Origin of the sequence: Kitasatospora sp. NPDC048545 (genome assembly GCF_040651155.1) — a bacterium.
In the GTDB taxonomy this organism is placed as follows: Bacteria; Actinomycetota; Actinomycetes; order Streptomycetales; family Streptomycetaceae; genus Kitasatospora.
This window is the reverse complement of the sequence record NZ_JBEZIQ010000028.1, coordinates 1-57671: the sequence shown is the minus strand read 5'-3', so window position 1 is coordinate 57671 and position 57671 is coordinate 1. Positions and strand designations below refer to the sequence as shown.

Here is a 57671-nt window from a genome sequence, read left to right as displayed (position 1 = left end):
TGCTGGGCACACCACCAATACCCTGCGGGCCCGGTGACGTAGCAGCAGTTCCTGCACGACCAGACCGGCCTCGATCGTCTTACCCAGGCCCACATCGTCGGCGATTAGCAGATTCACGCGCGGCATGGCCAGGGCCCTAGCGACGGGCTCGAGCTGGTAGTCCTCGATGGCGATACCGGCGCGGAACGGAGACTGAAGTGTGCGGGTATCTGCGCTCGCGACCGTGCCCCAGCGAACGGCGTCCAAGAAGGCGCCGAGCCGCTGCGGGTCGTCCCAGCCCTTCTGGGTCACAGCCGGCAGCTGGGTGGCCGGAAGAACCTCGCGGCCGGGCTCGACCTCCCATACCAGCGTGAGTTCCTCGCCTAGGTCGTCGTCGCTGACGCTGTTCAGCGTCACCAGCGTGCGCCCAGGCGGCGTCGCAGCCGCGAGCTGGTCCTCCGGCTGACTGCTCCGGTCGAGGCGGGAGACCACCCACTGCTGCCCGCGGACGCGGACCAGTTGACCAACTTCGAGCGCGTCCGGCGCTGACATCACCACAGGCATGTCCCCTCTATGCAGAGCATGATCCTATGGGCTCTGACGGCCCCAAAGTGGCCGTTTCGTCGGCTACCGGCCGACGACTAACATAGCTCTGCGCGCCGACCGCGCGTGCTGTCTGGGGCGGGTCCGGGATGGAGAACGACCAAATACCCTCGGAGTTCGAAGGTCTAAGGACGGGCATGGACGAGGGTGCTGGTCGCGATCGTGTCGCTCGGGCTGCGGTGACCATGGGCTTATCGCTGGATTCACAGCGTGAAGACGACCTGCCTGCACTTGATGAGCTGAATCCCCTGCACGATGCTCCCGCGCACGCCGCGTCGGTGGCCGAGGCGCTACGTGGGTTTGGTTACACCGAGAGATGGAAACCGGGTGAGGTTGCTGATCCTGGTGACCGGATCCGCAAGTCTGTGACCTGCGGCGACACTGAGGTGCTCGTCGTGCACGTTGTCGCACACGGCGAGTTGGCCGGGACCGGCGAGCGCGAGCTGCACGTGGTGGGCAGCGATGGGAAGAACTTCGACGATCCCGTTTCCGCGTGGATCAGCTTGATCGAATCACACCTTGACAAGCCGCGGCCCTTGACGCTGTTCATCCTCGACCTGTGCCACTCCGGGGCAGCCGCGACTCTGCCATGGCACCAGCAGATGTCGGTCGAGCGTCGTCGCGCATGGGTGATTGCCGCTTCTGGACGCGAGGACAAGGCGTTCGGCTTCCGGTTGAGTCGGGCCACGACCGCAGTGCTCCGCAAGTATCTGGACGGCACTCTGCGGGTGGATCCGTCCTACCGGCATATTCCACTTCCGACCATCGCGCACGAGATCAGCCGCGAGGTCGCGGAACTAAGCACGGCTGAGGGCTACTTCCAACAGATCGAGGTGAGCCGGGTACCGTTCACGGCACGCCTGGATGACCTGCCGTTCTTCCCCAACCCTCGTCATCACCACCGAGACAGCGCGCTGTCCAACGTTGACGCCGGCATTGCGTCCATGTTGGACGAGGCCTTCGATCCTTGGCACTTCATGCTGCGTGGCGCCGGCACGGAGCCCTTGGAGCGCGGGCTTGGGCCGGGGTACTTCCGTGGCCGGGAACAAGAAGTCCAAACGTTGACAACGTGGCTGAACGGCCACGGGTCCGGCTTTCGGATCGTCACAGGGAAGCCCGGAGTGGGCAAGTCGGCGCTGCTCGGCGTCCTGATCTGCGCGGCACACCCGCAACTGCGCGACTCCATGCAAAGACTCTGGTGGCCGCTAAGTGCCAAGCCGGGCCTCAACGACCGGCTCGCCGTCGTTCACGCACGTCGGCGCGACTTTGAGCAGATCACCGACTCCATCGCTCGCCAGATGGGAGCCGTTGAGTCGGACCGTCCGGAAGGCGGTTGGGATGCGCAACATTTGGTGGAGCTTGCGCAGGCCTCCTCGGGCGCTCCGTACACGGTGGTGATCGATGCCCTCGACGAGGCCGAACGGCCGGAAGACCTCACGCAGACCCTGCTGCTGCCGTTGGCCCGCGCCGCCGTTGCCGACAGCTCAGGCCTGCGGCTGTTGGTGGGCACCCGCTCAGAGGAGCGCTTCTCCGCGTTGGCGGACTTGGCCGAGGGTGCCGAGGGGCTGCTCAATCTCGACGATGCCCAGCCACACGACATCCACCACGCCTTGCGCCAGTATGTCGGCGATCTGCTTGCGGTTGACACCCCCTACGCCGCGCGGGAAGCGGCAGACGCCGCAACCGCTCTGGCGGAAGGGATCGCGGCACGCCTGACCGGCGTCGGTGACCCCACCTCGCACGAGAACGTGATGAGGCCCCTGGGATGGGGCGAGTTCCTGGTCGCTGGACTCTATCTCCGCCATGTCCTCACGCTGCCCACCCAGCACGATCCTGACCTCGCCCGCGATATCGGACTCGCCGCCCCCATGGAGCTACCCGACCTCCTGGAACTCGACCTCGCCCGCCACAACGACCAGCCGTACCTGCGCCCAGTTCTGGCGGCTCTGGCCCACGCGGAAGGCCGAGGCATGCCGGAACGAGTCCTCGCCCACGCCGCCTCGGTCTTCACAGACCCAGCGTCCAGCGATGGCCCTTTGCCGACCGACCACCTCCGAACGGCCCTGGTGCAGGTCCGGTTCTACCTGCGTCGTGACGTAGACATCGATGGCACCACGCTCTACCGGCTCTTCCACGAAGGACTTGCCGAACGCCTCCGGACTACCCCGTACGGCCGCAAGGGAGAGCCAGACACCCGATGATCACACCTGCGCCGTCGATCCTCGCGACCGCCCTCTACGAGCGGCTCCTCCAATCCATCCCGCCAGCCGACGACGGCAGGCCCGCCTGGCAGCTCGCCGACCCATACCTGCTGCGCCACGCCGCCCAGCACGCCACTAAGGCTGACCGGGCGGGGGAGCTCCTCCTGGACCCCGAGTTCCTCATCCATGCGCAGCCCGATACGGTCAGCGCCATCCTCCGCAAGGCGACCACGCAGAGCGGACTACTGAACGCCGCCGTTTACCGGCACTCCTATGACGTCCATCGCGGGCTGGACTCCCTTGAGCGCCGGCAGATCCTTGCCCTGGATGCTGTTCGATTCCATGCCATGGAGCTCGCCGCCGAACTAGCCCGCAATTGCGACTGGCAGCCCTTGTGGGCGACCGGCACCCAAGTCTCATCGGCGAACACTGCCGTCCTTAGCGGTCACACCGAAACAGTGAATGCGGTGGCGACAGCGGTGGTTGGCGGTCGGCCGGTCGCCGTCACGGCTTGTGATGATCACACGGTGCGGGTATGGGACCTTGCCACCGGTCGCGCCACCGTCGTCCTCCGTGGCCACACCGACACGGTGAACGCGGTGGCGACAGCGGTGGTGGACGGCCGGCCCGTCGCCGTCACCGGCAGCGACGATCTCACGGTTCGAGTCTGGGATCTCGCCACCGGCCAACCGATCGGCGAACCCCTCACCGGCCACACCGACTGGGTGAACGCGGTGGCGACAGCGGTGGTGGACGGCCGGCCCGTCGCCGTCACCGGCAGCGACGATCGCACGGTGCAGGTGTGGGACCTGACCACCGGTCAGGCCACCGCCGTCCTCCGTGGCCACACCGACTGGGTGCGCGCGGTGGCGACAGCGGTGGTGGACGGCCGGCCCGTCGCCGTCACCGGCAGCAACGATCACACGGTTCGAGTCTGGGATCTCGCCACCGGCCAACCGATCGGCGAATCCCTCATCGGCCACACCGGCTGGGTCAGTGCCGTGGTGACAGCGGTGGTGGACGGCCGGCCCGTTGCCGTCACCGGCAGCAACGATCGCACAGTGCAGGTGTGGGACCTCACCACCGGTCAGGCCACCGCCGTCCTCCGTGGCCACACCGACTGGGTGCGCGCGGTGGCGACAGCGGTGGTGGACGGCCGGCCCGTCGCCGTCACCGGCAGCAACGATCACACGGTTCGAGTCTGGGATCTGGCCACCGGCCAACCGATCAGCGAACCCCTCACCAACCACACGGACGCGGTGAACGCGGTGGCGACCGCCCAGGTACTCGGTCGGCCGATAGCTGTCACCTGCAGCGACGATTGCACGGTGCGGGTGTGGGACCTCGCTACCGGCGGCGTCGCATCCGTCCTCAGCGGGCACGCCGAAGCGGTGCGTACGGTGACGACCACGTTGGTGGACAACCGAATGGCAGCCATCACGGGTAGCGACGATCACACGGTTCGAGTCTGGGATCTCGCCACCGGCCAACCGATCGGCGAACCCCTCATCGGCCACACGGATGCGGTGACCGCGGTGGCGACCACGGTAGTGGATGACCAGCCAGTCGCCGTCACGGGTAGCGACGATCTCACGGTTCGAGTTTGGGATCTCGCCACCGGCCAACCGATCGCTGAGCCGGTGACCGCGGTAGAGGATGACCAGCCGATCGCCGTCACGGGCAGCGACGATCTCACGGCTCGAGTCTGGGATCTCGCCACCGGCCAACCGATCGGCGAGCCATTCGCCGGTCACACTAACACGGTGAGGGCGGTGGCGACCACGATGATGGACGGTCAGCCGGTCGCTGTCACCGCCAGCAACGACCGCACGGTCCAGGTGTGGGACCTCACCACCGGCCGCACCACCGCGGTCCTCAGCGGTCAGGTAAATGCGGTGGCGACCGCGGTAGTGGACGACCGGCCGGTCGCTGTTACCGGTAGCGACGATTGCGCGGTTCGAGTCTGGGACCTCGCTACCGTCCGACGCAGCGCATCCGTCCTCCGCGGCCATACCGAGAAGGTGAATGCGGTGGCGACCGCGGTGGTCAACGGGCGACCGGTCGCTGTCACCGGTAGCGACGATCTCACGGTTCGAGTCTGGGATCTCGCCACTGGCCAACCGATCGGTGAACCCCTCACCGGCCACACCGGTCGGGTAACTGCAGTGGCGACGGCACAGGTGGACGGCCAGCCTGTCGCCGTCACCTGCAGCCGCGATCGCACGGTGCGGGTGTGGGGCCTCGCGACAGCTTCCTGCCTGACCACTGTGTGCCTTCCCGCTAGCCCAAACTGCGCACACATTGCGCCGGACGGCACCGCCGTACTCGTCATGGGGCACGAAGTCATCGCGCTCACTCTGGCACCAATCCTCAGGAGACTTCCATGAGTACCTCTGCGTCCCAGCCCCTACGCATTGTTGGTGTCCACGGTGTGGGGAACCACGATCGCCGTTCTACCCCTGAGCAGGTACGCACGGCACAGCGCGCACACTGGACCCGATACTTGGCAGACGGGCTGGGCCTGCCCACCAGCCGCCTGGACGTCGACTTTGCCTACTACGCGCCAGCGCTCAATACAGGTCCCACTACCCAGGGAGCGGCCGACGCAGAAGAGTTGGCCGACCCGCTGGCCAGGAAATTGATGACGGCGTGGCTCGAGGAGCTTGGCGCCCCCCAGCCTGTTACCCAAGGAGCCTTGACGCTGCCGCTGCGGCACGCGTTCTCCTGGGTGGCCGAGAAGTTCAGCCTGGATGGCCGACTGACGCAATTGTTTATCCAACTGTTCTTCCGTGAAGTGGCCAGTTACCTTCGCACTGACGACGATCCGGCGCGCCTGGCGGCCCGCGAGGAGGTTGCGGCTCGGATAGCCCAACACCGTCCCCATGTGGTCATCGCGCACTCCTTGGGTACGGTCGTCACCTACGAGGCACTCCACGCGCACCCCGAACTCCACGTAGACCTCTTGCTCACCCTTGGTTCCCCGCTTGCTTTGCCCCGTGCCGTCTTCGACCGCCTCAGCCCTCGCCCGAGTGGCCCGTCAATACCGCTCGGCGCTCGTCCGGCCGGTGTTACTCGCTGGGTGAACATCGCAGACCCGGGAGATCCAGTAGCCATCCCCCCGCGTCTCGCCCGCGCCTTCAATGGCATCGCCTTGGATCTGACCGACTCCATCCACGAGACGTATGGATTCCATCACGCCAAGTACTACTTGTCTTGCGCAGCCACCGCAGCAACGCTGGGGCCCTACCTGGGCGCGTGACCTCACTGTCCTCGACCGTTTCACTGGTGTGCTCATATCGCATCGGTCGACACCGGGGAGCGGTGGAGGCGGAAGGACAGCCGCAGCAGGTAGCCGACACCATCGATGAAGTGGCTCTGGTCGATCACAGAGACGCCGGGAGGACGACTGGTGCCGGTGGTCACCGCCGTGTGGCATGGAGCGGTGTACGGCCGGACGACCAACGGCAATGTCATCCTCGACGCCCGCACCGGTGCCGACCGGGCAACCCCGAAGCTGGCTCCCTTCCTCGTCAACGCCTACGTCGGCATCGAGGACCGAGGTCACAGCATGAGCCTGATGCGCTCCACGGGGTAGCGGTACGCAGTCCCAGCAGGCCGCCGACTCCATGCAAGCGGACCGCGCCCGCCACCACACGAAAAAGCCTTCGAGTGAGCTGATCACGGCCAGCCCACTCGAAGGCTTTCGTCAGCTAAAACCGCTCCGGCGTACCGATGCCGAGGAGGTCCATGCCCTGGCGGAGGGTCTGGCCGGTGAGCTGGCACAGCAGCAGCCGGGTCTCCATGACCTCGCGGCTGGGGGCCTTGAGGACGGGGCAGTGCTCGTAGAACGTGGTGTACGCCGCCGCGAGGCTGTGCAGGTAGGCGCAGAGGCGGTGGGGTTCGAAGGTCTCGGCGACGAGCTCGATCGTGGCGCCGAACTCGTCGAGGAGGAGGCCGAGGGCGCGTTCGGCCGGCTCCAGGGCCAGGTCCTGGTGGGCGGTCGGGGTGACGCCTTCGGGGGCCTTGCGCAAGATGGACTGGATGCGGGCGTAGGCGTACTGGAGGTAGGTGCCGGTGTCGCCGTTGAGGGAGACCATGCGGTCGGCGTCGAAGATGTAGTCGCGGGTGCGGGAGGTCGACAGGTCGGCGTACTTGACCGCGCCGATGCCGACCTGCTTGGCCCGGTCTTCGAGTTCCTCGCTGGCGAGCTGGGGGCTCTTCTCGGCGACTACGGTGCGGGCCCGGTCGACGGCTTCGTCGAGGAGGTCCATGAGGCGGACGGTCTCGCCGGAGCGGGTCTTGGGCTTGCCGTCCTTGCCGAGGACGGTTCCGAAGCCGAGGTGCAGGGCGCGGACGTTGTCCGGGAGCCAGCCGGCGCGGCGGGCGGTCTCGAAGACCATCTGGAAGTGGAGGGCCTGGCGGCTGTCGACGACGTAGAGGAGCTGGTTGGCGCCGAGCATGCCGACGCGGTCGCGGATGGCGGCGAGGTCGGTGGTGGCGTAGCCGTAGCCGCCGTCGCTCTTCTGGACGATGAGCGGGGTCGGTTCGCCGTTGGGGCCCTTGATGTCCTCGAAGAAGACGCACAGGGCTCCGTCGGAGCGGACGGCGACGCCGGAGGCTTCGAGGTCGGCGCACACGTCGGCGAGCATCGGGTTGTAGTAGCTCTCGCCGACGGCGTCGGCGTCTTCGAGGAGGACGCCGAGGCGGGCGTAGACGGCTTCGAAGTAGACCTTCGACTCGTCGACCATGCCCTGCCAGGAGGCGACGGTCTCGGCGTGGCCGGCCTGCAGCTCGACGACGCGCCGGCGGGCCCGGTCGGCGAAGTCGGCGTCGCTGTCGAACTTGGCGCGCGATGCCTTGTACAGGCGGTTGAGCCGGGACATCGACGGTCCGGAGTCGTCGGGCTCGGTGCCTTCGTCGAGCTCGGTGGGGTGCTCGATGAGGTACTGGATGAGCATGCCGAACTGGGTGCCCCAGTCCCCGCGGTGGTTGCGCCGGATGACCTTCTCGCCGGTGAACTCGAGGGCGCGCACGAGCGCGTCCCCGATGATCGTGGAGCGCAGGTGGCCGACGTGCATCTCCTTGGCGATGTTCGGCTGGCTGTAGTCGATCACCGTGACGCCGGCCTCGGCGTTGCTGCCGACACCGAGCCGGGCGTCTGCAGCGCGGGCGGCCAGCCGCTCGAGGATGGCGGCGTCGGTGACGGTGACGTTGATGAAGCCGGGGCCGGAAACCTCCAGGTTCGCGATCACCCGATCAGAGCCGAGGTTCTCGAGTACGCGGGCGGCCAGCCGCGGGGGTTGGCCCGCAGCGGCTTGGCCAGGCTCATAGGATCGGTTCGGCACGGTCTGACACCGTACAGCCCTCTTCCGCGGTTCCGCGCCAGAGCCCGAGATGGCGGCACCAATAGTTCAGGTTTGCACTATATGACACATTTCGGGACGCCTCATCCCGGGGGCGAAGACGTCTGCCACGGTTGTCGGCCTTTGTGGGTCGCCAAGGGAACACCCCTGATCAGAGCCCTGGGGGCGGCCCTGGTGGTCGCGTGGTGGTCGCGGACCATCGGCATCGACCGCGCGGCGGAGACCGAAGGTGAGGAGGCTGCCGGCCTGATGGCGTCACTCCTGTTCGGTGCTCTCGCTGGCTGGCTCGCGGGCGCACGCGAAGCCGGGCTCAAGCCCGACGACGCCGTCGCAGCGATCGACTGGGTGCGTGAGTCACTTGGCGCCGGTTACCGTCGGAAGGTGATGCACGTCGCCGGCATCATCGGACACCCTGACGCGTCCGGCGACACGGTCAACGAGGCTGCCGACCAGCTCGGCGACGACTTCCTCCCCGCGTTCATCTGGCTTACGGCCGGTGTAGTCGCCACCGCCGGTCAGGGCGACGTTCACTGGCTGGACCAGTTCGACATCTCACTCGGAGGCTGACAACGCCCGAACGCCCTCTCCGGACGCGACACCTCAGCTGCCGACGCCACTCCCCAGGACGCCTCCCTAACCCGCCACTGCCTTGTCCAGGGCCGCGGCGTGGGCGTGCCAGAGGGTGGTGGTGCGGTGGGTGAATCGGGAGGCGTAGAGGGCGAGGAGGTCGGTGTCGGTGTCGGCGAAGGCGAGGTCGAGGTAGTCCCAGTCGGCCCAGGACGACCAGTGGTCGGGGCGCATGAGGCGAGGCCAGGCGGCACGGGGGGCGGGCGGGGTGAGCCAGAGGCCGTAGAAAGGTTGGTGCTCGTCGAGCATGCGGTCGGGGTTGGCGAAGGGCAGGCTGCGGAAGCCGTAGCCGATGCCGGCCAGCGGGGTCGCGGTGTGTCCGCGCCAGGTGGGGCGGGTGAGGAGGCCGACTCGCTCGGGGTAGGGATCGGTGCTCCGGCCCTGGGCGTGGTCCTCGAAGGTGGTGCGGGTGACGTCGGCGCCTAGCTGGGGGGCGAGGGCGTCGAGGGCGGCGTCTAGGCGGTCAGGCAGGTCCTCCAGGAGTTCGAAGGCGGCGCGGCGGGCGCGGGTGAAGTCCAGGCGGCCGTGGCGGATCCAGAAGCGGGCCTGGGCCTCGTCCGAGGGGGTCACGGCGTGCATCCTCTCCAGGGTGGCCAGGTAGTCGTGGGCGTGCGGGGCGGCGCCGGGGGTGGCGGCCAGGTGGGTGCGCAGGTCGTGGGCGAGGGCGCGAAGGCGCAGTGGGACGAATTCGGGGTGGGCGGCCGGCTCGCCGGTGAGGGTGAGGAAGACGAAGTGCGGGCGGTGCAGGTGGGCGAAGTGGGCGGCCAGGTCGGCGGTCTGCTCGGTGTGCTCGGAGGACTTGACCTTCAGCTCGACGACCACGGCGGTGCCGGAGGTCCACAGCACCAGGTCCGCGCGCCGGTGGGCGGCGTTCGGGGTGGCTGGCAGGTCGTGCTCGGTGTCGACCAAGGTCCGGTGCAGGCCTGGTCGGGCGGCGAGGTCGGGGCGGCCGGTGCGGCGCAGCAGGGCAGCGAGCAGGGCGGCGCCCAGGCCGTGGTCGCCGACGGGGTCCAACAGCCAGGCGAGCATGTCGCGGTGGGCGGACTCCTGCTCGGTGCGGTGCAGCAGTTCCAGCGCGGTGCGGCACGGCGGCGGGCCGGGGCGGGCAGCCGCGGCAGCGTCCAACGTCCTTTTCGCGGCGGCCCATTCGAGCGTCGTTCCGGGGGTGCTCCTGCTCATCCTGTCAGCTTCGCAGAGGCCGTCGGACGTGCCCGTGGCGGGGCTGCCCCGCTGCCGGGGACGCCCCGGCACGGCGTTCGGGGGGTTTCCCCGAGACCGTCAGGTCCGCGGCGGCGGCACGGCGCCCCCGATCTGCGGGACTCGACCGAGCGAGTAGTGATCCCCTGGGTGCCGTGAGAAAGCGCGGTGAGCCTCCATCGCACGCTTGAGGTGAGCCGCCGGGACGTGGTGTCCTTGGCCGGCGAGCGCGTCGCGGAGCTCGGCCGGAGTCTGCTGTCGGCCAGACCGGGCCAGGTGCCTGGCTGCGATCTGCTCGGCGACCGGCATCGGAGGCGGCTCGACAATGATCAAGGCGCCACGGATCCGTGCGCTCTCCTCCAGGGCGACGTTCGCATGCTCCAGCAGGGGTTGCGCGAGGTCCCAGAGGAACCCTGCTGCGTCCCGCCAGCGGCTGCCCTTCAGGTAGCCCCGTTTGTGGCAGATCCACAACGCGGCGGCGAGCGCGGCTGCCGACCACCCCGGGTTCCGAGCCACCCAGCGAGCAATCGCTTGCCCGGCTCCGACCAGGAGGCGCATCGCGAACTCGGTTTCGCGATCGGGATCCACTCGGCGGCGGCCGTGGCGAAGCCGAATCGGTAGAAGACGCTGTCCTGGCTGATGATGACGGAGGGAGCGAGGAATTCAGCGAGCGCCATGGTCGGCGCGTCGTCCGGGTCGCCCCGCAGCCTCCTGGGCAGGGCCGGGTCGACCTGCCGGATCCCGCGCGCACCGGGAGACAGCAGGTCGCGGATCTCCAGGTCCACGAGTCGCGCCGACGGCAGGATCACGTCGTCGAGCACGCGCCGCACCTGCGCCTCGGGCACCTCGTTCTCCCCGGCGAGGCGACCGACGTGACGCTCCAGCTCCTCCGGGATGTGGCCGGCGAGGTGCGGCGTACCGCGACCGGTGAGGGCCATCCCCGTGACGAGGTCTTGCTCACGGTCGCGCTTGAGCCAGTCGCACCCCATCACGAGAAGCGCGTTGGCATCGAAGATCGGCACCAGCACTGGCCTGGTCAGAACCAGGGGGCGGAGCGCGGGCACAGCGCGGCGTCTTGCCAACGGCTCAGCGGGGGATGGGACTTCCGGCAGCGATATGGGCTCAGTGTGCTCCCCACTACCGACATCGAGCGGGTCAATTTCGCCGACCTGCCGTCCCGGCGCATCACACGCCGTCGGCCACGTCGCCCGGCCCCAGCACAGGCCAGCGACTATGACATGCAGCACAATGACTAGACATCCCATGGCGGTACAAGTATCTTGTCCGGCTCACGTCGCTTGCTGGGCGGACAAGGGGGGTTGCCGGAGTTGCAGGTCTTCCGGGTCAATGGTGGGGCGGTTCGCAGGGTCGAGGGTGGTGCTGTGGAGCTGGAGCGGCACCTTCAGGCGTTGGTCGAGGCGAACATGGAGACGATGCTGGGGATCCGGTTCGTGGCGAGCGAGTACTCGACGGGCCGTGTCCACAGGGGCCGGATCGACACGCTGGGCCTGGATGAGGACGGGTCTCCGGTCATCGTGGAGTTCAAGCGATCCCGTTCGGAGAGTGTGCTGTCGCAGGGGCTGTTCTACTTGGCGTGGCTGGTGGATCACCGTGCCGAGTTCGAGGGCCTGGTGGCTGGCCGGTTCGGCGAGGAGGTCGCCGCGGCGGTCGACTGGAGTTCGCCACGGGTGGTCTGCATCGCCGCCGACTTCAACCGGTACGACGTGGTCGCGGCGGGCATGTCGCACCACCGGGTCGACCTGGTGGTGTACCAGCAGTACGAGGGCGACTTCGTCACGCTGGAGCTGGTGGCGTCGGTCGCAGGCGGCTGCGGCGGGTCGGCCTCCCGGCGGGCGGAGGCGGACCGTGCGGCGCCTTCCGCGCGAAGGGGCGTCCGGGAGTCGCTGGACCATGCGTCGGCGGACCTTCGCGCCCTCTACGCGAGCCTCGACGAGCGGCTGCTCGAACTCGGCGACGGCCTGTGCGTCGAGCTGCAGCATTACCTCGCCTACCGGCGGCGGCGGAACTATGCGTGCGTTCGAGTGCTGGCACGCGAGCTGGTGGTGGTGCTCAACGTGGACCCTTCCACGGTGAAGCTGGAGCCGGGTTGGACCCGTGACCTTCGTACGGTCGGTCATCTGGGCACCGGGGACCTGGAGGTTCGGATCGCTTCGCCTGAGGACTTGACCCGGGCGGTGCCGCTGCTGGCGGCCAGCTTCGAGGCGGCAGCCTGATCTCATGCGAACGGCGGCGGGCGGTACACCGGTCTTGGTGTACCGCCCGCCGCCGGTTCTGCCCGCAGGATCGCGGAGCAGATCGGGGAGGCGCGCGGGCCTGCGGCCGGTCCCCGCTCGCGCGCCTTCGCACCTGGCCTTGGGGGGTGTCTTCAAGGGCCGGGCGTGGTGGAGCAGAGCGTGCTGCGCGGCCTGGTCAGGCCGCTCGTTCAGGTCAACGAACCTGGTGTCGATGCGGTACTCGGCATCCGGGTGATCATGGCCTTCCTCAGATGCCGGTCACGGTGTCCGCTGGCGGGGTGCGGGCAGCTGCGTTCGGGACGCTTCGGCGGGCGGATTCCCGTTGGCCGTGGCCGTCTTGTTGTCGAGCGGTCGTCGGCGGGCGGCGGTGGCGCGGTCACGCGTGGGTGCGGCGGCCAGCCACTCCAAGGGGACGATGTCCATGTACACCCGGTGTTCCGGGGGGATCTGTCGGGCAAGCCGGGCGACCGGCTCGGCGCTGGTGAGTGCGGAGGCGACGGCGGTCAGCAGCGGGCGCGGCACTCGCTCGCCCATGTTGATGTACCAGCCATGGCCTCCGGGCTGGAGGTCGCCTCCACTGATCACCCAGTGGGGATCCGCGCCTTCGGCAAGCGCGGACGCGCTGGTGGTGCGGCTGACTGAGGCCATCTCGCCGGGGGCGGTCCAGATGATGTGGCCCGGCACGGTGTCCATGAACCAGCCGCCCTCGGCCAGGGGCTCAAGGCCGCCGGACAGTGCGGGGTAGCGCAGGTCTGCCGGTGTGGTGGCCCGGGTGGCGGCGAGTGCCGTGTGTACCGCGGTGGTGATCTCGGCGGGGGTACGGGCATCGGCGGTGACGTGCCACAGCTGGTCTCCGGTCGACCGGTCGGTGTAGACCGTGCTCCAGCTCGTGCCGGCCGCCGAGTGGAGAGCGGTGGTGCGGATCCGGCCGCATGGACTGAGGTAGATGTCACCGGATGGGACCTCAACGAGGGTCCACCGGGCGGCACGCAGCGGAGCCGCGGGGGCGCTTGCTGCGGTGTGGCCGGGCCCGGCGAGGTAGGCAGGTGCTGCGGCGACCAGTGCCGGGGGCCGGGGCATGCCCGGTGCGAAGAGGTCGCCGGCCACGTCGTGGGCGGCGGTGAACCGGCGGCAGATATCGTCGTACGCGGGTTGCGTGACGTGGTCGGGGTGCTCGTCCCAGAACCGTTGCGGGGTGTCCTCGTTGGCGCGGCTGGCGATCGGCTCACCGTGGAACCCCTCCAGGATGCCGGACGGGTCGTCCGTGGTGGCGATCATGTGCGCGGCGATCGTGCCGGCGGCGGCGTAGAGGTCCTCGTTGGTGAAGTGCAGGTCCTCGAAGGGCACGGCCGGCACGCTTCCGCGAGTGAGGTCCTCCCACACCATCCCGGTGGCGTCGTCTTCCAGGCCCAGCAGGCGGTGGCTGTACCGGGCGGAGTCCGTGACGAGGTCGAGGGTGAGCATCGCGGCCAGCTGCTGCTGCTCGGGGAGGAGTTGGCCCCACGTGGTGTGCGGGCCTGGGCCCGCTTCGGTGCTGGGCAGCGGCTGGTCCTCCAGTTCGTCGAGGACCTCCTCGATGGTCAGGTGTCCGTCGGCGGCGGCCAGCAGGGTGGACAGCGACTGTGCGGCTGCGCGGGTGAGGTCCTCGTCGGTGTGGGCAGGCGTAACCGGCACGAGGCCGTCCTCGGTCAGGGTGTAGCCGAGGTGGGCGAGCAGGCGCTCGTCCATCCACTCGCCGTCGCGCCGTAGCGGAGCCGGGTCGACCAGGGCGCCCACGAAGGCGTCGGTCACCATCGCGGGTGTGTCCGCGGTGAAGAGCGCCTGCCAGTACGGGTCGCCGGCCTCTTCGGGACCGACGTAGACGGCCAGCGCGCAGTTGCCCATGAGGTCGAGGTGGTTGGCGCCTCGGCGTAGTTCGGCGCGGGCGAGGTAGTCGGGCGACTCGACGCGCCAGACGCCGTGGGGCTCGCCGAGGTCGCGCCAGCCTGCGGCGACGAGCGCGTCGAGGACGGCGTCGCCGTCGAACGTCCCTTCCTTGAGTGCCGGGTGGGCTTCGCCCGTCCAGTCGGTCTGGGGCAGGGGGACGTGGAGCGACTCGGTGACGGCGGTGACGAACTCCTCGGGGGTGTCCTTGGAGAACCCGGCCATCCATTGGGGCGGGCCCAGCGGTTCGCGGGCGGCGGTGATCCGCCACCAGGCGCCGGGGTCGAGTTGGCCCGTCCCGATCCGGAATCGGTGGTCGGGGCTGCTGACGAAGGTCTGGCCGAGTTCACTGTTGTAGTCCTGCCGCCAGTCGTAGGCGAGGACGGCTCGGGCGATGGGGCTGGTCCGGCTGCTGGCTCCGGCGAGGTACCGGGGGGCGACGTCGAGGGGGGTGCTCGGGCTGGAGTCGGTGGTGATCGGGGAGGTTCCCTTCGGGCTCAGCGGCTGTGTTCGGGGCCCGACCGGTGTGCCGGCGGGGTGGGTTGGTCGTCCGGTCCGCTGGCCTCGGTCAGGCCGGGTGGGCGGCGGTCGAGACGGGCGGCGTCGGCGCGGGCCGTGCCGGGCCGGCCAGGCCGCGGCAGGGGTGCACCGGGGACGCGGCGGGTCCAGGTGTAGGCGTCCTCGATGCTGGCGACGTGCCCGTGCCGGAGGGTGAACTCCTCGCTGTCGGCCTGCTGGTGCCCAACGAACACGGCGACTGGACGGGCGGGGTCGGGTGCCTCGTTGTCGGTGGCGATCACCCAGGTCACGTACGGCGTGCCCGGTGAAGAGGCCGAGTCGTGGACGTCGAAGCGGGTGCCGGAGTGGCGCAGCAGGTCCTGTGCCGCCTCGGTTTCGGCGTCGGCGGCGCGGTACTCGCTGCGCTGCATGTGCTCCCGGAGCCGTGTCGGGTCGGCGCCGCGGGCGATGAGCCACGCCTCGGCCAGGGCCGGCATCGCCTCGTCGCGCACGGCGATGCGCATCAGCCGGGCGTCGGTGTCGCGTTCCAGGTGGACTGCGACGAAGAACGGCCGACCCTGGGCGGCCATCTGCTCGTCGTGCGCGACATAGAAGTGGTCCCGCCGGCCCGGCTGCTGGTCGCGGGGCTGGTCGTAGCTGACCAGCACGATGCACGGGTCCTCCCAGTCGCCCAGCCGGGCCAGGGCGTGGGAGGTGTGCTCGTCGGCGGGGTCCAGTTCGTCGAGGTCGAGGTCGGAGACGTAGTCGGTGAACGGGGCGTAGTACACGGGGCTCCAGGTCTTCGGCCGGTGTCCGCGGTGCGGTTGGCGCTTGCTCGCTGTGCTGCGTCGGCGAGGTCGGACCGGTCAGCGCTTGTTCGCGACGGCTGCGGCATCGCGCTGGACGGCGGCGGGCCGGGCCGCCGTGTCGGGCGGCCCGGCGGCTGAGCGGGTTCAAGCGGGCGGCTGCGCACCGTCGGCTCCGTCGAGGGCGGTGCCGGCGGCGATCTGCCTGGCGGTCTCGGCCAGGCGCTGTTCGGCGATGCTCGCGTAGTGGTCGGTGACCTCGATGCCGACGAAGTCCCGACCCTCCAGCATGGCGGCGACCCCGGTGGTTCCGCTGCCCATGCAGAAGTCGAGGACCGTGCCGCCCGGGCGGGCGATCTTGACGAGGTCCCGCATTACGCTGACCGGCTTCTGGGTGATGTGGACGCGGCCGGCGCGCGGCTGGGACGCCGTGTAGAGGCCGGGCAGGTAGACGGGGTTGGCGTCGGCGTCGATGGGCCCCTTGCTCCCCCACAGAACGAACTCGCAGTTCTGGGTGAAGCGACCCTTCTGCGGCCTCGCCGCAGGCTTATACCAGGCCAGCGCGCCGCGCCAGATCCAGCCGCCGGCCTGCAACGCGTCGGCGGTGGAGCCCAGTTGGCGCCAGTCGGTGAACACGGCGGCCATGCCGCCGTCGCGGGTGGCCCGGCAGGACTCGGCGAGCAGCTGGCTCAGCCAATAGGTGTACGCCCGCTGGTCCTTGTTCTCCCCCGGGAAGTCGGCGAGGGTGTGCGCCGCATCAGCACTGGTGTACTTCGCCCGCGCGCTGCGGGAGGTGCGTTCCTTGGCGGTGCGCCCGCCCGAGTTGTACGGCGGGTCGGTGATCACGCAGTCAATGCTGGCAGTGGGGATCTCGGCGAGCCGAAGCAGGGCGTCGCCGCGGTGGATCGTGTAGTTCAGGGGTGTTCCTTCGGTGCGGGGACAGGTCGCCGCGCCACCCGGCCGGTGGGGTTTGTCCGGCCGTGCGGTGATCCCGCAGACGCCGGCGAGGGCGGCGGTCGGGTGGCGGTCGGAGCAACCTAGGCGACCGCCGGCCGAAAACCTAAAACGGGCTCCCGCCTTCCCGCGTCAAGATCTTTTTTCATTTTCGGCCGGGCTCCGCCTATCGTCCTCCACGTCGCACGGCGCGGCGTCGGACATGAAGGCCATTTACTCCTGTTTTTGGTTTTCGGCCGCCCGGCTCCTACCGTGTGACGCACCGGCACTCCGGATCGCCCCGCGCCTCCTGAATGGTATTCATGGCTCATGGCCGGAGCGGGTTCGAGCTGTTGGGAGCACCTGTGCCGCCGGTACGCCGGTTCAGCCGTTTTAGGTTTTCGGCCGCTGGTTCTCTACCGTCGTAAACGCCATTCGGCGAATTCCACCCATCCCATGAAGGGCACCCCCATGCCTTTTTCGAGATTACGAGGGCGGCTTGCTGCCGCTTTCCGTCTGCTCCGCCCCGGCCGCCGTGCGCGGCCGGGGCCCGGTGTCGGCCGTGTGTTCTCGGCCGCCTGATCTGATCGGAGGCTTCGCCATCCGCTCCCTCACCTGCCGGGCTCCCGTGCCCCTCTGCCGTCCGCCGAATTCGCGCTGCCGGGCTGCTGGAGGCGACCCGACGAGGACGCGATGAGCTGGAGGAAGGTGACGGGCGCCGGTGCCGCCGGGATCCTGCTCGTCCCCTTCTTCATCGGCTTCCCCGCGCTCGCGGTCACCGCGAACGACGAGGCGACCAAGGCCGCCAAGGACGCGACGTCCTGCACCAACAACGGGACGAATGCACAGCCTGTGGACAGTGCGGCCGTCGCGGCCCAGGTCCGGCTGATCCTCTCGGGTTCCGCCGGTCCGGCCGCCCCGGTCTCGGGGCTCGATTCGCCGAGCCTCCAGATCCCCAACGCGAAGGCGATCGTCGCCACCGGCCGCTCGATGAACGTGCCCGCTCGCGGACAGGTGATCGCGGTGGCGACCGCGCTGCAGGAGTCCGGACTTCGCAACCTCCCGGACGGCGACCGGGACAGTCTCGGACTGTTCCAGCAACGGCCGTCGCAGGGCTGGGGCACCCCGGCCCAGATCCAGGATCCCGTCTACGCCTCCACCCAGTTCTACAAGGCGCTGCTGGAGGTCAAGGGGTGGCAGCAGCTGCCGCTCACCCAGGCCGCGCAGGCGGTCCAGAAGAGCGGCTTCCCGGACGCCTACGCCAAGTGGGAACCGCTGGCCACCACACTTCAGCAGGCCATCGCCCAGGCGCTCGGCGGCACTTCGCCCACCACCCCGTCCCCGGGCCCGGCTCCGTCCGGCTCGCCGTCGCCGACCGCCTCGCCGTCCGGCTCCTGCGGGACGGACTCGGGCAGCGGAACGGACTGGGGCACCATCCCCGCCGGCGCCCTGCCCGACGGGTACGCGATCCCCACCACCGCGCCAGTCCCCGTGCAGTCCGCGATCAAGTGGGCCCTCGGTCAGCTGGGCACGGCCTACCAGTGGGGCGGGTCGTGCGCCGCACCGCATGGGCCCGACCCGATGGGCCGGTGCGACTGCAGCAGCCTGATGCAGCAGTCGTACAAGGCTGCCGGCATCTCCCTGACCCGCACCACCTACACGCAGGTGACCGAGGGCATCGCGGTGTCCGTGGACGCCCTGCAGCCGGGCGACCTGCTGTTCACGGAGCCGGGCTCCGAGGGCCCCGGTCACGTCGGCATGTACATCGGGCAGGGCCTGATCGTGCACGCGCCGCACACGGGAGACGTCGTCAAGATCAGCACGCTCGCCTCCTGGAAATCCGGCATCATCGCCGCCCGCCGCATCGTCCACTGACGCCAACTGCGGCCATTCCCCGCGCACTTCGCGCGCTTCCTCCCCCTCTGCGGCCTGTCCGCCTCCCCTCTGTCCCCATCTCTGTGGAGCGTGATTGACCACCTATCTCGCCGACGCCGCCGTCAAGGTCCAGCAGCTGGCCTTCGACCCCGGCATCAGCCCGTCCGAAGGCGGCCTGCCCGGCCTGTCCGTCCTCAAGTCCACGGTCGGCAGCATCAACCTCTTCGCCATCATCGCCGTGGTCGGCGCCCTCTGCGTCTCCGGCATCGTCTGGGCCTGGGGCCACCACACCGGCTCGCACGGCAGCGAGGCCAAGGGCAAGCAAGGCGCGCTGGTCGCCGCCGGCTGCGCCCTCCTGCTCGGTGCCGCCAACGGGATCGTGACGTTCTTCAGCACCGTCGGGACCAACGTCCACTGATGATGCCGAAGTTCATGCCGTTCAAGCCGGGCGGGCAGTCCCTGATGCTGCGCCGCGCGCTGATCGGCCTGGGCGCCCTGGTGGTCGCCGCCCTCATCGCCGGGCTCATCGCCCGGTATGCGGGCGGCGGCCACCGGGCCCCGGCCCCAGCCGCCTCCGCCGCCCCGGCCACCTCGCCCCGGACCTCCGCCTCCGCCTCCGGCACGCTCGTGCCCGGCACACCGGCCCCCTCTGCCAGTGCGACGCCGTCCGTCTCCCCGGTAGCGGCGCCGCCTCACACCACCGACCCCCTCGCCTTCGCCCAGGCGTTCGCGACCGCGCTGTGGTCGTACGACACCCGCACCACCACCCAGTCCCAGCAGCTCGCGGGCCTGCGCGCGTGGATGACCGGCGAGAGCCAGTACGCCGACCTCGACGCCGTCGCCTCCCAGGTACCCGACCCGACCCTGTGGGACCGGATGCGCAACAACGGCCAGTGGGCCACCGGCCAGGCCGCCGAGGCGCACCTTCCCGCCGCCTTCCAGTCGGCCGTCGCCAAGGACCCGACGAAGCTGACCGTCGCCTACCTGTACGCCGTCACGGTCACCGGTACCCAGTCCATCACCTGGAACGACGGGGGCCGCGGGGCCGAGGACCGCGCCATCACCATCGCCGTCCAGTGCCGCCCCGGACGCGACTGCGCACTGGCCTCGATCGCCCCGACCGTCTACCCCTGACCACCCACGAGAGATAAGGAGGTGATCGCCCATCGGATTCTGTGATCTCCCCCTGGCCGGCGCGCTGTGCGACACGGTCGTCGGCGGAGTCTCCGACAGCATCACGGACTCGATCGGCAAATGGATCGCCAAGTCCTGCGGCGACATGGCCAAGAGCGCGGCCGACCTCGCGGCCAAGGCGGTGGACACCACCACGAAGGTCGATCTCGGCGCCTCGTGGTTCCGCGACAACTACAGCCTGATCCTGCCGATCGGCCTGGTCGTCATCGTCGCGACGTTCTGCCTGCAGTTGATGCGTGCCGCCTGGCGGCGCGACGGGCAGGCCCTGTACCAGGCCGTCACCGGCACCGTCTCGGGCGTCCTGTTCAGCTTCGTCGCGGTCTCCTGCACCAGCATCGCGCTCACGATCGTCGACGCCCTCAGCGACGGCCTGTTCCACGTGGCCAACACCTCGACCAGCGACGCGGTCGCCCGGGTGATCCGGGTCGGACAGATCACCACGCTCTCCGATCTCGGCTGGGGCATCCCCGCCTTGGTCGCCCTCGGCTGCGTCGCCGGCGCGATCATGTACTGGGGCACGATGGTGCTCCGGAAGGTCGCGATCCTGGTGCTCGTCACCCTGGCCGTCTTCGCCGGTGCCGGCGGCGGCTGGGAGCCCGCGTCCCGCTGGCGGCGCGCCTGGATCGAGGCGACCGCCGCCCTGGTTTTCTCCAAACTCGTGATGACGATCATCTTCCTCCTCGGCGTCTCCGCGATCGGCCGCTCCGACGGCAAGGGCGGTGCCCTCGCCGCCCTCTCGGACGTCCTCGCCGGCATCGTCGTCATGATCATGGTCCTGCTGGCCCCGATGATGACCTACAAGTTCCTGCACTGGGCCTCGGATGGCACTGGCGCCGATCTGCACCGCACCACCAGCACCGGGCTCGCCACCGCCGCGGGCGCCGCCCGCAAGGGCGCGACCATGGCGATGAGCGCCAGCACCGGCGGCGCGGGCGGAGCCGCGATGGCAGGTGCCCCGCAGGGCCCGGCCACCGTGCCCGGCCAGAACAGCCCTGTCGGCGGTTCCCCGTCCTCCCCGAGCGCGGCGCCGTCCGGCCCCAGCGGCCCGGCCCAGTCCACCTTCGCCTTCCCCGGCACCGGCAAGGGCGGCACCGCGGAGGCCGTCACGAAGCCCCTGATCACCCGTCGCGGCAGCGGGCAGCCTCTGATCACCCGGGCCGCCTCGGAAGGTGGGGATGCCGCTCGCACCGCCGCCCCGTCGCCCGCGACTGCCGCCGAAGCGGCAGCGCCGCCCGGCGGATCGGGAGCAGCCGCCCCCGCACCGATCGTCCTGGGCGCCCCGCGCACCGGCAGCCGCGCCTCGTCCGGCCCGGCAGGAACGTTCATGCCGAGTACGTCGCCCGCCGGTCCCGCGGTGTCGAGCGCCCCGGTCAGTGGCCCCGCTCCGGCTCCGGCCTCCCCTCCGCCCCCGCCTCTCGCCTGACCTGTCCCGGCCGGGGCACTGCCACCAGCCCCGGCCGGGCCCCTGACGCCAGGAGTCGCCTCTGTCCACCGCCGAGTTCGTCTCGACCGTCCGCTTTCCCGCCCGGTCCCGCCGCGGCGTCCTGCTCGGGCTCAGCCCCGCCCAGCTGTCCGTCGTCGGCACCGCCGGCGCCCTGCTGCTCGTGACCATGGTCACCACCGGCCTCACTGGGGCCGTCCTCGCCACCCCGCTCTGGGCTCTGGCCGCCGCCGTCGTCCTCATCCGCTACCACAGCCGCTCCGTCGCAGATTGGGCCCCGATCGTCATCCGCTACTACCTGCGCCGCGCAAAGGGCCAGCTGATCTGGCTCGCCCGCCCCACCTCCCGGCCCCGGCGCGACGGCCTGCTCCACCTGCCCGGCACCGACGCCAGCCTGCGCGCGGTCACCTCGCCCGACGGCAGCACCGGCGCCGTCCACGATCCGCAGCGCGGCACCCTCACCGCCGCGGTCCGTGTCAGCTCCCGCGCCTTCGCCCTCCTCGACGCCCCCACGAAGGCCGCCAACGTGTCCGGCTGGGGCCGCGCCCTGGCCGCGCTCGCCCGCACCGGATACATCCAGAGCGTCCAGGTGATCGAGCGCACCATCCCCGACTCCGGCGACGCACTCCAGCGCTACTGGGCCGAGAACGGCAACCCCGACGCCCCGCTCGCCGGCGTGGTCTACGAGGAACTGCTCGCCGCCGCCGGCCCCACCGCCGCCCCGCACGAGGCGTACATCGCCGTCAGCCTCGACCTCAAGAAGGCCCGCCGCCTGATCGGGGAGGCGGGCGGCGGACTCACCGGGGCGTTCACCGTCCTCGGCCAGCTCGTCCCGGGCTTCGAGCAGTCCCTCCGCAACTGCGGCCTCACCCCCGGCGGATGGCTGACCGGCGGCGAGTTCGCCGCCGTCATCCGCAGCGCCTACGACCCCAAGTCGCTCGCCGCGATGGAGCAGTGGTCCGAGACCGGCCGCGCCACCGCGTCCCCGGCCGCCGCAGGCCCGGTCGTCCTGCGGGAGGAGCCGAACCGGGTCCTGACCGACAGCGCCTGCCACGCCGTCTACTGGATCGAGCAGTGGCCCCGGTCCGAGGTCAGCGCGGGCTTCCTGCACTCGCTGATCTTCTCCGCTGGCGTCCGGCGAACCCTGAGCCTGCATTACGGGCCCGACGACCTCGATGCCGCGCTCAAGGCCGTCCAGCGGCAGAAGGCCACGATCGTCGCCGACGCCGCCGAGCGCGTCCGCAAGGGCCAGGTCGACAGCGAGAGCGACACCCAGGAGTACGCCGACGCCAAGACCCACGAGCGCGAGCTCATCTCTGGCCACGCGGACGTCGACTTCACCGGCCTCGTGGTGATCTCCGCCGACAACCCCGAGGACCTGCGCCGCCAGTGCGCCACGGTGGAGACCGCCTGCTCCAGCGAAGGCCTGGATCCCCGCCTCCTCATCTGGGAGCAAGCCGAAAGCTTCAGCCGCGCGGCCCTCCCGCTCGCCCGGCTCTGACGGGAGGCCCGCCATGAACCACCCGCCGACCGACAGCACCTCCCGACTCCTGCGCTTCGCCACCGCCGCCGTCGACGTCCACCACCACACCGCGCTGCCCGACCAGCAAAGCACCTCCCGCGTCGAACTGGACGCCCTCCACTCCCACTGCACCGCGCTGTTTCAGCTGGTCGACACCCACACCACGGCCACCCGCCCGAACAACCCCGCCGAGGCCGACCAGCTCCACGCCGCCCGGATCCGGCTGTGGCAGAGCGCCGACGCCCTCCACTCCGCCTACCACCGCGCACCCCGCGCCGACGGACGGCTCCCCACCCGCGAGGCCTGCGCCCTGCGGCTGCCCGAAGGCGCCCCGGACATGGTCATCTGCCAGCGCCACACCACCGCCTCCGCCCGCATGCGCCAGATCTCCACCCCCTCCGAGCTGCGCGGAACCCCGACCGCCGCCTCCCGCGCCTGAACCAAGGACCCGCTCTGCGCGCATCCGCCTCCCCTCTCTTCACCCCCACCCGCACTGACCGCGCCTCACGCCGCCAGGCCCGCCGCGACCTCGCCGCCGCCCGCCGCACCGCCCGCGACAGCTCCCGCCCCGTACGCACCCGCACCCGCCGCGAGGAGAACGAGGAACTGCGCCCCGTCTTCCCGGCCGGCGGGCGCCCGGGAACCGCCTCCCTGCGCGGCGGCAAGCTCAAGCTGCCCCCGCACCGGATGACCACCGCCACCGCCAGCGCCGCCTACCCGTTCCTCGCCGAGGGCGGCCTCGGCTCCGCCGGCATGCTGATCGGCCGCGACGTCCACGCCGAAGCCAGCTTCGTCTTCGACCCGTTCGCCCTCTACTCGCGCGTCGAAAACTTCACGAACCCGAACTGCCTCGTCGCCGGCGTCATCGGACAGGGCAAGTCCGCCCTGGCGAAGTCAATCGCCCTGCGCAGCACGGCATTTGGCTACCGCGTGTATGTCCCCTGCGACCCGAAGGGCGAGTGGACCAGCGTCGCACAGGCCGTCGGCGGCACCGCGATCGCCCTCGGCCCGGGCCTGCCCGGGCGGCTCAACCCCATGGACGCGCCCGCCCCGCCCGCCGGGGTCGATCCGGACAGCTGGGCGAGCGAGGTCCGCAAGCGCCGCCTGCTGCTGCTCGGCTCCCTCGCACGGACCGTGCTGCAGCGCGACCTGCTGCCGCGGGAGTACACCGCGCTCGACCTCGCGCTGGACACCGCCGCCGAGCAGGCGGAGCAGCAGGGCCGGGTGCTGCTGCTCGGCGACGTCGCCGCAGTCCTCGGCCAGCCCGCCGTCCTCGATGCCGCGATCGGCGACCCCTCGCGCCGCGTCGGCGAGGCCGCCCAGGACCTCTCCCATGCCCTGCGCCGCCTGATCAGCGGCGACCTCGGCGGAATGTTCGACGCCCCCTCGACCGCCGCCTTCGACCCGACTAGCCCGATGCTGACGATCGACCTGTCCCGGCTCGGCAGCGCCGGCGACGACACCGGGCTCGTCCTCGCGATGACCTGCGCGAGCGCCTGGATGGAGTCCGCGCTCAGCGACCCGGGCGGCGGGCGGCGGTGGGTGATCTACGACGAGGCCTGGCGCGTGATGCGCCACGAGGCCCTGCTGCAGCGCATGCAGAGCCAGTGGAAGCTCTCCCGTGGTCTCGGCATCGCCAACATGCTGATCATCCATCGGCTTTCGGACCTGCTCAGCGCCGGTGACGCCGGATCGCGGGCCCGCGCCCTCGCCGAGGGCCTGCTGGCCGACTGCGCGACCCGCGTGATCTACCGGCAGGAGGCCGACCAGCTGGCCGCCACCGCCGGGCTGCTCGGCCTGACCGGCGTCGAGATGGCCGCCATCGCCCAGTTGGGCCGCGGCCGGGGCCTGTGGAAGGTGGCGGGCCGGTCGTTCGTGGTCCAACATCTGCTCCACCGAGCCGAGTTGACGGCCTTCGACACGGACGCCCGGATGCACTCCCCGGCCCGGACGGCGGACGCCTCCCCCGCCCTCTGATCGCCGCCCCGCCGTCTTCCCGAGGATCCTCGTGCCCAACGTCACCGTAGCCCACTTCCCGGACCGGGACCTGCTCGTCGCGGAAGCGCCCGACCGCCGCAGCGCCCATCTGCTCGAACAGGCCGGCCTCGTGCGGGACGACGCGCTCGGACTGCACCGGTTCCGGCGCGACACCCCGCCGGAGACCGCCAACCGCCAGCTGCGGGAGGCCCGGCGGCTGTTGTTCCCTGCCGAGTACGGGTTCACCCGCGTCTACAGCGAGGCCGAGCAGTACGAGGCCACCCAGCGCCGGAACCCGCTCACGCCTCCTGGGCCGGTCCTGACCGCCACCAGCAGGGCTCCGGCCGTCCACCACGTGTCCACCGACATCGCCAACGGCCACATGGTGCTGCTCGCCCATCATGAATCCCCTTACGAAGCGACCGAGTTGCTGGGGCTATATCCGGCTTCCGGAAAGGCGGCGACCTTCTACACCGAGGGCGGCGGCTACTACGGCGCCAGCCGCCACCCGGACCTGGACTCCGCGCTCGCGGAGTGGTCCTCGCAGGGCTACGCCACCGAGGCGCCCATCGTCGACCGGCGCCGGAGGGCCGCCCTGCTCGCCTCCCGGGCGGCAGCAGGCCGTACCAAGCCTGTGCCTGACACCCCTTCGCCCATCAGCGTGGCGCTGACCGTCGCCCGCCGAAACGGCGCCCCGTTCTGATCGCACCCCCACCGATTCCCCTCTGCCCGAACGTGTTTGGAGATCCATGCCTCACTCGCTCACCCGCCAGGACGCCCGCCTGGAGGCCGCCCTGGGCCGAAGCGTCACCTCGCTGATCGCCACCGAGGCGAGGGCGGACGCCGCCACCGCCCGACTTCTCGACGCCCACCGCGTGCTCACCGAGGCCGAGACCGCGGTCGCGTTCCAGCGGGTGCGCCTGGTCAACGTCGCGACGGCCAAGCGCCGGGTCGACGACGCCGTCCTCGACCAGCTCGACGCCCACCTGGAGGAACTGGAGGTCGCCGCCGAACGGCGCGACCAGCTGGAGGCCGACTTGGTGCGCCTGATCGAGGAGCACGAACACGAGGCCGCCCGCGAGGCCGAGCGCGAACAGGCCGCCGCCGCGAGCACCTCGTTCATCCCGCTGCTGCTGGCGCCGGGCGCGGCGCGCGACCGGTGAGCCCCGACGCACCGCTCGTCGAGTTCGGCTGGGACTTCGACGTCGGGGAGTTCGCGGTGCGCTCCGGACCGCTTCCCCGGGCCGCCGGAGAGATCCTCTACCAGGCCGGGTTCTGGTACCGCGCACAGCAGTTGGGCGCCGACGCGTGGCACCAGCACCTGAACGTCGAGGCGAACGAGCAGATCGACAACGCCGCCGGCGCGATCGACGCCCTGCTCAAGGCCGGTGTGCAGGTGTCCAACTGGCACGACCCGCGGCAGAGCGGGCAGCGCCTGGTGGAGCACTACGCCTGGCTCCGGGACGAAGGCCCGTTCCCCGACGCTGCCGCCACCGCTGACAAGGCCCGCTGGCACGCTCGCGCCGCACTCCTCGCCGGCCTCGATTCCGACGGGAGCAGGACGCTCGCCTCGCAGATCGTCGACGGCGATCTCGTCGTCGAGGCGATGCAGAAGTGGGAGACCGACAGCACCCAGTGGTGGCTCGCCTTCGAGGCCTCCTCCGACTGCTACCTGATCCTCCGCTTCGACCCGGTCGACCGCTCCCTCGGCATCACCGACCACTACGCCGACTGGTACGGGCCCCAGGCGCGCCGCGACTTCCGCGTCCAGCAGCAGCGGGACACGAGCCGCCCGAGCCCGTCCCGGGCCGACGCCGCTCGCACCGCCCGGCCGGCACGGATGCGGACCGCCCCGTCCGCGCCGCCCGACCGACCGCAGCCGCCGGAGGCCGGCCGATCGGCCCGCCGCTGACTACCCCAACGAGAGGACTCCCCATGGAGACGACGTCCAGCACCGAGGCGGCCCCGGTCGTCACCTTCCGTCCGCTGCGCGAGGCCGGCATCACCGCGGGCACCACCAGCCGGGACCAGCGCGTGGTGGCAGCGCTGCGCGACGCGGGCTTCGAACTCGGCCGCGACGCCGCCCCGGAGCGGTACTCGCTCGCCACCGCCGACCCGGCCGAGCAGCTGCGCGCCATGGTCGACGCCACCCGGGCGCTGCACGACCTGGACGTCACGGTGGCCGTCCGCCGCGGCATCGACTTCTCCCCGCACGCCGCCCGGACCGCGCCCCTGCTGCTGTCCCCCGCGCGCTCTGCCACCACCTCCGCCACGCCGTTCCAGACCCCCCAGCGCCCGGTCCCGACGTCCGGCCTCCGCTGATCCCGCCCCCTGCCCCGAGGAGCACGCATCCGTCCCGACCACGTCTCGGTCGCCCACGACCCGCAGTACGGCATCGCCGTCTCCCTCGGCCAGGAGGTCACCCCGTTTGCCCGAGAGGTCCTCGTGCGTTCCGGGTTCCAGCCCCTCCCCGACGGTCGGCTCGCCATCTACCAGACCGGGGACACAGGTCGCCATGTCCGCCAGACCGTCGCCGAGCTGCGACGTATCGGTATCCCGGTCACCGCGGCACCGGAGTTCGACGCCGTTCCCGGCCGCCCCGTCCCGCCGAGCCCGGCGGTGGCCGCCGCCGGCCCCGGCTCTGTCATCCACCTCAGCCCTCCGGCCACGAGCCGCTCGCACGACGTCGCCTTCGGACGCCACCCGCAGCTGGGCATCGTCGCCCGCAACGCCTCCGACCGGCAGGACGTGCGCTTGGCCCTCGCCGAGGCCGGCTTCGTACGCACGCCCCCCACCTCCGACCTGTTCGCCCTCGACGAGCCGGAGTTCGAGGGCGACCGGCGCACCTCCACCGCTATCGCCCGCCTGCGCGACCAGGGCGTGCGCGTCGCCGCGGACCTCGCCTTCGAGCCCCTCGACGGCCCGTACACACCGACCGACCCGTTCGCCACCCGCCTGGTCGCCGCGATGAACCGCACCCCGCCGTCCCCCGAGCCCTCTCCCGCCCCGTCCCCGTCGGCGGACCCGTTCGAGACGAAGCTGATCACGGCGCCGGATCTGTCCCGCCCGGCCGCGCCGAAGGACGCCGATCCGTTCAACACGGTGATCCACGGCCCGGTCGGGCCCAGTGTCGACGAGCGCCGCACCGACGCGATGCTGCACGACCGGGCGGCCATGAGCGCCGAGATCGCCTCGCGCCTGCGGGCGATCCAGCAGCAGCTGCGCGGCGACCTGTCCGGCATCGACCCGGCCCGCATCGAGGCGGTGATCGGCGAGGCGACCACCGTTCTGGCCGGGGCGAGCAAGGATCTCGCCTCCGCCGCAGCCCCCGCGGCCCGCCCCGCGGCGGCCTCGCCCACCAGTCCCCGGGCCCGCGCGGCGCTCGCCGTCAGCGGCCAGGTCCGCTCCGGCGCAGCCCTCCAGGCCCAGGGCGCCGCCGCCACCGCCACCGCGGCCCCCGCCGTCGATCCGCGCATCGCGTGGGCCGCCGGTCACCGCAACACCCGATAAGGAGAACCTACTTGGCCGTCAAGACCGTCTGGACCGTCGAGCACGCCTGCGGGGACAGCGTCGAGCACGACCTGTCCGCCCGTCCCGCCGACCAGCGGGCCGGGTACGCCCGCTGGCTCGCCGGACGCTCCTGCAAGGACTGCTGGCTCGCCGAGCGCAAGGAGGACCCCGCCTCGCGTGAGGCGTGGATCGCCGAACGCCGTGCGGAGGAGCAGCAGGCCGCCACCGACTGGGCCCAGAAGTTCAGCATGCCGCCGCTGGACGGCCCGCCCAAGGCGATCAGCTGGGGCGAACGGTGCCGCTACCAGCTCGTCACCGGCGCCTACCGCGTCCTCGTGCAGGAGGGCGGCCTCGCCGAGGATGCCTGGCAGGACATCGAGCAGCAGGTCCGGGTGACCGACCGAGCCAGCTGGTGGATCGACCAGCGCGACGCGGCCCCCGCCGACCTGCCCGAACTGCTCGCCGCCGCTGCCGACGCCCGCACCACGGAGAACCCCTTCTGAGCGCCATCGACACCACCCCGGCCCTGCCTGTCCCGGGGGTGCGCCCGGCCGCGGCACACGCGCTCGTGGTGCAGGTACTGCGGGCGGAGTCCGCTCGGCGCGTGCTGTGCGCCGACGCCTCGACGCTGCCCGACGCCCTGCCGTCATCGTCCGCCGCCCGGGTCCTCAACCTGACTGCCCCACGCGGCTGAGGCCCCCGCGCTCACCCTGATCACCGCTGAGAGAAGAGCCTTTGCCCAACCCCGATGACCCCGAGCGTCTGTTCCACTTCTACGTCGACGGATCGGTCCACGGCCCGTACCCCGGTCTGGTCCGCGAGCGCGAGACTCTGGGCCATGCCGGTCCGTACTGTTCTCCGGCCTTCACCCGGCCCGTCGCCGAGCGGATCGTCGAGGACCTCCACCTCGACAACTGTGGCCTGACGGGCCGTTGGGAGCACAACCGGCTCACCTTCGAGTGGGGCGCCGACTACGACGGCGACGGGGGCGTCGAGACCGTCGAGCCCGACTCGCGGGGCCTGTACAAGATCGGCGGGCGGTGGCCGTGGGACTACGACGGACCGCTGGACGCCGCCGAACGCCACCAGGCCGCGCTGGCCCGCCCCTCGCGCAAGGCCGCCGCCGCGAACAAGCAGGCGACTGCGGCAGTGGCGCTCGTCGGCGCGGGACCGGCGCCCGGCCCGGCCGCCGGACGGTGACGTGCACCCCGTCCTCTCCCGGACCTCGTCGGTCGACGACCTGCTCACCGGTCTCGCCGCGACCGCCGCCCGCAACGGCCGGAAGCTACGACTTCTGGACGCCTGGGAGCCCGTCACCGACCTCTCGCAGCTACCCCCGGCTGTCTTCGCCCGGGAACTGGCCGCCCACCTGCCGGCCGTCTCGTCACCCGCGCAGGCCATCCGCTCCCGCCTCGTGTGGCAGTGTGCGCTGCGTGCCGACCCCGGCGCCCCGCAGCCGTCGGATGCGCGCTTCGCGCAAGTCGCCCGGCGCATCCTGGCCGCCACCGGCATCGCCCGGCCCGACGATCCGCACGCCTGCCGGTGGGTCGTGATCCGCACCGACGAGCACGAGGCCCGCATCATTGCCCCGCTCGCCCGCGCGGACGGCACCCTCGCCGAGACCACCCGGGACCGGGCTCTGGCCCTGGCGGTGTGCCAGCTGGACGAGCACACCGAGCGGCACTCCCGTGCCGGCGCCGCACTCACCATGCCGACACCGCGCTCCGCGCTCGTCGCCTCCCCGCCCGCCGCTCGCACGAGCACCGTGCCGGTGGCGGCCCGGCCCCTCACCCGCTGAATGCAGGAGCCCATGCCCGCCAACCCCACACTCGACGCCGCGCAGTCCGCGGTCGCCCGGGCCAGCACCGCGCTGCGGGAAGTCGAGGAACTCGCCGACTCCATGACCGCGGAGGAGGCCGCCGAGGTCCTGCAGAACCTCACCCTCCAGCCCGGTCCGGCCCACCGCCTCGCCGCCGCGGTCACCGCGCTCGGCAACCAGCTCGCCTCGCAGCTGGGCGACCAGCCCCACCTGTGGGAGCCCGTCCTCGAAGGCGGCAGCCGGATCACCGCTGCAGCCTGGCGAGCCGCAGCTCCCACCGAGGAGGTCCTCGTCACGGGCGGACGACGCCAAGCGGCCATCGCGTCCTCACCAGCGATCCGGGCTGCCGGTCCCGGAGCCGGGTTCCACCTTGCGCCCGCCGCCGTCGCACCGCACTCCCGCATCGTCGAACCGCCCCGCCGCTGAAACCGGAGACCCATGCCCCAGGACGAATTCCTCGTCCAACCTCGCTACCTGGCCGGCGCCGGCAACATCAGCCGCGTGCTCCAACCCCTCGTCCAGGTGCGGCTGGCCGCATGAGAACAACCCTGCCGCCAACAGGGTCGCGGCCACCAGCCCGTGCGGCCGGATCGAGGTCCTCGCCGAGCACCAGATCTTCCACCTGTGGAAGGTCAGCGTCCGGGCTCGGCCTGGCGATGCCCAGCCGCTGTGGCAGGCGACATTCAGCATGGAGACGCCCGCCGAGATCGTCGGCTCGCTCACCCGGGCCCTGGCCGCCGACCGGTTCGTGGCCCCCCGGGAGATCGTCGCCGAGTGGCCGGGCCACCCGGACGCCGCGTGGCGCCCCCTCCTCAGGGCCGGCTGGAAACCCTCCGACCGCACCGCCGCGCACTTCGGCGGCGGAGACGGCGGCACCGTCAGCGTCGACGTGCCCGGCGCCGCAGGCGCGAACGTCACGGTCGTCGACGGCATCCGCCTCACCTCGCCCGACGGCAAGGCGTCGCTGGTCCACACCCCCAAGCCCGACCACCTCTTCCCCTGCGGCCTGGTCGGTCACTGGACGATCGACGCGGCGTTCGGCCCGACGTGGGACGACCAGTGGACAGCGGTTCTCACCGCGGCGACCCCGATGCGGTACATGAACATGCTGACCTCCGCCGTCGCCGACCCGACGCCCGTCGTCCGGACCAGCGCCCAGATCAGCGCCGCGACCCGCGCCGCAGCCAGTGTGCGGCCGGCCCCACCGCCGAGGACGACCAACCCCTTGCGGTCGTTCGAGGCCGAGCAGGCCGCATTCAACCCCCGTCACCCGAACCAGGGCCACCCCCTGCGACGCTGAACCAGAAAGGCGCCCCCTGACCGAGCCGATCACCATCGCGCGCTTTCCGACCAGCCATGGCACCACCGCAAGCGCCTGGGCCCAGGCCCCAGACCTGGTCAGCCGTACCCTCCTCTCCCGTGCCGGCTTCCGCGCGGACGGCAGCGGCCCCAACTCAATCTGCACCGCAGAGAGCCCAGTCCGCGGCGACGTCAACCGGCGCATCCGACTGGCCGAGCAGATGCTCACCGCCGCCGGATACCCGACGAAGGTCTTCCCGCCCCTTGAGCCCATCGAACAAGCTTCGCTGACCTCAATGCATTGGGCGGACATCAAGTCCCAACTCATCACCGCCACCGCCGAGGTCCACGCCGCCGTGACCACGGACGACCTCCGCGAAGCGATCAAGCCGCTGATGGACCCCGAGCACGGAGTCCTGGAGCGGATTACCGCGCTACTGGACACCGCCGCACAGCGCGTGACCGACCTCGACGAGAACGCACCAGCCGCATCCTCCGCATCCGAGCTGGCCCATGCCCTGCAAAGCACCAGTACGGCGCTGACCAGCGCCGGATACCGCATCGCGACGGCGGGCAGCACCCCTGCCGACGAGGCCGCCTCCGCACGCGCCACGGCAGCCCTCACACACACGGCCGCAACGCTCCCCACAGCCACCCAAGCAGAAACGCTTCCTTCTGCTGCGCCCGCTGTACAGCGCCCCTACGGCAGCGCCCCCTCGCGCTGACGTCCCGTCCCGGCTGACCACCCGCCGGGCCGCGCCGATCACACCGTCCCGGGCCTCTGTCCCGCAGTGATCACCGCGCCCTCTCCCGCCCGCTTCCGGGCCCCTGCCGCGAGACGCCAAGCGCCCGGCAGGCCAACTCCTCTCCCCCGCAAGGAACGCACCTGCCCTCCGCTCCCAAGACCCCCTCGCAGAACCCGGGCACCGACGCACTCCTGTACGCGCTGATCGGCGCCGGCCTCACGCTCGCCGTCTTCGGCTCCCTCGCCTGGCTCGGCGGCAACACCGCCAACTACCTGACCGACAGCGGCCCGTGGAGCAATCCGTTCACGCCGGTCACCGCTGCCCTCCACCCCAACCACCTCTACCCGCACCTGGCCGCGCTGCCGCTGCTGATCAGCACCCGCATCCTGCCGGCGCTGGTCTCAGTCGCACTGGCCGCCATGGGCCTGTGGCTGTGGACCCGCCGCCGCCGAACGACCGACGGCCTCGCCGGGGCCCGCGACCTCGCCCCGCTCCTGCCCAAGGAGATCAGCACCAAGGCCCGCGACCTGCGCCCCAGCCTCGCCAGTGCCAAGGAACTGCGCCCGGACGACACCGGGATCCTCCTCGGCAACCTCGCGAACGGCACCGAGGTCCGTTCAGGCTGGGAGGACGTCTGCGTCGCCATCATGGCGCCGCGATCCGGCAAGACCACCTCGCTCGCTGTTCCCGCGATCCTGCGCGCCCCCGGCCCCGTCCTGCTCACCTCGAATAAGGCCGCACGGGACGCCTACACGGCAACTCTGGATTCCCGCTGTGCAGTTGGCCGGGTCTGGACGATGGATCCGCAGGGCATCGCCCACACCCCGCAGGGGATGTGGTGGAACATCCTGGCCGACGCCAGGGACCTGCCCGGCGCCCGGCGCCTCGCCGGCCACTTTGTCGCCGCCGCCGTCGACGAGAGCAGCCAGGGCGACTTCTGGTCCACCGCCGCCCAGAACACCCTCTGCGCCTTGTTCTTGGCGGCGGGCTGCGACAAGCGCCCGATCACGGACGTCCTCAAGTGGCTGGCCGTGCCTTCCGATCGCACGCCGATCGACATTCTCCGCGACCACCGGATGACGGCCATTGCGGACCAGCTCCAGGGCACCGTGTCCGGAGCCGTCGAAACGCGCGACGGAATCTATGAAACGGCCCGCCAGTACGCGGCCTGCCTCCTGGATCCGAAGATCTCCCGATGGGTCACGCCCAATCCCGACCTGCCGGAGTTCCGGCCGGAGGAGTTCGTCACCAACCGCGACACGCTTTACCTGCTGTCCAAGGACGGCGGCGGCAGCGCGGGCGCCCTGATCGCGGCGGCGGCCGACTCCGTGATGCGCACCGCGACCATCCAGGCCGAGCGGGCCGGCGGCCGTCTCGACCCCCCGCTCCTCGCGATCCTGGACGAGGCCGCAAATGTCTGCAAAATCTCGGACCTTCCCGACCTCTATTCCCACCTCGGGTCGCGCGGCGTCATCCCCATCACCATTCTCCAGAGCTACCGCCAGGGCCAGAAGGTCTGGGGCGAAGCCGGAATGGACGCCATGTGGAGCGCTGCCACCATCAAGCTCGTCGGCAGCGGAATCGACGACGCCGATTTCGCGGACAAGCTCTCCCGACTGGTCGGCGAGCACGACGTCGAGACCATTTCTCATTCCACGTCGGAATCCGGTCGGTCGACCTCCACCAGCATGCGCCAGGAGCGCATCCTGCCGCCCGACAAGATCCGTGCACTGCGCAAGGGCAGCGCGCTGCTGTTCGCGACCGGACTGCGGCCGGCCCTCGTTGACCTGCGGCCCTGGTACAAGGAGCCCGGCGCGGCGGAGATCGGCAAGGCGTCCAGCCGGCAGACCGCGCTCATCACCGAGCGGGCCATGGCGGCGGGTGAGGCCGCATGAGCCACACCGTCGAACCGGCCAGCCGAATTCTTTCTCTCGGCGCCGGCGTGCAATCCACGACCTTGCTTCTGCTGTCCGCGCTCGGGGAGCTTCCGAAGCTCGACTACGCGATTTTCTCGGACACCGGCTGGGAACCGTCCGCGGTCTACCGTCACCTGGACGAGGTGGAGCGGCGCATCGCCCGGCCCGCGAACATCCCGATTCTGCGGGTCTCCTCCGGGAACATCCGCGAGGATGCTCTCGACCCCGCGCACCGCTTCGCCTCGATGCCGCTCTACATTCTCAATAAGGACGGCAGCCCGGGAATGACACGACGGCAATGCACCGGCGAATATAAGATTAAGCCGATAAAGCGCGAGGTGCGCCGGATCCTCGGGTATCCCTATCCGGCGCGCGTGCCCCGTGGGGTGTTCGTCGAGCAGTGGATCGGGATCTCCACCGACGAGTTCCATCGGGCGGAGGACTCGGACGTGAAGTACGCGCGGCACAGTTCCCGCTGATCGATCTGGACCTGTCCCGCGCCGACTGCCTTCGACTGCTGGCCGAGCACGGGTGGGAATCCACGCCGAAATCAGCGTGCCTGGGATGTCCATTTCACGGAAATGCCCAGTGGCGGCAGATCCGTGACGAATCCCCCGAGGAATGGGCGGACGTCGTCGAATTCGACGAACGCATACGTGCCGGGAACGCGCGGGCCAATGCCGACGGCAGGCCCCTGCTCGGCCAGGCCTACCTGCACCGCTCCCGCCAGCCGCTGGCCATCGCTCCGATCGACAAGCTCACCCGCAACGAGTTGCGCGCCCTCCAGCAGCAGGCCGAGGTCACCGAGGACGAGCTGGAACTCGGGTCCGAGGGCGGGTGCAGCCCGTTCTCCTGCCGAGGCGAGGCGGCGTGACCGAGCCCATCCGGCAGAACTCCGGTGAGCCACGCGTCTCCTCGGGCCCCGTCGACTGGACCGGCATGCTCAACCGGGCCAAGCGGCCCGGCGAACTGGCCGACGTCCTGGAGCAGACGGCTGGCGAGAGCGGCCTGGTCGGCGCGCTGCACCAGTTCCTAGAACGGGCGGCCGAGAAGTTCCGCCAGCAGGGCACCGGCCGCGGCGGCGCCTACGCGCTGGCCTTCGACGCCCACGCCGAGGCGGTCCGCCTCATCGGCGACGGCCTCGCCGACGCCGCCGACCTGGAGAACGACGCGACCTCCCCGCGCACTGCCGCCGCCCGCGCCGACCACCGCGCCGGCCACCCAGCCCTCGCCTACACGGCCCCGCTCTGGCAGCCGACCGCCGCAGCACTCGAACGACGCAGCCGCTGACGCCCCGGGGCGACCGCCAGGCGAGCACCTGCACCACCGCCCCGCCTCAGGTCGGAGTACGACTCCGGCCCCTCACCTTGGAGTTGTCATCACCCGTCACCGTTCGACCGAGCCGCCCGTCCCCCCGGTCGACCTCGCCGTCTCCACCGGGGCCTGGCGCGACTACCAGCAGGCCCTGTCCCGCTGGGCCGCGCGCAGGGCCGAGATCGCGGCCGAGACCAAGCAGGGCCCCAGCGCCGAGACCCTGCCGCCGGCCCGGCACACCTCGCCGCCGACCGGCCCGTCGCGCCGCCGCTGAGTCCGCCGTCCCCTCACCCACCAGGAGGTGTCCGCCCTGGATCCCTGGCGCATACCCGTCGACCGGGCAACCGCCCTGCGCCTGATCTGCCCGCTGCCGGACGGAGCGGTCGCCGGAGTACAACAGGTCGCCCGCCGTGGCGACTTCGTCATCACCGCCGTCCTCACCCAGACCATCCGTCACGACACGTGGGACGGCATCCGGATCGGAGTCGGCTCTCCCTGCGGCGGCGAGGTCGCCGCGAACTGGTTCGGCTTCGCCGAACACCAGGTCTTCGGCGAGGCGGGGCGTCTTCGCGAGGCCGGCCACCACGAACTCGACCGCGTCAACCAGGCGCGCCTCCTCCAGTACGACCGCATCCGGGCCGGACGCGTCCGCGACGCCGTCGACGTCTACACCGCAGCCGTCGCCTCGCCGGCGCCCCCCGAGTTCGCCGCCTCGGCCCGCCTGGGCGCCTTGGACGGCCTGGCCCGACGCCTCGACCACGTCGGCTCCACCTACCCGCACGTCCTCGCGGGCCGGTCCTTCATCCACGCGGAGATGCTGCGCGAGGTCCACTCGGAGCTCCACCACGACCTCCTCCCGCTGACCGGAGAGTGCCAGGCCGCCGACAACGCCCCACTCGGCCTGACCAACGGGCTGGCCGCCATGCGCAAGCTGGCCGAGAGCCTGCTCGAACTGGCCGTCAGCGCGGACTCCGCCGAGCACCCAGCAGGTGCCCACTTCCGTGAGCAGGCCCAGGCGCTGGCCGCGATCGACGAGCAGATCACCGCGGACTACGCACGGTCACTTGGGTCCGCCACGGGCGATCGGGCCACCGCCGCTCGCCGCAGGTCGCTGATGATCGCCGCCGAAGGCACCCCCGACGGTCCGGTCGCGGAGGCTGCCCCGCCCACCGGGCTGCAGGCCCGGGCAGTGGGGCGGCCGGTGCGATGACCTACCGGTACCCCGAGATCCCGCCGCGCGACTTCCGGCCCCGCCTGTCCACCGCAGATGACCTGCACTGGCCGGACGAAGGCCCGCAGATGGGCCCGTGGACGCACAGCGAACTCGTGGCCCTCGCCTACCCGTGGCCGGTCGCCTGGCTGTTCCCCCCGCAGCCCGGGGAGCCCCAGCGCGTCGTCAACTTGTTCGCGGGGGCGGGCGGCTGGGAGCAGGGCCTGCGCGTCCTCGACGCCGGCACCGAAAGGTTCGACGTCGTCGGTGTCGAGATCAACTTCGACGCCTCGGCGACGGCGGTCGCGGCCGGAGGGCGGCGGATCGTCGCCGATGTCCGGAGCCTGGACCTGGCCAACCCGGCGCTGCGCTACGTGGAAGGGCTCACGGTGAGCGCGCCCTGCCAGGTCTGGACGCCCGCCGGCCTGCGGCAGGGGCACCAGGATCACAACATCGAGCTGCTCCTCGACACGTTCACGATGGCGTGCGAGGCCACGTTCGGCCATTGGCACGACAGCGGGGAATGCGACGAGGCGGCCGACTGCGGCGTCTGCTCGGACCCCGAGTGGGACGGCTACGGCGGGTTCACGGGTCCTCTCCTGACCTACGACGAGGCGCGGTCGCTGGTGCCGCAGATGAGCGACGAGCGCATCGGGCTGATCGCCGAGACGCTGATCTGGTCGCTCACCCTCACCGCCCGGTACGACAACCTGCGCTGGCTGGCGATGGAGCAGAGCAGCGCCCTGCCGGAGATCGTGCTGGACGCCCTGCGCGACGAGCTGTACACCGCCGACTGGTGCAGTGCCAGCTACCGCGTCCTGGACGCCGCCGACACAGGCCTCGCCTCCCACCGGCGACGGGTCTACCTGGTCGCCGGGCGCCACCACTACGTCAACGTCGAGGCGATGCACCCGGCTTCGCCCATGCCGCAGCGCACGGCGGCGCAGGCGCTCGGCTGGCCCGAGGGCGTGCGCGTCAACACGCGCGGAAACAGGAAGACGTCCGGCGGCAACGAGTGGAGCGCGGACAAGGTGGCGCCGGGCATCACCAGCAAGATCCGGGGCTGGTACTGGGCCCACGACAAGGAACGGCGCTTCACGGTGCCCGAGGCGGCGCTGCTGGTCGGGATGCCCGCCGACTACCCCTGGACCGGATCGCGCAGCTCCGCCACCCAGCAGCTCGGCGACATTGTCGCCCCGACCGAGGCCGCCCGCGTGGTCGGTGCCCTGCTCAACATGCCGTGGCAGGACAAGGTCGACCACTACCTGGCTCAGATCTACGGTCCGGACAGCCTGGCCCTGGCCGCGCCCCGCGAGGCGCCGCCGACCTCCGATCGGGCGGCGGCGGCCACCGCCACCTCGCAGCAGGTCGAGACGCTGCCCGGCTTCGAGGACTGGCTCGCCGGCGCGACGCCGGCCGCCCCTCGCGGTGGCGCGGCCCGCCGCCGCTGACCGGAACACGCGCCGCGGCCCGCCAGCCGACACCCCTTTCTCCTGCCGCTCCCTCCACATCTCCTTCCCCCCAGACGACTTGAGCTCCTGGTGACCTACTCCCCCCTCCCTCGCAACCCCGCCGTCGCCGAACTGCCGATGCCCATCGCACGGGTCGACGGCCGATGGCACCTGGCCATCGGCCGCGGCAGCGTGCCGATCCACGACGAGGCGCTGGTCCGCGACCTGCAGACGCTCAGCACGCTCCTGGCGCCCGCCCCCGCCCGAACGGACGCGGGCCGGTGAGCGCGACCAGCCGCGACCTCAGCCCGCAGCTGCACGCAGAGCAGGCCGCACTCGGGTCCTGTCTCCTCGATCCCAGGCAACTCGCCCTCCTGGGACCATGGTTGGAGCCGAGGCACTTCTACCGCCCTGCGCACGTCGCGTTCTTCGCGCTGCTGCTCGACCACCAGGCCGCCGGGCAGCGGGCGACCACCGAGGACGCCCGGCGCGACTGGGCGCTCGAAGTGATCGGCGTAGCCCGCCGGACGATCCCCGGGTTCGCCGCCAGCTACGGCCACACCCTGGTGGCCGCCTGCCCCTCCTCCGCGCACGCCGCTGCCTACGGCCGGATGGTGCTGGAGACCGCGGTGCGCCGGTCGCTGGAGGAGCACGCCCACCGACTGCTGGCCGCCGCCGAAAGCGGTTCGGTGCAGGACACGCTCGAACTGACCGGCACACTGCACGCGGTGATCGAGCGCCTCGCCGCCGCCTGGGGGCCGATCGAGACCCGCTCCCGGCACCCCCTGCCCCAAGCGGCGCCCTCCTGCGACGGTCGCGCGGCGCAGGCCGCCTGGGACCACCAACGGATGCTGCTGTCCACGCTCATCGGCGCCGCCGGCCAGGTCGGACCGGTCGCGTCCTGGCTGACCGAGGCCGACTTCGTCGACGACGGCCACCGCGTGGTGTTCCAGGCCATGGCCGCGCTCGACCACCGCGGCGAGCCGGTCGACGAACTCACGGTGCTCTGGGAGGTCCAGCGCCGTGGCGCCCTGGCCGAGGGCACGATCAGCGTCGCACAGGTCCGCGACCTGCTCGACCCGGTCCCCGGCGACCCGGCGTACTGGGCCGAGCAGGTGCTGCACTGCTCGCTGCTGCGGGCCTCGGCGACCTCCGCCGGCATCGTCCGGGTGATGGCCCTGGACGCCTCCGTCGGTGCCGGCCGTCTGCTCGGTGCGTCCCTGCGGGCACTTGAGCCCGCCGACCGGCTGCGCGAACGCCACCGCGCCGCCACCGGCACCAGCGGCCCGACCCGCTCCGGCCCGCTGGTCCTGGGAACCCGCCGCCAGGACGCTGCCACCCGCTCCTCCACGCCGGCCGACCGCCCGAACCACCCCGCGGCCGAACCCGCCCGCCCCCGCCGCTGACTGCCCGGAGAGTACGTGCCCCTGCCCGATCCGAACACCCGATCCGCCCAGCGGCTGCGCACGGCCGCCGACCGCGCCGAGGCCCTTGAGGCGGCCCTGCCCCGCGCCTGGCGTGAGGAGGGCCTGCCCGGCCTGCCCGAACTCGCCGCCCACGCCACCGCGATCCGCGACCACCACCAGCAGGTCCTCGACTCCGCCGCAGCGCTGACCTCACGCCCGCACCCCACGACCGCCGACCGGGCCGAGACCCGGGCGCTGAGCACCGCCGCCGAACACCTCGGCGCCGCCACCGCGGCCATCAGCAGGGCCGCGACCATGGCCGCCCGGCTCCACGAAGCCGACGGTCTGGGCAGCCCGCGTGCCGCCGAGACCCGCGAGCGAGCCACCCAGCACCTGAACCTGGGCCTCTCACACGCCCGGCTCGCACTGCGCGAAACCACCGAGCAGCTGCGCCGCGACGCCGTGCTGCTCACCGGCCCGGACCCTGAACGGACCGCGCGCCGTCTCGCGGCCATCTCCCGCACCGTCGCGCCCAACGCCCGCGTCCTCGTGTCCCCCGCGAGGACGGCCGACATGCCCCGGCAGGCTGCCGGGCGCCGCCGCTGAATCCCGGACCACCGCCATGACCAGCACCCCCGCCACCTACCGGGACGACCTCACCGCCATCGCCCGGATGCTGCGCCTGCTCGGCCGAACCACCGCCCCGGCCCCCGGCCAGGGCCAGCAACCGCCCGACCCGATCATGATCCTGGGCCGCTCCGGCCAGGCCGCGGGCTTCATCCGGCACTGCGCGGACAACGCCCACCGCTGGCGGGAGATCGACGCATCCGGCAACCCCTCGGCCCCCGCCCTGGCCGCCGGATTCACTGCGGCGGCCCTCCACGCCGCGACGGTCAACCAGCATCTGGCGAAGGCCGCCGGCCTCGCCGTCACGCTCTCCCTGACCGAGCGCGGCGCCCCCCGCACCGCTGCCGAAGCCCGCTACAAGCGCCGCCACGTCGCCGCGGCCACCGCTCTCGCCGCCGCGGAGGCAGAAGCCGACCTCGGCCACGACCGCGTCCTCGAACTCGCCAACCGCATCGTGAGCCAGCCCGCGCCTGCGCGGCCCGAACCGGCACACGCGACTGCCGCTGCCCCTGCTGCCAGGAGCCGCCGTTGATCGCCGATCGCGCCGAGGACGTGGCGCGCTACCTGCGCGCCCTGGCCGACGACGTGTCCGCGCAGGCTGGCGCCACCGCGACGGACCTGCCGCATCCCGTCGCCGTGGCCCAGCGGCTGGAGCGTCTCGCCCTTCTCCAGAAGGACGCGGCCTTGAACGCCGGTCAATACGGCCAGGGCTCGCCGGAGCCACCGAGCGCCTCGGGCGTTGGCACGGTGCATTTCGCGACCGCGGCGGCCCGGCTGGGCCTGGCCTGCGCCGTCCTCGGGGGAGGCGAGCGCCCACCTCCACCATCCCGCCGCCGGCCTCGACGAGCTGGTCCTGCGCTCCACGATCAGCCAGGGACTGGAGAGCGTGCGCGTCACACTGACCGGCCTGGCCACCGACCTGCACCTGGCCCACGTGGCCGTCGCGCAGGGACCTCCATGGCCGCCGCCTCCGGCTCCCGCCGCCTTCGCCCCCGCAGGCACGGCCGGTCCCACCCGCCCGACGGACCTTCCGCCCGCCGCCGGCGACCACGAGCTCCGGGCCGACGCCGCCAGGCGCCGCACCCCGAACCTCGTCATCGTGGCACCTCCCGCGACCTCCGCCACGCCCGGACCGTCCGCCACCGTCCTGCCCTTCCGCCGCACCTGACCGCCCGCCACCCCGCCGACCCCGCTCCCCGGAGGCACACCACGCCCACCCCTGCTCCGACCGTCGACGACTACCAGCAGCGCCTGCGCCAGGTCGCCGCGCAAGCCGACGCCCTGGCCGAGAAGCTGCCCGGCGCCTACGCCGCCACCGGCCCCGGCGTCCCCGACGCCTCCGTGGTCGCCATGCACCTGGGCGCGCTCCAGTTCGTTCAGACCAGCACCCTGGCCGCTGCGGAACTGGCCTCGGCCATCCCGCTGGATCCCAAGACCACAACCCCGGCTCGCCGCACGGCGATCGCCCTCGGCCATGCCCACACCCGCGTCGTCACCGCGACCCAGCAGCTCAGCGTCCTCTTCCAGCACTCCCTGGCCGCCGATGTCTGGGCGATGCCCGAGACCCAGCCGGTGAACCCGGCCGAGTTCTACACCGCCGCCCAGCACCAACTCGCCGCCGCCGCGCGGGAGCTGCGCATCGAGGCGGACCGGCTCCCCGCCGCGGGTGCGTCGCACGTTCCCGCGCAGGCACGGCCGCAGGCCGCCAGGAGCATCGGCCAGCGACTGCGCGGCGCCTTCGGCCGCCGCTCCGCCGAGCCTGCCGCCGTCACCGCCCTTCCCCGCAGCGCCACCACCGCCCGCCACTGAACCCCGAGGACCCGATCTGCCGTACGTCACCCCTGTCGAGACCCAGACCCTCTGGCTGCTCGGCCTCGCCAACGACCTCCACCTCCACAGCGAGGAGCTGTTCAGGATCTACTGCCACCGCGACCCCCAGATCGAGCGCCTCACCGCGGCGCTGGAGGGCCTGGGCAAGACCCAGGAGGCCCTGCTGTCGAACGCCACCGACCCCCCGCCCGCCGAGTCGACCGCGCCGGAGGACATCGCCTGGCGGCGCTGCACCGTCGCCTACGCCTACGCCGGCCTGCTCACCGCGAAGGCGACGCTGCGTGCCCAGCCCGCCCTCGTCGCCGCCGTGCAGATGCGCCTCAACCCCGTGCCGCTCTACCACTACTCGCCCGAGCGGAGCGCCTACTTCAAGGGGCTGTCCGCCACCCGCGAGGTCCTTGACGAGGCCACGTGGAAGCTCAGGGAGGTCGCCGAGCACCTGACCGGCCCGGAGCCCGACCTGCTCAAGGCCGTCACCGGCGAGTTCGCCCACAAGGTGGTGCGCAGCGCCGCCGTCTCCCAGCGTCCCACCACGCCGAAGACCGCCGCCGAGGCCGCCGGGCCCGCCGCCACGGTGGTGCTCGCGCCCGCCGCCTCGGTCCGCAGCGCCGCGTCCAACGGTAAGCGCCGGTGACCGCGCCGGGCGGCGCCTGGCCGCGGATCGGCAGCATGTGCAGCGGTTACGGCGGTCTGGACCTCGGCGTCCAGGCCGTGCTCGGCGGCGAGGTGGTGTGGCACGCCGAGGTGAACCCCTCCGCCGCCCAGATCCTCTCCCACCACTGGCCTAGAGACGCCGAATCTCGGCGACATCACCGCAGTTAACTGGTCGAGCGTCCCTCCGATCGATGTCCTGGCAGCCGGTTTCCCGTGCCAGGACCTGAGCGTGGCCGGCAAGCGCGCCGGCCTGGTGGAGGGCACCCGCTCCGGACTGTGGCTGACCATCGCCCGCGCGATCGACGTCCTCAAACCTCAGATGGTGGTGATCGAAAACGTCCGCGGAATCCTCTCCGCCCCTGCTGCCGCGCCAGCCGATGGCGATCTGGAATGCCCGTGGTGCGGTCTGGGAGGCGGCGGAGGTGAGCCTGCTCTGCGGGCACTCGGCGCGGTTCTCGGAGACCTGGCCGACCTCGGGATGGATGCGCGGTGGACGGTGCTACCAGCGTCCGCCGTCGGAGCACCTCACCGGCGCGAGCGCTGTTTCCTCGTCGCCTGGCCTTCCGACCCCGCGGGCGCGCGATGCCAAGGGGCCGGATGCCTGGCGGCAGGACCTGGGCCACACGGTGACGCTGCTCAAGACCCCGACGTCCAACTTGGGTGCGATCGGCGGCTCGCAGCACCCGGACAAACGCCGCTCGGGCGGGCACGGCCCGAACCTCTCGGACGAGGTGGAGCACCTGTTGCCGACCCCGAAGGCAAGCGACGGGACGCACGGGGGACCGAACTCACGCGGCTCCAAGGGCGACCTGACGCTGCCTGCGGCGGCGGCCCGGCTGCCCTCCGCGAGGCCCGGCCCGGCGAGCGCCCCGCAGCGCACGGCAGGGGAAACGATCCTGCGCCCGCCGATGCAGACCGCTCTGCCGATCGGGAAGAGCACCGGGACGCACTGAACCGCTGGGGCCCGTACGGGTCGGCCATCGCCCGCTGGGAGCGCGTGACCCGTCCGGCGCCCGATCCCACCGACGCCCGCGGCCGGCTCGCCCCGGAGTTCGTCGAGTGGGTCATGGGAGTGGGGCCCGGCCACGTCACGGCCGTCCCGGGGCTTTCCCGATCCGCCCAGCTGACCGCCCTGGGCAACGGCGTCGTCCCCCAACAGGCCTCCCGAGCCTTGCAGTTGCTCGACGCCTCCGCACTGCTCACCGCCGCCCGCTGCTGCGGGCGGCGGTGAGCCGGCCGCGCTTATACCTCAAGATCGGCCGAATACGTTCGGCCGATCTTCGCTGATTCTCGTGTCATCACCCGAGAACGAAAGGCCTTCCCTTCCCGTGACCGCACCCGAGCCCGACGAGGGCGGCGAGCCGAGGACCGGCTACTCCGACGCCCAGATCGAGGTCCTGTCCGCGAAGCTCGCCGCACTCGCGACGTCCTTCGACGCCCAGGCCGAGCAGTTGGCGAGCATGTCGACGGCCCTCGACCCGGAGGACGACGACCCGGCCGCCGCCCCGGCGGGCGCCGAGCCGATGTTCATCGTCGCCTTCGACGATCCCGCCTACTACAAAAGAGATCGCACTGATGACCCCGTGGGTCGACGAGATCTTCACGAAGATCTACGGACCCGAGACCACGGCCTCGCGCCCCTGGTGCGTGCGGTGGCCTGAACACCCGGAAGCCGTGGCCCGCCTGCACGCCCTGTGGCTGGCCTGGCAGGCCGCCATCGACCCCGAGTCCGGGGCGGCCGGCCCCTCGTCGTGGCAGCGCGACCACCTGGAACCTGCGCTGATGAAACTGCGCTCGGCCGACGGCCCGTTCGCCGCGTGCACCAGCTCCGGCCACGTCAGCCACCGCCTCCTGGAGCACCCGGCGCTGACCGACCCCGACTCCCTCACGTCCCTCACCCTCACCGCACCCTGATCGGAGGCATCCGTGCCCGACCTCAACCTGCCCGGCTGGCAGCCCGCGGACGACGCCTCCGCCCGTATCCAGGCGCACTTCCTGATGGCCGAGGAAGCGTACGACCTGCTCACCGAGGCCAGCCACGAGGAACTCGGCGGCAACGACGACTTCCTGCTGTACGAGGACCTCAACGCCTACCACGAGGCCGGCCGCCCCGCCGTCGCCGCCCACCTGCACTACAACACCGACGCCCGCACGTTCACCCTCGACATCGAACGCACACCGACCTTCTCGATGGCGACGGCCTGGCTCGTCGAACGCGGCGCCGATCAGGACATGTTCCTCCACAGCACCGGACACCCCGGCGCCCCGGCGGACGAGCGCAGCGCCAAGGCCGCCGAACGCTTCATCGACACCAACGCCCGCTACCGGCTGGAGGAGTACGCCGTCGAGCCCGGCGAGACCTGGGCGATGCTGCGCGACACCACCGCCGCCGGCGCCGAACGCCCCTACCTGCTGCAGATCGAGGCCGGCGACCCGGAACACGGCTACACCCTGCGCGAGGGAAGCTTCTCGTCGCCGCAGGAGGTCCAGCAGTGGCTGGAGCAGCGGCGCACCGCGCTGCCGCCCGTGGCCGGCGCCGACGTTCCCCTGGTCTACAGCCCGCAGGCCAGCGCGGCGCGTACGCGTACCGCCGTCGCGCCCGGCAAGGCCGCCGCCTCCGAGCCCGTACCGGCTGCGGCCCTGGCGGCGAGGGCCGGCCGGCGGGCCGTTCGGTGACCGACATCTGGCCGGGCGTGGCCTTCAGTGCTCACCCGGAGTCCCTCGGCGACCTGCTCGCCGCACCGGCCGACGTGCGAGACCTGGCGCTGGAGTACCTCGACCGGCTGCTGCGGGCCGAGATCCGCGGTCCCCTGCTCGACCAGCAGGGCGAGCGCGACCTGCGCGGCGCCCGCAAGCTCTATCTGGACGAAGCGCTGGACTTCCGGCTCGTTTATACGGAGCAGCGGGCGCCGCACAACCCACGTCGGCTGACCGGGATCCACCTGGTCGCAGTCGGGGAGCGCCGCAATGTCGCGGTGTACAAGACCGCGGCCCTGCGCATGCAGCAGGAGCGCCAGCGACAGTCCGCGGTCCAGGAGGTGCGGCGCGGGATGCCTGCCCGTTTCCAGGCCGCCCTTGCCTCTTCCGTCTCCCGTCCTTCCCCCGCCGCACAGACCGCCGCCGCCGATACCGGCGTTCCGACCCCCGTGGTCGCCGCCCCGCCCGCAGCCCAGCGCCGCTGATCGTCCAACCCTGCGTCACCCGAACGGAGTTCTTCATGCCCGCGATCGACACCGCGACCGTGTACACCCGCGCCCAGCAGGCCGCCGAGGCCCTCGCCGCCCGGTGGGCGACCCGGGTGGTGCGCGCCGTCCCCCGAACCGGCTCCGCCCGGCCGGCCGAGGTCCTCGCCGCCGCGCCGGTGATCCCCTCCGCGACGCTCTACTGGGCCTCCTCCGTGCTGGTGGAGGCCGGTGTGCTCGTCAAGGTTCCGGTCGCGGGCCGCTCCCGCTACGGTCTGGCACTCACCGACGCCGGGCGGGCGTTGACGCCTGTGTACGACGCCGCGCTGGCCTGGGCCAAGCGTCACCCCGCCCCCGGAGCACCGGCGATGGAGGCCCCGGAGGTGATCGAGGAGGTCTTCGGGATCCTCGCGAGTCCGCTGGCCGCGCCGCTGCTCGCGGAGCTGTCCTGGCGCGAGTCGATGTCGTACCAGGAGCTGACGGCGGTGCTGCCCGCTGAGACCCACCGGCTGCTCCACCACCGCCTGGCCGTGCTCGTCCAGCGCGGGCTGGTCACCCGCACCGGCACCCGGCGCACCTACCGGTGGTCGATCAGCACCGCCGGGAACGAGATGGCGAGCGTCTTCGTGGCGCTGTCCGCGTGGGCGCAGGAGTCCCTGCGCGCTGGGGAGGAGGCCGCCGAGCCTGCCGTCGCGGCCGGCGAGCCGGTGGCCCTGCGAGCGGAGGCCGCCGTGGGTGAGGCGGTGCAGGACGCTCTGTTCGCCGCCGTGGGCGAGCGGATGGACACCGCCGGTCTGCGCAGCGCCACGCTGCGCCTGGAGTTCTCCCACGCCCCGGACCGTCAGCCCGCCCCGGTGCTCGCCGCTGCCTGACCTCGCCCGCGCCGCACCACTGTCCGCCCCGATCCGAAGGCCGAACCCTGTCCACGAATCCCGCGCTCCGCCGAGTACTTCGGGCGCCCCACGTCTCCGTGATGCTCACCGCCACCCTCGTGGGCCGGCTGCCCACCGCCATGGCACCGGTCGCTCTGCTCCTCGCCGCCCGCGCCGATCATGCCGGTACCGGCCTGGGCGCCGTGCTCGCCGCCGTGTACGCGCTGACCGGAGCGATCGGCCAGCCGCTGCTGGGCCGGGCCGTCGACCGCACCCGCCTGTCCGTCGTCGCCCTCACCGCGGCGGCCCTGGCCGGAGCGGCGTTCAACGCGCTCGCCCTGGTCGGGCCCGCCCGCAACCCCGCGCTGGCCATCGGCCTGGCGGCCGTCGCCGGTCTGGCAACGCCCCCTTTGGAGGCCGGTCTGCGGGCCATGTGGCCACGCCTGCTGGACCGGCGCGACCAGGACGCCGCGTTCGCCCTCGACAGCGCGAGCCAGCCGCTCGTCTTCGTGGCCGGACCGGTCGTCGCGACCGTCCTGTGCCAACTGGTCTCGCCCGCCGCGGCGCTGAACTTCTGCGCCGCCGCAGGTCTCGCCGGCACCGCGGTGGTCGCCACCCGTCGCCCTGCCCGAAGCCGCCAGCCCGCCGGGGAGCCCGTCCACTGGCTCGGCCCGCTGCGCTCGCACGGCCTGCTCGTCCTCCTGGGCGCCGCCACGCTGCTGGGCGTGGCCCTGGGCTCGATGAACGTCTACGCCCTCGCCCTCGCGGACAAGGCCGGCAGCGGCTGGTACGCCGGCCTGGTGCCGACCGCGCTGTCGCTGGGCAGCCTGATCGGCGGGCTGCTGTGGTGGCCCGCCAACCAGGCCCTTCAGAGCGTCGCGATCCTGTTCGCGGCCCCCTTCGTGCCGTTCCTCCTCGCCCCGTCCGGGCCCGGCGCCGTCGCCCTAGCGATCATTCCCGGTCTGTACCTCGCCCGTTGGCTCACGATGGCCTTCCAGCTCGGCGACCGGCTCGCCCCCAGCGGCACCAAGACCGAAGCCGCAGCGTGGCTGATCGCCGTCATCGGCCTCGGAAGCGCGGCCGGCACCGCCCTGGCCGGGCAGATCGCCGTCCACGGGCCCGAGACGACCGCCACCGTCCCGCTGGCGGGAGCTGTGGGTGCCGCCATCACGCTCAATCTCGGCCGCCGCCTGATCTCCTCGCCCTCCTAATCGCACCGCGCACCGGCCGCCACGCCGTCGTCCCCGCTCGAACTCCACGTCTGGATCCACTTCTTGACTTTCAGCACCGCCCACATCTCCACGCCCGTCACGATCGTCTGGGACTGGAATGGCACCCTTCGCAACGACGTCGACGACCACCTCGCCGCGCTGAACGCGACCCTGCCGGACCTCGGCCACCCGCCGATCACCCTGGAGCGGTACCGCGCCGAACACCGCTCTCCCATCCGCTCGTTCTACGACGCCCTGCTCGGACGCACCCTGTCCGACCAGCAGTGGCACGAGGCGGACGACGCCTTCCTGGAGGTCCTGGACCGGCGCCCGGTCCGTCTCCAGTCCGGCGTACGGGAGATGCTGCTGCACCTGCGGGCGCGCGGGGTGCGCCAGAGCCTGCTCTCCCTGGCGCCGCACGAGCGCCTGGTGAAGGAGGTCAGCACGGTCGGCATCACCGGTCTGCTGATGCGTGTCGACGGCCGCCGAGGGCCCTCGGTCCCGAGCAAGGCCCCCGCACTGGCACGCCACCTCGCGGACCTCGGGCCGGACGTCGACCCGGCGCGCACCATCGTCATCGGCGACTCCGTGGACGACGCCGTCGCGGCGCTGTCGGTCGGCGCGATCCCGGTCCTGCACACCCTCGGACTCCACTCCGCCGAGCGGCTGGCCACCGCCGGAGTCCCCGTCGTCGACACGCTGGAGGACGCGGTCGTCCTGGGCCTGGCCACCATCGCCGAGCAGCGGCTGGCCACAGCATGAGTCCCACTGCCGGGCGTCCCGCCGCCACAACGATCCCCGCGGGCAACGGCTCTAAGCCCGACGCGAAGGAGACTGTGCCCTACGCCGGCGAGGCGCTCGTCCAGCGCCGTCTCGGCGTCGGCCGGAAGGAGCTGTGGCGACGGCACCCCGACGGGATTGCGGGCGAGTTCGCTGACCTCGTCGACTTCCAGGCCGGCCGCCTCGACTCCGTCGACCGCGAACTGCGGTCCGCAGCTGCTTCTGTCGGCAAGTGGCTCGCTCAGATCGCCGAGGGCGACCACTACCGGATGGACAGCCTCGGGACGCTCAAGTCCGAAGCGCTGGAGCTGGAAACGCTCGGAGCCCGCTACGGCCAGATCGTCGAGGTTCTGGAGTACTCCATCTCCGCCTACCAGCGCGCCGTTCCGACCACGTTGCTTGCTGACGACGCCCGACGACAGGCGGCGCGGACGGGTCGGCAGCCGCCACCCGCACCACCTCGCCCGGCGGCAACGACCCCGACCAGCCGCACCACCCTGGAGACGCCCATCGCCGCCCAACCCCTCGACGCTGACGCCGTCGTCCAGGTCAGCCCGCCCACCTCGCTCCGGGCGCAGGAGAGCGCCCAGCCCCGAACCCGCTGACCACCCACCGTTTGCCCGAAGGAGTCCACATCCCCGCCGACCTCCCGCGCCCTCGCCGCCGGCCACGCACCGCCGAGGCCCGCACCGTCCAGCTCTCCGTGCGGCTGACCCCCTCCGCGATGCAGGCCATCCGCGAACGTGCCGCCACCGAGCGGCTCACCCCGGCCGGATTCGTCGCCAACGCCGCCCTGACCGCAGCGCTGGCCGCCGACCCGGTCGGGCATCCGGACTCCGACCCGCGACGCCCGCTCGTCGAGGCCCTCGACCGGATCGCCGACGAGCTGCGGGAGGCGAGCGACACCGCACGGGCGAGCGCCGACGTGGACACCGCGGTTGCTGCACTGGCCCTGCTGCCCGCCCTCGGCGAGCGAACCCATGCGGCCCTCGACGCCGTGATGGAGGCCGCGTGATCCCCGACATCTCCACGGGCAACAGCATCCGCCCGCTGCTGGCCTACCTCTACGGCCCCGGCCGCCGTGAGGAGCACGAGGATCCGCACCTCGTCGCCGCCTGGAACCGTCACGGTGCTCCCGATCCGGGCCGCGATCCAGGCGCGACCGTCGGCCGCCTGGCTGCCCGCCTCGACCAGCACGCCCGGCTGCGGGAAGCCGAGTTGGGGACGATGCCCCCGAGCAGGGTGTGGCACTGCTCGGTACGCGCGGCACCGGAGGACCCACTGCTGACCGACGGCCAGTGGGCCCAGGTCGCACACCGGATCGTCCGGGCGACCGGCCTCGCGCCCGAGCGGCGCGCCAGCTGCCGCTGGGTAGCCGTGCGGCACTCCGTCCACCACATCCACATCACTGCCGTCAGCGTCAGGCCGGACGGTTCCCGCCCGGCTATGCACAGGGACCAGGTGCGCGCCCAGGCCGAGTGCCGGGCGATCGAGGCCGAGTGGGGCCTGCGCCCCGTCGGCCAGGGTCCGCGCGCCACCACCAGCTACCCGACCACCGCCGAGATCATCAAAGCTGAGCAGCAGGGCTGGGCCGAGCCGTCCCGGGTCTGGCTCCAGCAGCGGATGCGCCGCGCGCTCGAAGGGGCCGCCACCGTGGACGACTACGCCACGGCCCTGGTCGCCGACGGCGTCCAACTGCGCTGGCGCACCGACGATTCCGGCGCGCGGATCGGATACAGCCTCGCGCGCCCCGGCGACACAGGGACCGGCGGGCAGCTGCTGTATTTCGCTGCCGGCCGCCTCGACTCCGCGCTCACCCTTCCGCGCTTGCGCGACCTCCTGCCCACCGAGGCAGCCCACCAGCCGGTGCCTGCCGCCTCCGGCCCGTAGCCGCCACAGCGACCAACGCTCCCCGCCGTGCACGCAGCCCGGTCCGGCTCTATGCCTCATCGCCCGCCCCGGGCCAGCACCTGAACCGAGGAACCGCCCCTACTTGCCGACCGTCGCACCACCCGCCCCGTACGTCCTCGCCTCTCCCGCTCACCTCGCCGGCCCCGGCGAGGTGGACATCGCCTACGAGCTAGCCGCCGAGTTCGGCTGGTACCGCCCGTACTACGCCCCGACCAGCACGGTCCTCATCAGCGACCAGGAGGGCCTCGCTCTCCTCCGCGAGGACCGGCAGTGGAACTTGGTGGGCCCCGACTGGCAGGTCCGCTTCTGCGACCGTGCCCCGGCGGAGGTCTCCCTGGCCATCCTTCGTGAGGCAGACGCCACGGAAGCCGCGCCCGCCCTTCCCGGGCCGCGCATCGTCGGCCATCGCGCCACCGCCGCCTTGCTGTCGGCCGGCTGGTCGGCCCACGACCGTGACGGCTACCACCTCGTCGCTGCTCCGGACCGCCGCGCTGCGCTCTCCTTCCCCTTCAACGCCCCCGATCCCACGGTCATGCTGACCGGCGCGGCCCAGAAGGGCGTGTGGACCGTGCAATTCAGCCCCACCGCGCCCGACGCCCTGCTCACCACGGCGGCCACCACCCTCCTGACACCCGTGCAGCGCCGCCCCGAACAGCTCCCCGAGCGAGCCGGGGCTCGGCTGAGCACTACGGTCCGCACCAGCAACGGCCCGGCGGACCGCCCCGGTCGATCTGCTGCCGCCTGCGCCCGCGGCTCCTCGTCCATCTCCCTGGCCGGCGGCCAGGCCGAGACCGGAACCCGGGCAGCGGCCGAACGGGCCTCCGCGGCGCCACGGCCGCCGCGCCGCCGTTGACCGTCCCCGAGTCCCGCACCCCCCGAACCGACATCACGGAGAATTCCTGACCTCGAATCCTCGCGACTCCGTTGCCAACGTCAAGGCCAGCGCTGCGACACTGCACGAAATCGCCGACCACCTCACCACAGTCCACGAGGCGGCGGCACCAGCAGAGCGCGCGGCCCAGCCGTTCGCGCCGATCCGGCACACCAACACCGGCGAGATCACCACCACCGGCTACAACGCCGCCGCCCGGCGGATCCTGCTTCAGGCCGGCTTCGAGGAGACACCTGGCTGCGCCTGCCCAGCGACGGAAACCAGCACGGACCGCACGCGCGGGCCTGCTCGGCAGCCAGCGAGCTGCTCGCCGCCGGCCAACCCGTGCGCCTGCACTGAGCACTCGGCCAGCCGGTGAGCGCCGACGGTACGCCCCTGCCGAGCACGCCCGTACAGACCAGAGACCAGACCTCCCAGGCCGAGGCCGTCCGCACCGCCGGCCCAGCCGGGGCCCGGGCCGCCGGGCGAACCGGCCCAGACGGACCCCGCGAGCGGGCCGACCTCGCCCCCACGGTCCCGGTGATCCTCCCGCCCCTATACCTCCGACGGCTGTCCCTGCCCGCTTGGGTGACCGGCAGGAGCGCCCGGATCGGCTCGAACTCACCAGCAACCTCGCCGTGCGCGCCCCTACTCCTGGCGGCCTCCTTGCCCACCGACACCGACATCGACCCGCTGGTCGCCACCGACCGGGAGGTCACCGTCGTCACCCCGTCACCGATCGCGCTGCCGCCGCTACCGCCCGCCGCGCCCCGAACGGTTCCAGCGGCACCTCAACGTCCCCCGAGAACACCGGAGAATCCCATCACCGACGTCACCGAGCCACTCCTCGCCATTGACGAGGCCCTCCAGGTCGAGGACCTCGAAGCCCACACCGAGGAGGACAAGCGCAGGTGGTGGGAGTTCGCGTACGAGCGGAACATCGGCGTCCTGGCCGTGCAGAACACCACCAACCCGCACACACCGCTGCTGACCGACTCCTACCTCGTCGTCCACGACGGCACCATGACCTGGGACATCCCCGGCTCGGAACAGCTCGCCGGAATCCACGTCCAGCGCGACCTCGGCGCCGGAACGTTCCGGCTTGAGTACCAGCGGGCGCCGATTGTGGCGCTCGCGCAGAACTGGCTCGTCTCCCGCGGCGCCGACCTCGGCCAGGTGACACCGCACGACGAGAGGCTTCCGACCTGCGACCAGCCCAGCCGCGCACTGGAGCAGCGACTCGCCCAGGCCGGCGACAGGTACTGGATCGCAAACTCGTACACCTCCGACCTCGTCCTGGACCCCGCCCACTCCTCGGGCGGCCCGCCCAGCAGCAACGAGGACCTGGTCTACGACTTCAACACCTGGATCATCGCCGAGGACCAGCGGCCCGCGGCCGGCGAACACCCCGTCCGGGTGTTCTACGAGGACGTCGACTACCTCGGCCGCACCTACACCCTGCGGGAGGGCGGCTTCCCGGACCTCGATGCGGCCTTCGAGTGGACCCGGCGCGCTGGCGCGCCGGACAACCCCCTCCCGCCCGTCGAGGTCTTGAGCGCCCGCAGCGCCGCGGCCCGCGCCACCAGCCCCGCCGCCGCTGCCAGCCCTGCCGCGGCCGTGGCCCCGGCCCCGCCCACCACCAATGACCAGACCGTCACCCACCCCCGCACCCGGTGACGGACCCCCAGGAGTGCCAACTCTGCCCGCACGCCAACCCGTTGGAGGATCCTCGCTTTGACCACGCCCGGACCGCCCGTCAAAACGGCACACGCCAAGCCCGGCGAACTGCGGGCCAAGGTGGCCCGAATGTTGGCCGACCGGCCGGCAGACCCACTCACCATCGGGGAGATATCCAAGGCCCTGGGCCACTCCCACGGTGCTGTCCAGCAAGCGGTCACGACCCTGGTGCGACGCGGCGAGGCCGACCAGCTCGGCGCCGGAAAGCAGTTCCGCGCGAACGGGAAGACCGCCGCAGCCGCGCAGGCCGCGGTAATCAGCCCACCGGGCACCCACTCTCCCCGCGCCCAAGCGGCCATGGCCCGCACGACCCCTCCCGCAGCGACCACGCCCAAGCAGCCCGGCCCGATCCGCCGCGCGGGCGGCCAGCTCTACCACCCCCGGGAACTGGCCGACCTGCCCGACGTCGAGGCCTTGAATCGTCTACGCGACGCCGACGTGCCGGTGCTGCTCTACGGTCCCCCTGGAACCGGCAAGACCTCCCTGGTGGAGGCCGCCTTCCCGGACCTGATCACCGTCGCGGGAGACGGCGACACCACGGTCGGCGACCTGATCGGCGATTACACGCTGGACGACAGTGGGGGCTACGTCTGGCAGTACGGTCCGCTGGTCACCGCGATGACCGAGGGCCGCGCCCTGCTGATCGACGACGCGACCCTGATCTCGCCCAAGGTCTTGGCGTCGATGTATCCGGCGATGGACGGGCGCCGCCAGATCCAGGTCAAGGCGCACAAGGGGGAGACCGTCCAGGCCATGCAGGGCTTTTTCGTGGTCGCGGGCCACAATCCGGGCGTGCACGGCGCCGTTCTGACGGAAGCGCTGGCGAGCCGGTTCAGCGTGCAGATCCAGGTCGGCACGGACTACGACTTGGCCTTGGCCCTGAAGATCGACGCCCGGGTGGTCCGGGTCGCCCGAAACCTCGCCCGCCAGGTCGAGCTCGGCGAACTGGGCTGGGCGCCCCAATTGCGGGAGCTGCTCAGCTACCAGCGGACCGAGGCGGTCCTCGGCACCAAGGCCGCGCTCGGGAACCTCGTCGGGATCGCTCCTCTGGAGGACCGCGACGCCGTCGCCGCCGCGGTCAGCAAGATTGCCGGCGTCCAGCAGGTCGCGCCGCTCACCCTGGGTCGGCAGCTCTCCGCTTCGGCCGCCCAGCAGCCGCCAGGCAGCACCAGCTCCGCCCAACGGGGCCGCTCGCGATGAGCGCCCACCACCACATCCAGTCCTCCGTCACCTCGCCCGAGGACGACGCCGACCTCGCGCGCTGGGACGACGACGGCGCCACGCCCGCACAGCCACCTTCTTCCCCGACCACGTGGCTGCGCGTGGGAGCCGAACTCGGCGATCGGCTGGTCGCCCTGTCCGGCCGCCAGGACCTGCTCGTCACCTGCCGCCCCGGCACCCGCTCCGGGGCACCCGCCGCCTACTTCCCCCACCTGGCGGAGATCGAGTTCGACGCCGGTCTGTTCGCCCCCCTCCAGCCCCACGAGGTCCGTCCGCGGATCGTGGGCGACGAAGAGCACTATCCCGCTGCCTGGGGAGTGTTCGTCCACGAGGCCGCCCATGCAGCCCACTCCGTATGGGAGCCGCCCGCCGACGCAGAAGCCCGCGTCGTCAAGGCCGCCTTCCTGCTGGAGGAGAGCCGTGCCGAAGGCGCACACCTGACCAGGCGGCCCACCGATCGCAGGTACCTGCGCACCAGCGCCCGGACCCTGGTCATGCCCGACATCGCCAACCCCGACTTCCAGGGCATCGAGCAGGCCGCCAGCACGGCGGCCCTCATCCTCGGTCGCCGGGACGCCGGCATCCTGGACGCCGACGAGACCAAGGCCGTCGCCGATCTGTGCGAAACGGTCCTGGGCGCCGACCTGTTGGCCACCCTCACCGGCATCTGGACCGCGGCCCACCAGTGCGCCGACCACGACGCCACCACCATGCTCGCGCACGCCCAGGACTGGTGCGACGCCCTGGACACCGCCGCCCCTGTCCAGCCCATGCCAGAGGACCTCACCGATCTGCTGTCCGCCGCCGTGACGGTCGTCGCGGACAACATGGACGCCAACGACGCCGCCGACCTCGCCGCGGCCAACGCCGCCACCAACGCCCTGGCCGCGCGGTCCAAGGCCCAGGCACAGGACCGCGCCCAGCAGGCCGGCCAGCGCCGCAAGGCCGCCGCCACCGCCAAGTCGGTCTTCAACGCCCGTGGCACCACCGTCAGCCCCGACGGCACACCGGCGCCCCACGGCAGCCCGATCACTGGCACCCGCAAGCCCACCGCCGCCGAGCAGAGCGCCGCCGCGCGCCTGAGCCGCGCCCTTCGCGCCGCCGCCTATCGCGAGCGCACCGAGGAGCGGACCACCAGCCCCACCCCGCCCGGCCGCCTCAACATGGGCCGGGCCCTCGCCCGCGACGCCCAGCGCGCCGCCGGATCGATACCCACCGCAGAACCGTTCACCGTCACCCGCCGCCGCAACTCCCCCACCCCACCGCTGCGCGTGGGCATCGCCGTTGACGTCTCCGGCTCCATGAGTGCCGCCTGCAAACCCGTCGCGTCCGCTGCCTGGATCGTGGCCCGCGCAGCGGCCCTGACCGACCCCGACTCCCGCACCGCCACCGTCGCCTACGACCATGATCTGACCGCACTCACCCGACCCACCCACCGGGCGCCAGAGCGCGTGACGACGTTCGATGCCAACGGCGGCAGCCACAACCTCGGCGACGCCATCGACGCACTCGACCACGGCCTCGACCTCAGCCGCCCCGGCGCCGGCCGCCTCCTCGTGATCGTCACCGACGCCCATTACTCCGGCGGCGAAACCGCTCAGGCCGTCACCCGCATCAAACGCCTCACCGCCGCCGGCTGCGCCGTACTCCAGCTCACCCTCACCCAGGAATCCCTCCACCTGCCAGGGACCACCCTGCTTCACCTGCCCCGGCCCTCCAGCGCCCCCGCCGCCATCGCCAAGGCCGCCACCGACGCCATCCGCAAAACACGCTGAGACGCCGTCACACGACCGCGATGATCAGACGCAGAAGCCCCTGACCGCCAGCTGCGCCAACTTCACCAAGACGAGTGGTCCACCACCGGCCAGGCTCACCGAGACTCCGCCGGGTTCGTCGAGGCAGGACAGCAACGCCCAGGCCCAGCCGATCATTCGGCTGGGCCTGCATGCGTTCGCCCGCGGCAGACAACCAGCGGAAGAAGCCCGACAGGACTACGCGAAGCGGGGCACTCCAAGCAAACATGGACGACCGCCCACCCGCTGCGAGGAAGGTGCTCCCTCCTGTCCATCGTGCTCTCCGCCCCGCCCGTGCCCGGTCTCCGCCCCGGCGACGCGATCCCCCATCGAGCCTGGCTGCTCGGCGAGGGAAATCCGAACGACCTCAACGCCTTTCTGTATGAGCACGGTTGGTCCTGGGTGATCGACGCGGACGGCGGACTGCACGCCGCGTCCCCGTGCACGCGGGTGTACCTCGGGTACCAGCCGGACAACCCGAACGTCGACACCTGGATCATCGCGTTGAGCGGCACCGCCCGGCAGGACGGCTGGCGTGCCGGCTTCAACCGCCACACCCCCGTCGAGATCGTCCTCGCCGCGCTGCAAGCCCTCGTCGAGCACCCGGGTCGCTGAACCCGCTTGCCTCCCCACTGCCCTTACCTCCGCACGAAGGGGTCCTCATCTCCAACCTGCGCTTCAACCGAAACCGCCGCCGACTCCTGCACCGCATCGAGGCCGCCGAGTGGCTGACCGGCTGCGCCGTCTACGTCAGCCTCCTGCACGCGGTGATCCTCTGGCCCTCCTGCGCGCTGCTCTCCGCCAGTGCTGCCATTGGCGCCGCTCAACTTGCGGTGGTCTACCTCCTGCTGTGGTCGATGCCCCCGCTTGTCGCCGACACCTCCACCCCGCGCCTTCCCCGCCCCCGCCGACCGATCCGGTGACCCGCCGGGCGTCGGGCCCCTGCGCCCGGCGGCCAGCCACGGCGCTCCCGCGTCGCGCCATCCCACCGACCTCGGAGGCGAGTTGCCCGACGACCCCGACCACCCCGGTCTCGACCGCACCCCGGCAGCTGCCAGTCGCGCCTTCGGCACCGCCTACGGCCCGCCGGACAAGGACGGCCTCCGTACGCGCTTCAGCGTCATCGGCTATCTCGCACCGGCCGATCGCTACCTGATCGTCCCGCTCGGCAACCGGATCACCGTCCGAGCTGACGGGCCCCTCCCTCCGCTGGGCCACAGCGGCTGGGTCTGCCCCGACGACCTGCACGAGCTCGTCGTCGCCCACCCGGTCCGCACCCGGAGCGGAGGCCGGACCATCTGCCACCACCACGTCGTGCCCACAACGCCCGCGACCGTATGCCGCACCTGCCTGATCCGCCCGCCGCAACCGGGCTGCCGCTTCTTCCGCACCTCCCGCTACGCTCCTATCTCCGAGGAGGAGTCCTGATCTTCGTCCCTGCCACCCGCCGTCAGCTGCGCCGCTCCGCGGTGGTGCTCACTCCGGTCGTCGCGTTCTACGGGGTGACCGCCGTCGCATGCGCGACCCTGCACCGGCCCGCCGCTACCGCCTTCGGGCTGTTCGGGCTCGCGAGCGGCGTGCTCGTTCTCCACTGGATCGCCCGAAGCCTGGACCGCGATGCGGACCGCAGGGTCCGCGGGTGGCTTGCCGCTCGCGACGCGGCTGGGGTGGCGGAGATCGCCTCCGGGACCGGTCTGCGCCCGGCCACGGTGAGACTGAGCCTGGCCAGGCTCACCGCCTCAGGCGCTGTCGTCGCCCGGGCGGAGGCGGCGGTCTACCGAACCGCCGGGTGAACCCTCACCCGGGAACGCCGAAGGGCGGTGCCCGCGACAGCCGCCCGGCGCCGGCCGCCCCCATCACCGGGCAGAACCCGCTGCCCGGCATCCCGGCCGACGGCCCGGTGCACAGCTGGTTCGG

General features: G+C 72.0%; 60 protein-coding genes and 3 pseudogenes (1 of these 63 running past the window's edge). 56 read left to right on the top strand and 7 right to left on the bottom strand.

What is annotated here, in order from left to right; translation table 11 throughout:
• Positions 1-543: the beginning of a DISARM system SNF2-like helicase DrmD gene (gene drmD, locus AB0D10_RS25365; protein ID WP_360260351.1), read on the bottom strand. The gene continues 2670 nt to the left of window position 1, outside the view; 543 of the gene's 3213 nt are visible here — the first part of the coding sequence; its start codon is at positions 541-543; its stop codon lies off the left edge, out of view.
• A gap of 176 nt (positions 544-719) precedes the next feature.
• Here drmD and AB0D10_RS25360 point away from each other — a divergent pair, with 176 nt between their 5' ends.
• The 4 genes from AB0D10_RS25360 to AB0D10_RS25345 all read left to right on the top strand — a co-directional run bounded on the left by AB0D10_RS25360 (position 720) and on the right by AB0D10_RS25345 (position 6378).
• Entirely contained in the window at positions 720-2783 is a 2064-nt protein-coding gene (locus AB0D10_RS25360; RefSeq protein WP_360260348.1) for an ATP-binding protein, read from the top strand.
• Entirely contained in the window at positions 2780-5170 is a 2391-nt protein-coding gene (locus AB0D10_RS25355; RefSeq protein ID WP_360260345.1) for a WD40 repeat domain-containing protein, read from the top strand. Before AB0D10_RS25360 ends, AB0D10_RS25355 begins: the two co-directional genes overlap by 4 nt.
• Before the next feature lie 116 nt (positions 5171-5286).
• Positions 5287-6042: a serine peptidase gene (locus tag AB0D10_RS25350; protein ID WP_360260343.1), complete on the top strand. Its 756-nt coding sequence runs from the start codon at positions 5287-5289 to the stop codon at positions 6040-6042.
• A gap of 150 nt (positions 6043-6192) precedes the next feature.
• Positions 6193-6378, top strand: coding sequence for a hypothetical protein (locus AB0D10_RS25345; RefSeq protein WP_360260340.1), 186 nt, complete (start codon positions 6193-6195; stop codon positions 6376-6378).
• Between the two features lie 115 nt (positions 6379-6493).
• Here AB0D10_RS25345 and argS read toward each other — a convergent pair whose 3' ends face one another.
• Positions 6494-8191, bottom strand: a complete 1698-nt coding sequence (argS, locus tag AB0D10_RS25340) for an arginine--tRNA ligase (protein ID WP_360260489.1) — start codon at positions 8189-8191, stop codon at positions 6494-6496.
• 78 nt (positions 8192-8269) lie between these two features.
• Here argS and AB0D10_RS25335 point away from each other — a divergent pair, with 78 nt between their 5' ends.
• Complete coding sequence (locus tag AB0D10_RS25335) at positions 8270-8713, top strand: hypothetical protein (protein WP_360260337.1); 444 nt, start codon at positions 8270-8272, stop codon at positions 8711-8713.
• Between the two features lie 66 nt (positions 8714-8779).
• Here AB0D10_RS25335 and AB0D10_RS25330 read toward each other — a convergent pair whose 3' ends face one another.
• Both AB0D10_RS25330 and AB0D10_RS25325 read right to left on the bottom strand, forming a co-directional pair.
• The gene (locus tag AB0D10_RS25330) at positions 8780-9952 is read right to left on the bottom strand and encodes a PD-(D/E)XK nuclease family protein (protein ID WP_360260334.1); all 1173 of its coding nucleotides are present in this window, start codon (positions 9950-9952) and stop codon (positions 8780-8782) included.
• A 458-nt stretch (positions 9953-10410) separates the two neighbouring features.
• Complete coding sequence (locus AB0D10_RS25325) at positions 10411-10992, bottom strand: hypothetical protein (protein ID WP_360260331.1); 582 nt, start codon at positions 10990-10992, stop codon at positions 10411-10413.
• Positions 10993-11352: 360 nt separating this feature from the next.
• On the opposite strand from AB0D10_RS25325, the gene AB0D10_RS25320 reads away from it, so the two are divergent.
• Positions 11353-12204, top strand: coding sequence for a DUF5655 domain-containing protein (locus tag AB0D10_RS25320; protein ID WP_360260328.1), 852 nt, complete (start codon positions 11353-11355; stop codon positions 12202-12204).
• A 279-nt stretch (positions 12205-12483) separates the two neighbouring features.
• On the opposite strand, the gene AB0D10_RS25315 is transcribed toward AB0D10_RS25320, so the two are convergent.
• The 3 genes from AB0D10_RS25315 to AB0D10_RS25305 form a co-directional block, all read right to left on the bottom strand.
• Positions 12484-14544: a DUF317 domain-containing protein gene (locus tag AB0D10_RS25315; protein ID WP_360260486.1), complete on the bottom strand. Its 2061-nt coding sequence runs from the start codon at positions 14542-14544 to the stop codon at positions 12484-12486.
• 101 nt (positions 14545-14645) lie between these two features.
• A complete protein-coding gene (locus AB0D10_RS25310) occupies positions 14646-15434 on the bottom strand; it encodes a hypothetical protein (RefSeq protein WP_360260325.1) in 789 nt (262 codons plus the stop codon).
• Between the two features lie 165 nt (positions 15435-15599).
• The gene (locus AB0D10_RS25305) at positions 15600-16370 is read right to left on the bottom strand and encodes a site-specific DNA-methyltransferase (RefSeq protein WP_360260484.1); all 771 of its coding nucleotides are present in this window, start codon (positions 16368-16370) and stop codon (positions 15600-15602) included.
• A 708-nt stretch (positions 16371-17078) separates the two neighbouring features.
• Between AB0D10_RS25305 and AB0D10_RS25300 the strand changes: the two genes are divergently transcribed.
• The 50 genes and pseudogenes from AB0D10_RS25300 to AB0D10_RS25055 all read left to right on the top strand — a co-directional run bounded on the left by AB0D10_RS25300 (position 17079) and on the right by AB0D10_RS25055 (position 57182).
• The gene (locus tag AB0D10_RS25300; protein ID WP_360260322.1) at positions 17079-18260 is read left to right on the top strand and encodes an NlpC/P60 family protein; all 1182 of its coding nucleotides are present in this window, start codon (positions 17079-17081) and stop codon (positions 18258-18260) included.
• A gap of 94 nt (positions 18261-18354) precedes the next feature.
• Positions 18355-18678, top strand: coding sequence for a DUF6112 family protein (locus AB0D10_RS25295; RefSeq protein ID WP_360260319.1), 324 nt, complete (start codon positions 18355-18357; stop codon positions 18676-18678).
• On the top strand, positions 18678-19394 hold the full coding sequence (locus AB0D10_RS25290) for a hypothetical protein (RefSeq protein WP_360260316.1): 717 nt from the start codon (positions 18678-18680) through the stop codon (positions 19392-19394). The genes AB0D10_RS25295 and AB0D10_RS25290 overlap by 1 nt, the downstream gene beginning before the upstream one ends.
• A gap of 145 nt (positions 19395-19539) precedes the next feature.
• The gene (locus tag AB0D10_RS25285; RefSeq protein ID WP_360260313.1) at positions 19540-20877 is read left to right on the top strand and encodes an ATP-binding protein; all 1338 of its coding nucleotides are present in this window, start codon (positions 19540-19542) and stop codon (positions 20875-20877) included.
• Between the two features lie 61 nt (positions 20878-20938).
• Positions 20939-22396, top strand: coding sequence for an SCO6880 family protein (locus AB0D10_RS25280; RefSeq protein WP_360260482.1), 1458 nt, complete (start codon positions 20939-20941; stop codon positions 22394-22396).
• A gap of 13 nt (positions 22397-22409) precedes the next feature.
• A complete protein-coding gene (locus AB0D10_RS25275) occupies positions 22410-22856 on the top strand; it encodes a DUF6238 family protein (RefSeq protein WP_360260310.1) in 447 nt (148 codons plus the stop codon).
• Positions 22853-24394: an ATP-binding protein gene (locus AB0D10_RS25270; RefSeq protein WP_360260480.1), complete on the top strand. Its 1542-nt coding sequence runs from the start codon at positions 22853-22855 to the stop codon at positions 24392-24394. Before AB0D10_RS25275 ends, AB0D10_RS25270 begins: the two co-directional genes overlap by 4 nt.
• Positions 24395-24425: 31 nt before the next feature.
• Entirely contained in the window at positions 24426-25097 is a 672-nt protein-coding gene (locus tag AB0D10_RS25265) for a hypothetical protein (protein WP_360260307.1), read from the top strand.
• Between the two features lie 46 nt (positions 25098-25143).
• Positions 25144-25557, top strand: a complete 414-nt coding sequence (locus AB0D10_RS25260) for a hypothetical protein (protein WP_360260304.1) — start codon at positions 25144-25146, stop codon at positions 25555-25557.
• Positions 25554-26306, top strand: coding sequence for a hypothetical protein (locus AB0D10_RS25255; protein ID WP_360260301.1), 753 nt, complete (start codon positions 25554-25556; stop codon positions 26304-26306). The genes AB0D10_RS25260 and AB0D10_RS25255 overlap by 4 nt, the downstream gene beginning before the upstream one ends.
• 23 nt (positions 26307-26329) lie before the next feature.
• Entirely contained in the window at positions 26330-26716 is a 387-nt protein-coding gene (locus tag AB0D10_RS25250) for a hypothetical protein (protein ID WP_360260298.1), read from the top strand.
• Between the two features lie 123 nt (positions 26717-26839).
• Entirely contained in the window at positions 26840-27904 is a 1065-nt protein-coding gene (locus AB0D10_RS25245; RefSeq protein ID WP_360260295.1) for a hypothetical protein, read from the top strand.
• An 11-nt stretch (positions 27905-27915) separates the two neighbouring features.
• Complete coding sequence (locus AB0D10_RS25240; protein ID WP_360260292.1) at positions 27916-28407, top strand: hypothetical protein; 492 nt, start codon at positions 27916-27918, stop codon at positions 28405-28407.
• A 232-nt stretch (positions 28408-28639) separates the two neighbouring features.
• Entirely contained in the window at positions 28640-29104 is a 465-nt protein-coding gene (locus AB0D10_RS25235) for a hypothetical protein (RefSeq protein WP_360260289.1), read from the top strand.
• A 1-nt stretch (position 29105) separates the two neighbouring features.
• On the top strand, positions 29106-29702 hold the full coding sequence (locus tag AB0D10_RS25230; protein WP_360260286.1) for a hypothetical protein: 597 nt from the start codon (positions 29106-29108) through the stop codon (positions 29700-29702).
• Positions 29703-29714: 12 nt separating this feature from the next.
• Positions 29715-30149 (top strand): hypothetical protein, encoded by a 435-nt coding sequence (locus tag AB0D10_RS25225; RefSeq protein ID WP_360260283.1) that lies wholly within the window; start codon positions 29715-29717, stop codon positions 30147-30149.
• Between the two features lie 157 nt (positions 30150-30306).
• Positions 30307-30453, top strand: a pseudogene (locus tag AB0D10_RS25220) (DUF317 domain-containing protein); the annotation flags it as partial.
• Positions 30454-30471: 18 nt separating this feature from the next.
• Positions 30472-31023: a DUF317 domain-containing protein gene (locus AB0D10_RS25215; protein WP_360260477.1), complete on the top strand. Its 552-nt coding sequence runs from the start codon at positions 30472-30474 to the stop codon at positions 31021-31023.
• A 220-nt stretch (positions 31024-31243) separates the two neighbouring features.
• Positions 31244-31747 (top strand): hypothetical protein, encoded by a 504-nt coding sequence (locus AB0D10_RS25210; RefSeq protein ID WP_360260280.1) that lies wholly within the window; start codon positions 31244-31246, stop codon positions 31745-31747.
• Positions 31748-31959: 212 nt separating this feature from the next.
• A complete protein-coding gene (locus AB0D10_RS25205; RefSeq protein WP_360260475.1) occupies positions 31960-33663 on the top strand; it encodes a TraM recognition domain-containing protein in 1704 nt (567 codons plus the stop codon).
• A 62-nt stretch (positions 33664-33725) separates the two neighbouring features.
• Positions 33726-34558 (top strand): annotated as a pseudogene (locus tag AB0D10_RS25200) (hypothetical protein).
• Entirely contained in the window at positions 34555-34974 is a 420-nt protein-coding gene (locus AB0D10_RS25195; RefSeq protein WP_360260277.1) for a hypothetical protein, read from the top strand. The pseudogene AB0D10_RS25200 and the gene AB0D10_RS25195 overlap by 4 nt, the downstream one beginning before the upstream one ends.
• A 325-nt stretch (positions 34975-35299) precedes the next feature.
• Positions 35300-36208 carry a hypothetical protein gene (locus AB0D10_RS25190; RefSeq protein WP_360260274.1) on the top strand — a complete coding sequence of 303 codons (909 nt, stop codon included), beginning with the start codon at positions 35300-35302 and terminating at the stop codon, positions 36206-36208.
• Positions 36205-37659: a DNA cytosine methyltransferase gene (locus AB0D10_RS25185; protein WP_360260271.1), complete on the top strand. Its 1455-nt coding sequence runs from the start codon at positions 36205-36207 to the stop codon at positions 37657-37659. Before AB0D10_RS25190 ends, AB0D10_RS25185 begins: the two co-directional genes overlap by 4 nt.
• 90 nt (positions 37660-37749) lie before the next feature.
• Positions 37750-37944 carry a hypothetical protein gene (locus AB0D10_RS25180; protein ID WP_360260268.1) on the top strand — a complete coding sequence of 65 codons (195 nt, stop codon included), beginning with the start codon at positions 37750-37752 and terminating at the stop codon, positions 37942-37944.
• A complete protein-coding gene (locus AB0D10_RS25175; RefSeq protein ID WP_360260265.1) occupies positions 37941-39065 on the top strand; it encodes a DnaB-like helicase N-terminal domain-containing protein in 1125 nt (374 codons plus the stop codon). Before AB0D10_RS25180 ends, AB0D10_RS25175 begins: the two co-directional genes overlap by 4 nt.
• A gap of 15 nt (positions 39066-39080) precedes the next feature.
• On the top strand, positions 39081-39671 hold the full coding sequence (locus tag AB0D10_RS25170; protein ID WP_360260262.1) for a hypothetical protein: 591 nt from the start codon (positions 39081-39083) through the stop codon (positions 39669-39671).
• A gap of 16 nt (positions 39672-39687) precedes the next feature.
• Positions 39688-40224, top strand: a complete 537-nt coding sequence (locus tag AB0D10_RS25165) for a hypothetical protein (RefSeq protein WP_360260259.1) — start codon at positions 39688-39690, stop codon at positions 40222-40224.
• Positions 40225-40431: 207 nt separating this feature from the next.
• Complete coding sequence (locus AB0D10_RS25160; protein WP_360260256.1) at positions 40432-40860, top strand: hypothetical protein; 429 nt, start codon at positions 40432-40434, stop codon at positions 40858-40860.
• A 498-nt stretch (positions 40861-41358) separates the two neighbouring features.
• Positions 41359-42156: a hypothetical protein gene (locus tag AB0D10_RS25155; RefSeq protein WP_360260253.1), complete on the top strand. Its 798-nt coding sequence runs from the start codon at positions 41359-41361 to the stop codon at positions 42154-42156.
• 174 nt (positions 42157-42330) lie between these two features.
• Positions 42331-42675, top strand: a pseudogene (locus tag AB0D10_RS25150) (DNA cytosine methyltransferase); the annotation flags it as partial.
• Positions 42599-43129: a hypothetical protein gene (locus AB0D10_RS25145; protein WP_360260250.1), complete on the top strand. Its 531-nt coding sequence runs from the start codon at positions 42599-42601 to the stop codon at positions 43127-43129. The pseudogene AB0D10_RS25150 and the gene AB0D10_RS25145, both read left to right, overlap by 77 nt.
• 44 nt (positions 43130-43173) lie before the next feature.
• The gene (locus AB0D10_RS25140; RefSeq protein WP_360260248.1) at positions 43174-43407 is read left to right on the top strand and encodes a hypothetical protein; all 234 of its coding nucleotides are present in this window, start codon (positions 43174-43176) and stop codon (positions 43405-43407) included.
• A gap of 97 nt (positions 43408-43504) precedes the next feature.
• Positions 43505-43837, top strand: coding sequence for a hypothetical protein (locus tag AB0D10_RS25135; protein WP_360260245.1), 333 nt, complete (start codon positions 43505-43507; stop codon positions 43835-43837).
• Positions 43752-44090, top strand: a complete 339-nt coding sequence (locus AB0D10_RS25130) for a DUF4913 domain-containing protein (protein WP_360260242.1) — start codon at positions 43752-43754, stop codon at positions 44088-44090. The genes AB0D10_RS25135 and AB0D10_RS25130 overlap by 86 nt, the downstream gene beginning before the upstream one ends.
• A gap of 12 nt (positions 44091-44102) precedes the next feature.
• The gene (locus AB0D10_RS25125) at positions 44103-44852 is read left to right on the top strand and encodes a hypothetical protein (RefSeq protein ID WP_360260239.1); all 750 of its coding nucleotides are present in this window, start codon (positions 44103-44105) and stop codon (positions 44850-44852) included.
• Positions 44849-45358: a hypothetical protein gene (locus tag AB0D10_RS25120; protein ID WP_360260236.1), complete on the top strand. Its 510-nt coding sequence runs from the start codon at positions 44849-44851 to the stop codon at positions 45356-45358. Before AB0D10_RS25125 ends, AB0D10_RS25120 begins: the two co-directional genes overlap by 4 nt.
• 35 nt (positions 45359-45393) lie before the next feature.
• The gene (locus AB0D10_RS25115) at positions 45394-46230 is read left to right on the top strand and encodes a winged helix-turn-helix transcriptional regulator (RefSeq protein ID WP_360260233.1); all 837 of its coding nucleotides are present in this window, start codon (positions 45394-45396) and stop codon (positions 46228-46230) included.
• Positions 46231-46331: 101 nt separating this feature from the next.
• Positions 46332-47441: an MFS transporter gene (locus AB0D10_RS25110; RefSeq protein WP_360260230.1), complete on the top strand. Its 1110-nt coding sequence runs from the start codon at positions 46332-46334 to the stop codon at positions 47439-47441.
• Between the two features lie 63 nt (positions 47442-47504).
• Complete coding sequence (locus AB0D10_RS25105; protein WP_360260227.1) at positions 47505-48203, top strand: HAD family hydrolase; 699 nt, start codon at positions 47505-47507, stop codon at positions 48201-48203.
• Positions 48204-48277: 74 nt separating this feature from the next.
• The gene (locus AB0D10_RS25100) at positions 48278-48826 is read left to right on the top strand and encodes a hypothetical protein (protein WP_360260224.1); all 549 of its coding nucleotides are present in this window, start codon (positions 48278-48280) and stop codon (positions 48824-48826) included.
• 11 nt (positions 48827-48837) lie between these two features.
• Positions 48838-49236, top strand: a complete 399-nt coding sequence (locus tag AB0D10_RS25095) for a hypothetical protein (protein WP_360260221.1) — start codon at positions 48838-48840, stop codon at positions 49234-49236.
• Positions 49233-50111, top strand: a complete 879-nt coding sequence (locus AB0D10_RS25090; protein ID WP_360260218.1) for a hypothetical protein — start codon at positions 49233-49235, stop codon at positions 50109-50111. Before AB0D10_RS25095 ends, AB0D10_RS25090 begins: the two co-directional genes overlap by 4 nt.
• Positions 50112-50214: 103 nt before the next feature.
• Complete coding sequence (locus AB0D10_RS25085; RefSeq protein WP_360260215.1) at positions 50215-50985, top strand: hypothetical protein; 771 nt, start codon at positions 50215-50217, stop codon at positions 50983-50985.
• A gap of 181 nt (positions 50986-51166) precedes the next feature.
• The gene (locus AB0D10_RS25080) at positions 51167-51382 is read left to right on the top strand and encodes a hypothetical protein (protein WP_360260473.1); all 216 of its coding nucleotides are present in this window, start codon (positions 51167-51169) and stop codon (positions 51380-51382) included.
• Positions 51383-51669: 287 nt separating this feature from the next.
• Complete coding sequence (locus tag AB0D10_RS25075) at positions 51670-52680, top strand: hypothetical protein (protein WP_360260212.1); 1011 nt, start codon at positions 51670-51672, stop codon at positions 52678-52680.
• 120 nt (positions 52681-52800) lie between these two features.
• Positions 52801-53940, top strand: a complete 1140-nt coding sequence (locus AB0D10_RS25070; protein ID WP_360260470.1) for an AAA family ATPase — start codon at positions 52801-52803, stop codon at positions 53938-53940.
• Positions 53937-55736 (top strand): VWA domain-containing protein, encoded by a 1800-nt coding sequence (locus tag AB0D10_RS25065; RefSeq protein WP_360260209.1) that lies wholly within the window; start codon positions 53937-53939, stop codon positions 55734-55736. Before AB0D10_RS25070 ends, AB0D10_RS25065 begins: the two co-directional genes overlap by 4 nt.
• A gap of 312 nt (positions 55737-56048) precedes the next feature.
• Positions 56049-56369, top strand: a complete 321-nt coding sequence (locus tag AB0D10_RS25060; RefSeq protein ID WP_360260206.1) for a DUF317 domain-containing protein — start codon at positions 56049-56051, stop codon at positions 56367-56369.
• Positions 56370-56759: 390 nt separating this feature from the next.
• Positions 56760-57182, top strand: a complete 423-nt coding sequence (locus AB0D10_RS25055) for a hypothetical protein (RefSeq protein ID WP_360260203.1) — start codon at positions 56760-56762, stop codon at positions 57180-57182.
• Positions 57183-57671 lie beyond the last annotated feature (489 nt).

What these genes read in the sequence shown, in the direction of transcription:
- AB0D10_RS25360 (WP_360260348.1), top strand. Translation starts at nt 720, where the DNA reads ATGGACGAGGGTGCTGGTCGCGATCGTGTCGCTCGGGCTGCGGTGACC.
- AB0D10_RS25355 (WP_360260345.1), top strand. Translation starts at nt 2,780, where the DNA reads ATGATCACACCTGCGCCGTCGATCCTCGCGACCGCCCTCTACGAGCGG.
- AB0D10_RS25330 (WP_360260334.1), bottom strand. Translation starts at nt 9,952, where the DNA reads ATGAGCAGGAGCACCCCCGGAACGACGCTCGAATGGGCCGCCGCGAAA.
- AB0D10_RS25300 (WP_360260322.1), top strand. Translation starts at nt 17,079, where the DNA reads ATGAGCTGGAGGAAGGTGACGGGCGCCGGTGCCGCCGGGATCCTGCTC.
- AB0D10_RS25290 (WP_360260316.1), top strand. Translation starts at nt 18,678, where the DNA reads ATGATGCCGAAGTTCATGCCGTTCAAGCCGGGCGGGCAGTCCCTGATG.
- AB0D10_RS25285 (WP_360260313.1), top strand. Translation starts at nt 19,540, where the DNA reads ATGGCCAAGAGCGCGGCCGACCTCGCGGCCAAGGCGGTGGACACCACC.
- AB0D10_RS25275 (WP_360260310.1), top strand. Translation starts at nt 22,410, where the DNA reads ATGAACCACCCGCCGACCGACAGCACCTCCCGACTCCTGCGCTTCGCC.
- AB0D10_RS25260 (WP_360260304.1), top strand. Translation starts at nt 25,144, where the DNA reads ATGCCTCACTCGCTCACCCGCCAGGACGCCCGCCTGGAGGCCGCCCTG.
- AB0D10_RS25250 (WP_360260298.1), top strand. Translation starts at nt 26,330, where the DNA reads ATGGAGACGACGTCCAGCACCGAGGCGGCCCCGGTCGTCACCTTCCGT.
- AB0D10_RS25225 (WP_360260283.1), top strand. Translation starts at nt 29,715, where the DNA reads ATGCCCGCCAACCCCACACTCGACGCCGCGCAGTCCGCGGTCGCCCGG.
- AB0D10_RS25210 (WP_360260280.1), top strand. Translation starts at nt 31,244, where the DNA reads ATGCTCACCGCCGCCGGATACCCGACGAAGGTCTTCCCGCCCCTTGAG.
- AB0D10_RS25185 (WP_360260271.1), top strand. Translation starts at nt 36,205, where the DNA reads ATGACCTACCGGTACCCCGAGATCCCGCCGCGCGACTTCCGGCCCCGC.
- AB0D10_RS25165 (WP_360260259.1), top strand. Translation starts at nt 39,688, where the DNA reads ATGACCAGCACCCCCGCCACCTACCGGGACGACCTCACCGCCATCGCC.
- AB0D10_RS25130 (WP_360260242.1), top strand. Translation starts at nt 43,752, where the DNA reads ATGACCCCGTGGGTCGACGAGATCTTCACGAAGATCTACGGACCCGAG.
- AB0D10_RS25115 (WP_360260233.1), top strand. Translation starts at nt 45,394, where the DNA reads ATGCCCGCGATCGACACCGCGACCGTGTACACCCGCGCCCAGCAGGCC.
- AB0D10_RS25110 (WP_360260230.1), top strand. Translation starts at nt 46,332, where the DNA reads ATGCTCACCGCCACCCTCGTGGGCCGGCTGCCCACCGCCATGGCACCG.
- AB0D10_RS25065 (WP_360260209.1), top strand. Translation starts at nt 53,937, where the DNA reads ATGAGCGCCCACCACCACATCCAGTCCTCCGTCACCTCGCCCGAGGAC.